The 57,671-nt window shown below is 41.0% G+C and carries 54 protein-coding genes (1 of these 54 running past the window's edge); 4 read left to right on the top strand and 50 right to left on the bottom strand.

Features of this window, described 5'->3' with window-relative positions; all coding sequences use genetic code 11:
* Positions 1-131: 131 nt before the first annotated feature.
* From mutL to ACFX4L_RS11665, 3 genes are all read right to left on the bottom strand, one after another.
* Positions 132-2,072 carry a DNA mismatch repair endonuclease MutL gene (gene mutL / locus ACFX4L_RS11655; RefSeq protein WP_377383774.1) on the bottom strand — a complete coding sequence of 647 codons (1,941 nt, stop codon included), beginning with the start codon at positions 2,070-2,072 and terminating at the stop codon, positions 132-134.
* A gap of 22 nt (positions 2,073-2,094) precedes the next feature.
* Positions 2,095-4,722: a DNA mismatch repair protein MutS gene (mutS, locus tag ACFX4L_RS11660; protein WP_317776837.1), complete on the bottom strand. Its 2,628-nt coding sequence runs from the start codon at positions 4,720-4,722 to the stop codon at positions 2,095-2,097.
* 268 nt (positions 4,723-4,990) lie between these two features.
* Positions 4,991-5,530 (bottom strand): outer spore coat protein CotE, encoded by a 540-nt coding sequence (locus tag ACFX4L_RS11665; protein ID WP_089364422.1) that lies wholly within the window; start codon positions 5,528-5,530, stop codon positions 4,991-4,993.
* Between the two features lie 550 nt (positions 5,531-6,080).
* On the opposite strand from ACFX4L_RS11665, the gene ACFX4L_RS11670 reads away from it, so the two are divergent.
* The 3 genes from ACFX4L_RS11670 (at position 6,081) to ACFX4L_RS11680 (ending at position 6,992) form a co-directional block, all read left to right on the top strand.
* Complete coding sequence (locus ACFX4L_RS11670; RefSeq protein ID WP_284471241.1) at positions 6,081-6,233, top strand: hypothetical protein; 153 nt, start codon at positions 6,081-6,083, stop codon at positions 6,231-6,233.
* Positions 6,234-6,247: 14 nt separating this feature from the next.
* On the top strand, positions 6,248-6,652 hold the full coding sequence (locus ACFX4L_RS11675) for an IS3 family transposase (protein WP_284471242.1): 405 nt from the start codon (positions 6,248-6,250) through the stop codon (positions 6,650-6,652).
* A gap of 208 nt (positions 6,653-6,860) precedes the next feature.
* The gene (locus ACFX4L_RS11680) at positions 6,861-6,992 is read left to right on the top strand and encodes an IS3 family transposase (RefSeq protein WP_375166244.1); all 132 of its coding nucleotides are present in this window, start codon (positions 6,861-6,863) and stop codon (positions 6,990-6,992) included.
* 150 nt (positions 6,993-7,142) lie between these two features.
* On the opposite strand, the gene ACFX4L_RS11685 is transcribed toward ACFX4L_RS11680, so the two are convergent.
* The 24 genes from ACFX4L_RS11685 to ACFX4L_RS11800 all read right to left on the bottom strand — a co-directional run bounded on the left by ACFX4L_RS11685 (position 7,143) and on the right by ACFX4L_RS11800 (position 33,535).
* Entirely contained in the window at positions 7,143-7,571 is a 429-nt protein-coding gene (locus tag ACFX4L_RS11685) for a YlbF/YmcA family competence regulator (protein ID WP_061462481.1), read from the bottom strand.
* A 1-nt stretch (position 7,572) separates the two neighbouring features.
* Positions 7,573-9,117 (bottom strand): tRNA (N6-isopentenyl adenosine(37)-C2)-methylthiotransferase MiaB, encoded by a 1,545-nt coding sequence (gene miaB, locus ACFX4L_RS11690; protein ID WP_061462480.1) that lies wholly within the window; start codon positions 9,115-9,117, stop codon positions 7,573-7,575.
* Positions 9,118-9,667: 550 nt separating this feature from the next.
* Entirely contained in the window at positions 9,668-10,708 is a 1,041-nt protein-coding gene (tdh, locus tag ACFX4L_RS11695; protein WP_284472094.1) for an L-threonine 3-dehydrogenase, read from the bottom strand.
* A 234-nt stretch (positions 10,709-10,942) separates the two neighbouring features.
* Entirely contained in the window at positions 10,943-11,278 is a 336-nt protein-coding gene (locus ACFX4L_RS11700) for a hypothetical protein (RefSeq protein ID WP_377405237.1), read from the bottom strand.
* A 116-nt stretch (positions 11,279-11,394) separates the two neighbouring features.
* Positions 11,395-12,261: a 2-oxoacid:ferredoxin oxidoreductase subunit beta gene (locus tag ACFX4L_RS11705; protein ID WP_057913339.1), complete on the bottom strand. Its 867-nt coding sequence runs from the start codon at positions 12,259-12,261 to the stop codon at positions 11,395-11,397.
* Entirely contained in the window at positions 12,248-14,005 is a 1,758-nt protein-coding gene (locus tag ACFX4L_RS11710; RefSeq protein WP_061462478.1) for a 2-oxoacid:acceptor oxidoreductase subunit alpha, read from the bottom strand. The genes ACFX4L_RS11705 and ACFX4L_RS11710 overlap by 14 nt, the downstream gene beginning before the upstream one ends.
* A 217-nt stretch (positions 14,006-14,222) precedes the next feature.
* A complete protein-coding gene (locus tag ACFX4L_RS11715; RefSeq protein WP_061462477.1) occupies positions 14,223-15,158 on the bottom strand; it encodes a dipeptidase in 936 nt (311 codons plus the stop codon).
* A 138-nt stretch (positions 15,159-15,296) separates the two neighbouring features.
* A complete protein-coding gene (gene spoVS / locus ACFX4L_RS11720; protein ID WP_029281188.1) occupies positions 15,297-15,557 on the bottom strand; it encodes a stage V sporulation protein SpoVS in 261 nt (86 codons plus the stop codon).
* Positions 15,558-15,736: 179 nt separating this feature from the next.
* A complete protein-coding gene (locus ACFX4L_RS11725; protein ID WP_089364416.1) occupies positions 15,737-16,534 on the bottom strand; it encodes a TIGR00282 family metallophosphoesterase in 798 nt (265 codons plus the stop codon).
* A gap of 157 nt (positions 16,535-16,691) precedes the next feature.
* Positions 16,692-18,251 carry a ribonuclease Y gene (gene rny, locus ACFX4L_RS11730; protein ID WP_061462475.1) on the bottom strand — a complete coding sequence of 520 codons (1,560 nt, stop codon included), beginning with the start codon at positions 18,249-18,251 and terminating at the stop codon, positions 16,692-16,694.
* A 349-nt stretch (positions 18,252-18,600) separates the two neighbouring features.
* Positions 18,601-19,647, bottom strand: coding sequence for a recombinase RecA (recA, locus tag ACFX4L_RS11735; RefSeq protein WP_061462474.1), 1,047 nt, complete (start codon positions 19,645-19,647; stop codon positions 18,601-18,603).
* Between the two features lie 347 nt (positions 19,648-19,994).
* On the bottom strand, positions 19,995-21,227 hold the full coding sequence (locus tag ACFX4L_RS11740; protein WP_061466024.1) for a competence/damage-inducible protein A: 1,233 nt from the start codon (positions 21,225-21,227) through the stop codon (positions 19,995-19,997).
* Positions 21,228-21,249: 22 nt separating this feature from the next.
* Positions 21,250-21,834 carry a CDP-diacylglycerol--glycerol-3-phosphate 3-phosphatidyltransferase gene (gene pgsA, locus ACFX4L_RS11745; RefSeq protein ID WP_034313524.1) on the bottom strand — a complete coding sequence of 195 codons (585 nt, stop codon included), beginning with the start codon at positions 21,832-21,834 and terminating at the stop codon, positions 21,250-21,252.
* 160 nt (positions 21,835-21,994) lie between these two features.
* A complete protein-coding gene (locus ACFX4L_RS11750; protein WP_377383756.1) occupies positions 21,995-22,906 on the bottom strand; it encodes a helix-turn-helix domain-containing protein in 912 nt (303 codons plus the stop codon).
* Between the two features lie 8 nt (positions 22,907-22,914).
* Positions 22,915-23,706, bottom strand: a complete 792-nt coding sequence (locus ACFX4L_RS11755) for a DUF3388 domain-containing protein (protein WP_061462471.1) — start codon at positions 23,704-23,706, stop codon at positions 22,915-22,917.
* A 242-nt stretch (positions 23,707-23,948) separates the two neighbouring features.
* Positions 23,949-24,206 (bottom strand): DUF3243 domain-containing protein, encoded by a 258-nt coding sequence (locus ACFX4L_RS11760; protein ID WP_125161976.1) that lies wholly within the window; start codon positions 24,204-24,206, stop codon positions 23,949-23,951.
* Between the two features lie 81 nt (positions 24,207-24,287).
* Positions 24,288-25,013: an elongation factor P 5-aminopentanone reductase gene (gene ymfI / locus ACFX4L_RS11765; protein ID WP_317776830.1), complete on the bottom strand. Its 726-nt coding sequence runs from the start codon at positions 25,011-25,013 to the stop codon at positions 24,288-24,290.
* 19 nt (positions 25,014-25,032) lie between these two features.
* Complete coding sequence (gene yfmH, locus ACFX4L_RS11770; RefSeq protein WP_377405240.1) at positions 25,033-26,319, bottom strand: EF-P 5-aminopentanol modification-associated protein YfmH; 1,287 nt, start codon at positions 26,317-26,319, stop codon at positions 25,033-25,035.
* Positions 26,319-27,599, bottom strand: a complete 1,281-nt coding sequence (yfmF, locus tag ACFX4L_RS11775) for an EF-P 5-aminopentanol modification-associated protein YfmF (protein ID WP_089364411.1) — start codon at positions 27,597-27,599, stop codon at positions 26,319-26,321. The genes yfmH and yfmF overlap by 1 nt, the downstream gene beginning before the upstream one ends.
* Before the next feature lie 202 nt (positions 27,600-27,801).
* Positions 27,802-28,761 carry an ABC transporter permease gene (locus ACFX4L_RS11780; RefSeq protein WP_089364410.1) on the bottom strand — a complete coding sequence of 320 codons (960 nt, stop codon included), beginning with the start codon at positions 28,759-28,761 and terminating at the stop codon, positions 27,802-27,804.
* Positions 28,762-29,805, bottom strand: coding sequence for an ABC transporter permease (locus tag ACFX4L_RS11785; RefSeq protein WP_284471250.1), 1,044 nt, complete (start codon positions 29,803-29,805; stop codon positions 28,762-28,764).
* Positions 29,798-31,333 carry an ABC transporter ATP-binding protein gene (locus ACFX4L_RS11790; protein WP_089364408.1) on the bottom strand — a complete coding sequence of 512 codons (1,536 nt, stop codon included), beginning with the start codon at positions 31,331-31,333 and terminating at the stop codon, positions 29,798-29,800. Before ACFX4L_RS11790 ends, ACFX4L_RS11785 begins: the two co-directional genes overlap by 8 nt.
* A gap of 214 nt (positions 31,334-31,547) precedes the next feature.
* The gene (locus tag ACFX4L_RS11795) at positions 31,548-32,648 is read right to left on the bottom strand and encodes a BMP family lipoprotein (RefSeq protein WP_089364407.1); all 1,101 of its coding nucleotides are present in this window, start codon (positions 32,646-32,648) and stop codon (positions 31,548-31,550) included.
* A 161-nt stretch (positions 32,649-32,809) separates the two neighbouring features.
* Entirely contained in the window at positions 32,810-33,535 is a 726-nt protein-coding gene (locus ACFX4L_RS11800; protein WP_061462463.1) for a GntR family transcriptional regulator, read from the bottom strand.
* A 312-nt stretch (positions 33,536-33,847) separates the two neighbouring features.
* On the opposite strand from ACFX4L_RS11800, the gene ACFX4L_RS11805 reads away from it, so the two are divergent.
* Positions 33,848-34,147 (top strand): DUF6509 family protein, encoded by a 300-nt coding sequence (locus ACFX4L_RS11805; protein ID WP_284471251.1) that lies wholly within the window; start codon positions 33,848-33,850, stop codon positions 34,145-34,147.
* A 29-nt stretch (positions 34,148-34,176) separates the two neighbouring features.
* On the opposite strand, the gene ACFX4L_RS11810 is transcribed toward ACFX4L_RS11805, so the two are convergent.
* The 23 genes from ACFX4L_RS11810 to rimP form a co-directional block, all read right to left on the bottom strand.
* A complete protein-coding gene (locus ACFX4L_RS11810) occupies positions 34,177-36,507 on the bottom strand; it encodes a DNA translocase FtsK (protein ID WP_284471252.1) in 2,331 nt (776 codons plus the stop codon).
* 239 nt (positions 36,508-36,746) lie between these two features.
* Positions 36,747-36,974, bottom strand: coding sequence for a YlzJ-like family protein (locus tag ACFX4L_RS11815; RefSeq protein ID WP_061462460.1), 228 nt, complete (start codon positions 36,972-36,974; stop codon positions 36,747-36,749).
* A complete protein-coding gene (locus ACFX4L_RS11820; protein WP_061462459.1) occupies positions 36,971-37,717 on the bottom strand; it encodes a ClpP family protease in 747 nt (248 codons plus the stop codon). The genes ACFX4L_RS11815 and ACFX4L_RS11820 overlap by 4 nt, the downstream gene beginning before the upstream one ends.
* 124 nt (positions 37,718-37,841) lie before the next feature.
* Entirely contained in the window at positions 37,842-39,512 is a 1,671-nt protein-coding gene (locus ACFX4L_RS11825; protein ID WP_089364985.1) for a ribonuclease J, read from the bottom strand.
* A gap of 304 nt (positions 39,513-39,816) precedes the next feature.
* Positions 39,817-40,686 carry a 4-hydroxy-tetrahydrodipicolinate synthase gene (gene dapA / locus ACFX4L_RS11830; protein WP_061462457.1) on the bottom strand — a complete coding sequence of 290 codons (870 nt, stop codon included), beginning with the start codon at positions 40,684-40,686 and terminating at the stop codon, positions 39,817-39,819.
* A 48-nt stretch (positions 40,687-40,734) separates the two neighbouring features.
* Positions 40,735-41,955, bottom strand: a complete 1,221-nt coding sequence (dapG, locus tag ACFX4L_RS11835) for an aspartate kinase (RefSeq protein ID WP_377405245.1) — start codon at positions 41,953-41,955, stop codon at positions 40,735-40,737.
* A gap of 98 nt (positions 41,956-42,053) precedes the next feature.
* Positions 42,054-43,112, bottom strand: a complete 1,059-nt coding sequence (gene asd, locus ACFX4L_RS11840) for an aspartate-semialdehyde dehydrogenase (RefSeq protein ID WP_377405248.1) — start codon at positions 43,110-43,112, stop codon at positions 42,054-42,056.
* A gap of 204 nt (positions 43,113-43,316) precedes the next feature.
* Entirely contained in the window at positions 43,317-43,919 is a 603-nt protein-coding gene (locus tag ACFX4L_RS11845; protein WP_061462454.1) for a dipicolinate synthase subunit B, read from the bottom strand.
* On the bottom strand, positions 43,916-44,818 hold the full coding sequence (dpaA, locus tag ACFX4L_RS11850) for a dipicolinic acid synthetase subunit A (RefSeq protein ID WP_284472095.1): 903 nt from the start codon (positions 44,816-44,818) through the stop codon (positions 43,916-43,918). Before dpaA ends, ACFX4L_RS11845 begins: the two co-directional genes overlap by 4 nt.
* Before the next feature lie 229 nt (positions 44,819-45,047).
* Positions 45,048-45,317 carry a YlmC/YmxH family sporulation protein gene (locus ACFX4L_RS11855; protein WP_061462452.1) on the bottom strand — a complete coding sequence of 90 codons (270 nt, stop codon included), beginning with the start codon at positions 45,315-45,317 and terminating at the stop codon, positions 45,048-45,050.
* A 162-nt stretch (positions 45,318-45,479) separates the two neighbouring features.
* A complete protein-coding gene (locus tag ACFX4L_RS11860) occupies positions 45,480-46,706 on the bottom strand; it encodes a M16 family metallopeptidase (RefSeq protein WP_061462451.1) in 1,227 nt (408 codons plus the stop codon).
* A gap of 46 nt (positions 46,707-46,752) precedes the next feature.
* A complete protein-coding gene (locus ACFX4L_RS11865) occupies positions 46,753-47,712 on the bottom strand; it encodes a polysaccharide deacetylase family protein (protein ID WP_061462450.1) in 960 nt (319 codons plus the stop codon).
* Between the two features lie 157 nt (positions 47,713-47,869).
* The gene (pnp, locus tag ACFX4L_RS11870) at positions 47,870-49,987 is read right to left on the bottom strand and encodes a polyribonucleotide nucleotidyltransferase (RefSeq protein ID WP_061462449.1); all 2,118 of its coding nucleotides are present in this window, start codon (positions 49,985-49,987) and stop codon (positions 47,870-47,872) included.
* A gap of 321 nt (positions 49,988-50,308) precedes the next feature.
* The gene (rpsO, locus tag ACFX4L_RS11875) at positions 50,309-50,578 is read right to left on the bottom strand and encodes a 30S ribosomal protein S15 (protein WP_061462448.1); all 270 of its coding nucleotides are present in this window, start codon (positions 50,576-50,578) and stop codon (positions 50,309-50,311) included.
* A gap of 147 nt (positions 50,579-50,725) precedes the next feature.
* Positions 50,726-51,676, bottom strand: a complete 951-nt coding sequence (gene ribF, locus ACFX4L_RS11880) for a bifunctional riboflavin kinase/FAD synthetase (RefSeq protein WP_377383724.1) — start codon at positions 51,674-51,676, stop codon at positions 50,726-50,728.
* Between the two features lie 33 nt (positions 51,677-51,709).
* Positions 51,710-52,630, bottom strand: a complete 921-nt coding sequence (truB, locus tag ACFX4L_RS11885; protein WP_284471257.1) for a tRNA pseudouridine(55) synthase TruB — start codon at positions 52,628-52,630, stop codon at positions 51,710-51,712.
* A gap of 168 nt (positions 52,631-52,798) precedes the next feature.
* On the bottom strand, positions 52,799-53,167 hold the full coding sequence (gene rbfA / locus ACFX4L_RS11890; protein WP_377405253.1) for a 30S ribosome-binding factor RbfA: 369 nt from the start codon (positions 53,165-53,167) through the stop codon (positions 52,799-52,801).
* Positions 53,168-53,184: 17 nt separating this feature from the next.
* Positions 53,185-53,466: a DUF503 domain-containing protein gene (locus tag ACFX4L_RS11895; protein ID WP_057913375.1), complete on the bottom strand. Its 282-nt coding sequence runs from the start codon at positions 53,464-53,466 to the stop codon at positions 53,185-53,187.
* Positions 53,463-55,619, bottom strand: coding sequence for a translation initiation factor IF-2 (infB, locus tag ACFX4L_RS11900; protein ID WP_061462444.1), 2,157 nt, complete (start codon positions 55,617-55,619; stop codon positions 53,463-53,465). The genes ACFX4L_RS11895 and infB overlap by 4 nt, the downstream gene beginning before the upstream one ends.
* Before the next feature lie 19 nt (positions 55,620-55,638).
* Positions 55,639-55,944, bottom strand: a complete 306-nt coding sequence (locus tag ACFX4L_RS11905; RefSeq protein ID WP_061144653.1) for a YlxQ family RNA-binding protein — start codon at positions 55,942-55,944, stop codon at positions 55,639-55,641.
* A 4-nt stretch (positions 55,945-55,948) separates the two neighbouring features.
* Complete coding sequence (rnpM, locus tag ACFX4L_RS11910) at positions 55,949-56,224, bottom strand: RNase P modulator RnpM (protein ID WP_061462443.1); 276 nt, start codon at positions 56,222-56,224, stop codon at positions 55,949-55,951.
* Positions 56,225-56,241: 17 nt separating this feature from the next.
* The gene (gene nusA, locus ACFX4L_RS11915) at positions 56,242-57,372 is read right to left on the bottom strand and encodes a transcription termination factor NusA (RefSeq protein ID WP_061462442.1); all 1,131 of its coding nucleotides are present in this window, start codon (positions 57,370-57,372) and stop codon (positions 56,242-56,244) included.
* Between the two features lie 43 nt (positions 57,373-57,415).
* Positions 57,416-57,671, bottom strand: partial view of a ribosome maturation factor RimP gene (gene rimP, locus ACFX4L_RS11920; RefSeq protein ID WP_061462441.1) — the 3' portion only. 218 nt of this gene lie beyond the right edge of the window; the window shows 256 of its 474 coding nt (coding positions 219-474); its start codon lies beyond the right edge, outside the window — the gene reads right to left on this strand; the stop codon is at positions 57,416-57,418.

Raw genomic sequence — 57,671 nt, forward strand, 5'->3', positions numbered from 1 at the left:
GGAGTCTCGCACTTCCGCTCCAATCAACCTTAAATAGTTTCGTTTTAAAAACAACAATCTTTACGAAAAGAGCCTTTAATAAAAATAACACTGGAGAGTCCTTGTAAATACGGGTTCTCCAGTGTTTATTATTACATGATCCTCTTGAACATTTTCTCCATTTCATAAATGGAATAAGAGATGATGATAGGTCTGCCATGAGGGCATGTGAAGGGATCGGTTGTCCGTCTTAGTTCATCCAAAAGTGCTTGAATTTCATCATTGCGCAGATGACGGTTTGCCTTAATGGAGGCTTTACAGCTCATCATGATTGCTGCTTCCTCGCGCAGTTTTTTGATGTCTACCTTTTTCATCGATAACAATTGTTCGATCATTTCTTCCAGTATTTCCTGTTCAATTCCTTTAGGGAACCATTGAGGATGCGATCTGACAATATAGGCGTTATAGCCAAACTCCTCTAAAAAGACGCCGACTCGTTCCAACTCATGCCGATATTCATTTATCCGGATACATTGGTCAGTCGAAAATTCAAGCGTGATGGGTACGAGCATATCCTGTAGCTCGTTTTCGACTCTTCCGACTTTTTCTTTAAAATATTCGTATTTGATCCGTTCCTGGGCAGCATGTTGGTCTATGATATACAAACCTTTTTCGTTTTGGGCAAAAATATATGTTCCATGCATTTGCCCAATTGGGTACATGGGAGGGATTCGACTCTCCGACTCATCCTCCTCGATTTCTTCCTCTTGCTCGACAGTGTAGGTTGTATATTTTTCAGCCGATTCGAAATATGGTTTTCTTTCATCTTCTGGTAAGACCGGTATATAGGCATCTCCCATTTGCTGCTGTTCATTGCTGTAGATTAATTCCTTTATCGGTTCGAGATTGAATTCTTCAACATGATCCTCATAATTCTTTTGTCCCTGCTTTTCCCGGATTAAGGTATCCTTCAAGAGTGAAGCTTCTTTCTTGGCTTCTTCAAGGATACGCTTCCCCTTTTCCACGACATGGTCCAAATCCAGAGTAGTTTGCTCACTTTTCACCTGTTCCGGCTTTGGTGCAGGTGTATATCCACTAGGAATGAGAGATAGCTTTTTAAACGCAGATTTAATCGTTTCTGATAAAAGACTGTAAAGCTCCTGTTCCTTACTGAGCCTTACCTCCATTTTGGATGGATGGACATTGACATCGACAAGAATCGGATCCATTTCAATATTCAACAAAGCAATTGGAAAACGGCCAATTGGGAGAAGTGTATGGTACCCATCCAAGATCGCTTTCACGAGTGCATAGTTTTTTATGAAGCGGCCGTTTATCATAGTTGATATATAATTCCTTGAAGCCCGGGTGACCTCCGGCATAACGATATATCCGGATAATTTGAAGTCCAAAGAGCTTGCCTGAATCGGAATCATCTTTTTGGCGATATTCGTCCCATAGATTGCTGCTAGCACCTGCCTGACATCACCGTTACCATTCGTATGCAGGATACGCTTCTCATTGTGGGATAACCGTATAGAAACATCCGGGTGCGAAAGTGCGAGCCTGTTAGCGACATCCGTAATATTTCCTAGCTCGGTATGAATGGTTTTCATATATTTCAACCTTGCAGGAGTATTGTAAAACAAGTCGGAAACCAGGATATCCGTTCCCTTACGGCTGGATGAAGCCTCGAGTTCTTTAACCATGCCGCCTTCAAGAAGTATGCGCGTTCCTACACCTTCTCCAGTGCTGCTTTTCAATTCGAAACGGGAAACTGAAGCAATACTGGGCATCGCTTCTCCCCGGAAGCCCAGTGTTCGAATTCGGAAGAGGTCATTTTCATCTTTTATTTTACTTGTGGCATGACGTTTAAATGCTGCCTCAATGTCATCAGCCAAAATCCCATCGCCATTGTCCACGATCCGAATGGAACCAAGTCCAGCTTCCACCAATTCAATCTCTATAATGGTACTGTTTGCATCTATTGCGTTTTCCACAAGTTCCTTAACGACTGAGGCAGGGCGTTCTACAACTTCGCCAGCTGCGATTTTATTAGATAAAGCCTCGTCAAGTTGTATGATTTTCCCCATTTTTATCGCCTCGCTTTTGTTCTCATTTTAGTTTCTTTTGTAATTTATAAAGAATATTCATCGCCTCAAGCGGCGTCATTTCAAGGATATCCAGTGATTTTATGTCGTCCAGCACCTTATTTTCCTTAGGTGAGGAATTCACTCTTCCCTTAGGAGCCTCTTCCCCAAAGAAGGAAAGCTGTGCTTCATTGACTGATGTTACAGGAGCTGCTTCGGCGATAGGTGCTTTTACAACAGCAGCAGGCTGCTCATGCATCCCCTTTTCTTGTCCATTTTCATTCTCTAACTTCGCTAAAATAGCAGCGGCCCGATCAATTAACTGCTTCGGTAAATCAGCAAGCTTTGCCACGTGAATTCCATAACTTTTATCTGCTGGCCCTTCTTTAATTTTATGAAGGAAAACAACATTTCCATTTTGCTCAATTGCACTGACATGGATATTTTTCAATTTAGGCAGTTCCGATGCCAATACCGTCAATTCATGATAATGAGTCGAAAAGAGGGTCTTTGCCCCAATTTCTTCATGAATATATTCAATGATGGCCTGGGCAAGTGCCATCCCATCGTAAGTTGATGTTCCCCGCCCGATCTCATCAAATAATATCAAACTGTTTTCAGTCGCATTCATAATGGCATTTCTTGCCTCAAGCATCTCGACCATGAATGTACTTTGACCGGAAATCAAATCATCAGCAGCGCCAATCCTAGTAAATACCTTATCAAAAATAGGCAATTCAGCTATACTTGCGGAAACGAAGCATCCAATCTGCGCTAGAATCGATGTTAGTGCAAGCTGGCGCATATACGTGCTTTTACCCGACATATTGGGCCCTGTGATCAAGAGTAGCTCCCGTTCTCCATCCATAAAGCAGTCATTTGGGACATACTCCTGTGATTGAAGGACTTTCTCCACTACTGGATGCCGACCTTCCTTCAGGACGATTCTTCGATCATCAGAAAAGACAGGCTTCACATAATGGCGTTCTTCGCTAATCGTCGCAAAGCACTGCAGGACATCCAATTCACTGACGCCTTTCGCCAAATCCTGTAAGCGCGGGATATAGCTTTTGACCTCTTCACGAAGATTGAGGAATAGGTCATATTCCAAACTGATGCTTTTTTCCTCTGCTTGTAAAATCAAAGCTTCCTTTTCTTTTAATTCAGGTGTGATATAACGTTCGGCATTCGTTAAAGTTTGCTTCCTTTCATAGCGCCCTTCTTCAAGCAGGTGCAAATTGGCTCGTGTGACTTCAATATAATAGCCAAAAACACGATTATAACCGATTTTCAATGATCTGATTCCTGTACGTTCCCGCTCTTCACGTTCCAGCTGAGCAATCCACGTTTTCCCGTTCCTGCTGGCATCCCTGTATATATCCAGCTCCTTATGGAAACCGTCCTGAATGATATTCCCTTCCTTGACGGACAATGGCGGGTTTTCAACAAGCGCTGTTTCAAGCAAATCCGTCACCTCTTCACAAGGATCCAATTTTTCGGCAAGAATTGAAATATCATGATCGGAAGCCATTGACTTCACGATTTCACGAATGATTGGCACCTGTTGCAATGAACGCTTCAATTGAATCAAGTCCCTAGCGTTTACATTCCCGAAGGCGACCCTTCCGGCCAGCCTCTCCAAGTCATACACTTCCTTCAGGCGTTCACGTAAGTCTTGCCGTTCGAAGTATTGATTTTTCAGGGTTTCAACAAGGTTTTGCCTCCGCTCGATCTGGTTTTTATTAATGAGCGGTCTATCAATCCATTGCTTCAGCATCCTTCCGCCCATGGCTGTTTTCGTTTCATCAAGCAGCCATAATAATGAGCCTTTTTTACCTTTGGAACGAATGGTTTCAGTCAACTCCAAATTGCGTTTGCTATAATAATCAATTTTCATATATTGTGACGTTTCATATGCAAGCACTGGCTGTAAATGATCCAGGCTGCGTTTTTGGGTACGGTATAGATAATTCAATAAACGTGAGGTCGTTGTCGCCAGTTTCTGGTCTTTTAACAGTTGAAGCAATGCAGCGAATGACTCGCTTTGAACCAAATTATTCTCTAGGGACAGAGCGGCAGCTCCCCGTTCTTGCAGCTTTTTTTTCCATTCTTCATTGAAATCTTCAGCGATGACCACTTCGCTAGCACCAAGGATGGCAAATTCATTCAGAACTTCTTCAAAACTCTCAATCAAAGTGACCTTATTTTCCCCTGTCGATAAATCATTGTATCCAAAGCCAAACTGACCATCCGTAAAATAAGTGATGGTGGCAATATAATTATTTTCCTTTTCTCTAAGACCCTTACTGTCCATTTTCGTTCCCGGAGTAATCAGCTGGACAACTTCCCTGCGTACCACACCTTTGGCTTGTTTGGGATCCTCAGTCTGTTCACAAATAGCTACTTTAAACCCTTTTTCTATCAATATATCAATATAATTAGGAGCCGAGTGATATGGAATCCCGCACATCGGAATTCGATCTTCACTACCACCTTCTCGGCTCGTTAATGTGATTTCGAGCTCCTGTGATGCATTCAGTGCATCGTCAAAAAACATTTCATAAAAATCGCCTAAACGAAAAAATAAAAAGGCATCTTGATACTCTGCCTTAATTTTTAAATATTGCTGTATCATCGGAGTATATCCAGCCATTCTTTCAAAACCTTTCCAAACTAAAATCTATTACCCATTTATGTCCTTCATTATAACATACGGGTAAGCAACATTGCCTGTATTCGAAATTGAATGTAAATCAATTATCCTGTGGGATTAAACTGTTGAATGCTAGTTAAGTATCTGCAAAAATATGTACACGTATATAGTATCATTTCAATCTTATTTTTTGGTAAAGGACTTGCCCCGCTACAAAATAAATAAAACCGGATGAAGGGAATGTCATCCGGTAGTTACTTTCTATATTCTATTCGTCTTCGAATTCATCAAGGAAATCCGGATCTAAATCTTCAAATTCCTCATCATCGAAATCAGAGCCCCAGTCATCCTCACAGCGGCCATCTGGATTAACAGCGACACAAATTTTCGTTTCGCCGACGACTTCCACAAAGAATTCCCTTTCCACATGGACAATTATTTTTTGTCCACATGGGGAGATGCAAGCTTCTAAACAATTCGGCTGTTGGACAGCTTTTGCAACGATTTCATGGTCATCTTGACAATCGGGATCACGGTATTTCAGCGAAATCACGTCGGTATATTGCACTTTTTCAGTTACAACTTCCGTCTTTGAATTATGGTTATAAGAATACCAGACGTTGATTTCGTAGCTGCCGTGAATTTCTACCTTTTTGCCGACTTTCTTTGCATCGTATTTATGGTTGATGATCCAACAACCTAGAATGCTAGAAGGATGATGAGCCGGGCAAATGGTGTGAGAGGACTTTGTGAATTTACGTCCCTTTGCCACCACCGCTTTAGTAATTATCTCTCTATATTGTGACATGCTAGCGAACCCTCCTCATACAGTTTCCATTCATCCTATGCGTGGTAAAAGTCTAGTGTGCGTAGAATTTTAATTGTTTGAAAACTGCAGTAATGTTTTAAACCTAGGTTATTTTATGCGCATCTTTTGGGATATGTGTCACGAATGGGCGCTGTATAAGGATTTCCAAGTATTAAAAAAGCCCTTCTAAATTGAACTATGGCCCTGATAGCTGACACATAAAAAAGCGTCCCTTTTCCGGTTTATTTATGTTCCAATAGGAGTAATGAGTATGGACGGAGGGGGTCAACGAGTAAGAATACATATACTGATTTACAGATTAAAGAACTTGAAAAGAACCCAAAAATCATAAGTGCTTCAGAGTGTTCTATTTTCCTATAATCCTGAATTTAAAACAAAAGCTATTAAGGAATATAAAAAAGGGGAAATCCCCCTCTCAAATTTTCATAGAACATGGATTCAATCTCGAAATCATTGGTAAGGAAAAACCTAAGCGTTGTCTACAGCGCTGGCGTGATACCTTGAAAGGCTTGGTGGAGGAAGGCTTCCTGTGAACGCCGCGGAAAAGGAAAGACGCCCTTCTTCTAAGCCACAGTCTGCAGAGGATCAACTTAGGAAGGCCGAAGCGAGAATCAAATTCCTTGAAACGGAAAATGACTTCCTAAAAAAGCTGGAAGAGTTAGAAAGGCGGGCGTGCAGCTGAGAAGTTCTATCTGATTGAAAGAACGATCAGGCAATACCAGTAAGAAGGCTGTTTCCTATCTATGCAAATTAGCTGGTGTAAGTCGAAGTGGCTACTATGATTGGTTAAAGGCAGCTCCAACCCGTAAGCTACGCGAGGAACAGGATGATTTGGACATAAAATTAATTAAAAATATACTCCTCAGTAAAAAGGAAAAAGCAGGCGCCCTCCAGATCAAAATGGTTATGGAAAATGATCATTCGGCCGTCATGAATCATAAGAAAATCAGACGGTTGATGGCAAAATATAATCTCTTCGCAAAAATCAGAAGGGCCAAACCGTCTCGAAAGATGGCTAAGACAACCAAGGAGGAGCACCTTACTTGTCCAACCTTCTTAATCGTGAATTCAAACCGAGGGAGCCAGAGGAAATTCTGCTAAAAGACATTACCTATCTTTATTATGGAAAGGGTCAGCTTATTTAACATGCGTAAAAGATGCGGTCATAAAAGAAATAGTTACGTATCATTTATCCACTCCATTAGATATGAATATGTTTATGAAACATTAAACAAGCTAAGGCAGACTATGAATCACGAGTTCCATCCGAGTGCAATCCCCGTAAGGGAACTGTTGGGATAATGCGCCGATGGAAAGTTTTTTTGGCCACTTTAAAGATTTAGCAGAATATAAAACATGTACTAATTTAACGGATGTGAAGGAAGAAGTTGATCGAGTTATTGAAGAATACAATGAGTCTCGTTATCAATGGGGACTATAGAAAATGGCCCCGGTAAAATACCGGGACCACCTATTAGCCAATTTTTTCATACTGTCAAAAAAATGGGGTACACTTTACCCGAATAAGGGACTTTTTTTACTGTGTCCATTATTCGGGGTATAGTTCAAAATCAGTAGGGCTTTTTAATATTCATGAACAACTTCCGCCTCCGGCTTGCACCTGTGAACCTGTCTCACCGCGAAGGACGTCGCCTTCAGTCGATTCAATGATCAGGTCCGTTACCTTATTCGATACTTGTGATGAGACCATTTGCAAAAGATCATTTACATCAACTTGGGATTGTTTGAATTCTTGGACGATCGGTAGTTCATCCAATTGTTTTTCCAGTGCATCGATTTTAGCCTGAACTTGGTTGTATGCTTTTTCTTTTCCGTAATGCTGGAAGTTTACCGCCTGTTTTTGCAAGCTCTTGATACTGGCGATCATTTCACGGATTTTTTGGTTTTCATTGATGTGAGCTTCTGCCCGTTTAAAGAAATCGACTTCTTCCGTGCTCGCAATCATTTCAGCAAGCTCTGCCGCTTTTGACAGTATGTCATCTTTAGTATATTTAGTCATATTACTCCACCTCAATCGCCGTTGCTTCTTCAACCATATCCCCATTTAATGACCATGTTTTCGTTCCAGTGATTTTCACTTTTACGATTTGGCCAATTGCCGATTTTGGTCCTTTGAAGTTCACGAGCTTATTTTTCGTTGTATAACCTGCTAATATTTCCGCATTCTTCTTGCTTTCGCCTTCAACAAGCACTTCAACAATCTGCCCATCATACTCTTTCATTTTCAATGCACACGTTTCATTGACAAGGGCATTCAAACGTTGCAGGCGTTCCTTTTTCACTTCCATCGGTACATTATCCTGCATTTTCGCAGCCGGTGTTCCCTCACGTGGTGAATAGATGTAAGTATATGCTGCATCGAAACCAACTTCACGGTATAAAGACATCGTCTCTTCAAAGTGCTCTTCCGTTTCATTCGGATAGCCTACAATGATGTCAGTTGTTAGCGATGCACTTGGGATTGCTTCCTTAATCTTTTTTACTAGCTCTAAATATTGTTCTCGTGTATATTTACGGGCCATGATTTTAAGTGTTTCCGTACTTCCCGATTGAACTGGAAGATGGATATGGTCAACGAGATTTCCCCCTTTAGCCAGAACTTCAATCAAGTGATCATCAAAGTCACGGGGATGGCTGGTCGTAAAACGAATACGCGGAATATCGATTTTGCGGATTTCATCCATCAAATCACCGAAACGATATTCAATATCCGCAAAGTCTTTACCGTATGCATTCACATTCTGTCCAAGCAGGGTTATTTCCTTGTAACCCTGAGCCGCTAAATGACGGACTTCTTGTATGATATCTTCAGGTCTGCGGCTTCTTTCTTTACCCCTTGTGTAAGGTACGATGCAGTATGTACAAAACTTATCGCAGCCATACATGATATTGACCCATGCCTTCGTTTTGCCTTTACGCACTTTCGGAAGGTTCTCGATTACATCACCTTCTTTGGACCAAACCTCAATGACCATTTCCTTGGAAAGATAAGCTTCATTAAGAATTTGCGGCAGCCGGTGGATATTATGCGTTCCGAAAATCATATCTACAAAATGGTGCTTCTCTAGAATCCGCTTTACAACAGACTCCTCTTGCGACATACAACCGCAAACCCCAAGCAAAAGATCCGGCTTTTCCAATTTCAATGATTTCAAATGGCCCAATTCACCGAACACTTTATTCTCTGCGTTTTCCCGAATCGCACAAGTGTTAAGTAATATGACGTTAGCATCATCCACCGTGTTTGTAGGCTCATAACCAAGTGCCGTAAAGATGCCCGCCATGACTTCTGTATCATGTTCGTTCATTTGACAGCCATATGTACGAATGTAAAACTTTTTGCCTTCTCCCATTCCACGGAAACCTTCAGGAATTGCAAAGTCATCATGGTATTCTACTTCTTCTTTTCCTCGCTTTTTCGCATCTTTTAGGGAAGGCGGAATATAAACGGCTTGAAAGTACTTACTGAAGTCCTTATCGGATTTTTTGTCCGCTGAATTTTCAGCCTGTACTTGTTGTGATTCTAATCGTTGTTTCTCGTTCATAGTTAATCTCCTTTCAAAATAGTTAGTTTATTTCTTCACCAACTATTTCAAGACCTATCTTCTAATGGTTTTAGACGGTTTCTTTTTAAGAATTTCCAGTAAATATTAGCTTTTAATTGTGATATATCCACATTAACTTAGTATAAAGCTTTTAACAGCAAGAAACAATCATTCTGTCGTGCCTTCTTCAATTGTAAGAAATTTTTCACAAACGCGGAAAATAAGAACAAGAAAGAAGAGGCTTGATTCGCATATTCAATATGACGATATTAGCCTCTTCTTATTAAATGATAGGATGATACTATTCCTTCACAGCTATTTTAAATGCAGACCATGCTCTTTACTCGTGAGTTTGAGCTTTAATCGTGAGTTTGATCACTTTACTCGTGAAATTGTGCATTTTAATCGTGAGTTTGGGCATTTTACTCGTGAGTTTGGGCGCTTTACTCGTGAGTTTGGGCATTTTACTCGTGAAATTGTGCATTTTACTTGTGAGTTTGACCGCTTTACTCGTTTATTTGGTTGTTTTACTCGTGAACCTTCTCACTCTTTAAGGGGTTAGGAGCACCTTGCCACACTGACCTTTGATCATCAGTTCAAAACCCTTCTCAAAATCGCTTAGTGAAAATCGGTGTGTAATCATTGGTTTTACATCAACATTGCCACTCCCAAGCAAACTTGAAACCTGTTGCCAGGTTGAAAACATTTTCCTTCCGGTTATCCCTTGGACAGTAAGACCCTTGAATACAATATCATCCGTTATATTAAGCGTGACCGGCTGAGATGGCAGACTTAGAATTGATATCCTTCCACCATTCGTCGCCATCTTAAACCCTTGTTCAATAGCTGTAGGATTACCGCTCATTTCGCAAACCACATCCACCCCATCCGAATTTGTGAGGCCTTTCGTGATTTCCAGTGGATTTTGTTTAATTGAATGTATGAGGTCTGTAGCCCCCATCTTTTTGGCAAGCTGAAGCCGATAATCATTAATATCAAGAGCGATCACTTTATCGGCACCTGCAGCCTTTGCTACAGCAACTGCCATAAGCCCAATTGGACCACAGCCGATTATGGCCACCGTTTTACCCAGGACCTCTCCAGCAAGCACTGAATGTACGGCATTTCCCATCGGTTCTTGGATGGTAGCTATATCGAGTGGCATACCAATTGGATTTTTCCATAGATTCTTGGCCGGCAGAGCTATATACTCTGCAAAGCATCCCTGTTTATCGAGTCCGATAATATTTGTTTTTTTACAAATATGGAATTGCCCGGTTAAGCATTGCCTGCATGTACCGCAAACTATATGTGTTTCGGCAGATACACAATCACCAACTGAAACATTGCTCACATTTTCTCCTATCTCCATTACTTCCCCAGCAAATTCGTGTCCAAAAACGTATGGTGGATTCACTCTTCCCTGCGACCATTTATCCCAGGTGAAGATATGAATATCCGTTCCACATATAGAGGTCATCTTTACTCGAATCAAGACCTCGTCCTCACGAATATCCGGAATATCGACAACTTGTAATTGTGCCCCATATCCTCGGTGATGTTTGACGACTGCTTTCATTTTCCCTCTCATATACACTCCCCCTGAAATAGGGCTGCTCTTTTCACCTGCCTTAATATGTAAAGATATGAAAAACTAATTAAAAAAATACCTAATCGCTTTTGTATCGGTCTTTTGTACAATAATAAAGTTGATTTTGGGGCATTCGTACATTTTTGTTAAATGGGTCATGTTTCTATAGCATCTCGTCCGCTCTCGAATAAGATATCTTGTACAACAAAAATAATTGAAGGAGTGACTTATATGTCATGTTCTGGAAACCATAATCATGATCATCATGGTAACAACAATAATAACGATAGAATCGCAGACGATTTTTGTCGTGCTGTGAGAGGTTGTAATAGGCGCGACAGAGATCGTGACCGCGATCATGACCGTGACCGCGATCGGGATCGGGATCGGGACCGCGATCAACACCATCACCACCATCATCATAACAACAACAACTGTTGTTGTAGAAGAAGGAATCGTTGTTGTTTCTTCGGTTTCGGCGGCGGTTTCGGTGGCCGTTGCGGTGGCGGTTTCGGTGGCGGTTGCGGTGGCGGTTGCGGTTTTTAACCGTAACTTCGGCAGATGCAACAACGGTTGTTAAGCTAAGCCAGTCGTTAGTCTTCTAGCATGTGGCCTATCTACTGGAGAGCCTAATAATTAACCACAAAAAAGGTTCACCCCATCTTAAGGGGCGAACCTTTTCACTTTTACATAAATTCAGCAACAAGCTTATCAAAGTGCGCTTGATCCAGTGTCAAATCGGATTTATTTAACGCTTTTTCAGCATACCCTGGCACTAATTCCTGGTACGAAGGACGTGAAGAGTCTTGATAGATAATACCTGTCACAAGGCTGTCATGTTTCATCAAAGTCTGCATGGCCTGTTCTTTATTTGATGAATCATAGCCTTCAATCGTGTTCAATTTAGTTAAGTTTTGTTTAAACCAATCATACGTATTAATCTTATTATATGTTACGCAAGGAGAGAAAACATTGATAAAGGAAAACCCTTTATGGTTTATCCCTGCTTCAATGATCGCTGTCAGGTCTTTCAAGTCAGTGGAAAAGCTTTGGGCGACAAACGTAGCGCCAGCTGACAAAGCTAATTCCATAGGTGAAACAGCCTGTTCTATTGATCCTTCTGGAGTGGATTTCGTTTTAAATCCAGCAGCAGATCTAGGTGAGGTCTGGCCTTTTGTCAAACCATAAATTTGGTTATCCATGACAATATAGGTAATGTCTATATTACGACGGATCGCATGAATGGTGTGTCCCATCCCGATTGCAAAACCATCTCCGTCACCGCCTGAAGCTATAACGGTCAATTCACGATTTGCCATTTTCACTCCTTGGGCAATTGGCAGAGAGCGGCCATGGATTCCGTGGAAACCGTATGACTTGATGTAACCGGATATACGTCCTGAACAGCCGATACCGGAAACAACAGCCAGATTCTCCGGCTCCAATCCTACATTGGCTGCCGCACGCTGCATGGCAGCCTGAACGGAGAAATCTCCGCAGCCAGGACACCAGTTAGGTTTTACATCATTACGAAACTCTTTAAACGTTGCCATATTCGAACATCTCCTTGCATTGTGTGTGAATTTCATGCGGGAGGAATGGGTTGCCATCATATTTTAGGATGCTTTTAATTTTATTAACATGTCCGACATTCATCTTGATAATATTAGCCAATTGTCCAGTCGCATTATTTTCAATAACTACCACTTTCTTAGCACTTTGCACCAACGATAGGACTTCATCAGCCGGGAAAGGATGAATCAAACGGATTTGCGCATGATTCACTTTCATTCCATCCGTTTCTAACCGGCCGATCGCTTCATCAATGGTCCCGCGTGTAGAGTTAAAACCAAGAATTAATAAATCCGCTTCTTCATGCGGTGTGTTTTTGTATACTGGTGTTTGGAATGTGTTAGTTAAATTATTCAGCTTACGCATCCGTTTATCCATTTGCACTTTACGATTCAATGCCGTCTCAGAAGGTCTACCCGTTTCATCATGTTCAACACCGGTAACATGGTGAATTCCATTTTTCATACCAGGCACTACACGTGGTGAGACCCCGTCTTCCGTTACTTTATAACGCTTGAAGTAAGATTTGTTTTCAGCCTCTTCAATTTCAAAGTCCACCAATTTACCGCGTCTTATCTCCACCCTGCTGTAATCAAGCGGCTGAACCGTTTGTTTACCTAGTGATAGCTGTAAATCGGATAAAACGATAACTGGACATTGATATTCCTCTGCAAGATTGAATGCTTCTGCCGTATCATAAAAAGCTTCTTCGACTGTACTTGGAGCCATTACGATTTTAGGGATTTCACCATGAGTACCATAAATCATGGCCATTAAATCGGATTGCTCCTGTTTTGTAGGAAGTCCCGTAGATGGACCGCCACGCTGAGTATCGACAATGACAATTGGCGTCTCGGTAATGCCCGCTAAACCAATCGCTTCCATCTTCAAGGAAAGTCCAGGTCCAGCTGAAGCAGTGATGGCACGTACACCACCATAGTTTGCACCAATCGCCATTGTAGCCGCTGCGATTTCATCTTCAGTCTGTATGACCGTCCCACCCAATTGAGGAAGTTTTTTAATCAGATATTCCATAATTTCCGAGGCTGGAGTAATTGGATAAGCTGCCATGAAGCGGCAACCGCCTGCAACTGCACCTAGAGCGATAGCATCGTTCCCGATCATGAACAATCGTTTTTGGCCGTCTGCTTTTTCAAGCTCCATTGCGCCCAGTTTTTCTCCAAGCATCACTTCCATTGCCTTATAGCCAGCAGTAATGGCTTCCATATTCTTCTTTACGATTTCTTCACCTTTGCGGCCGAATATTTCATCAACCACATCGTTGAATACGGAAATTTCCATTCCAAGAACAGCACATGTCGCACCGATAGCGACCATATTTTTCATTAAAGATGTCCCTAATTCGGCTGCTATTTCCGTAAATGGAACAATATATAATTCTGCCTTTGTATCTTCTGGGCAGACAGGTTTGAATTTTGCATCTGCGATTATGATGCCACCCTCATGTAATTCTTTATAATTGACGTCAATTGTTTCTTGGTCAAAAGCAACTAAGATGTCTAAATCATCAGAGATAGCACGAGTTTCCGTAGTACTTACACGAATTTTGTTATTCGTGTGTCCACCCTTGATTCGGGATGAGAAATGACGGTAGCCATACAAGTAATAACCTAAGCGATTGAGGGCAATACAGAATATTTCTCCTGTACTTTCAATACCTTCACCTTGTTGTCCGCCAACTTTCCATGAAAGTTGATTGATCATGTCTTACACTCCTTTAGGACGTTCGTATATAAATGCATTTAACCGCACCTCCCTTCAGAACATTCGACTATGTATAATTAATCGTTCTAATTTAGGAAAGGTGTACTAAACGCTTTCAATTCTATCGGTTAAATCATTAAATTGCAACCTTTTTGCTTTTGTTTTTTATATTTTCAGAATATTTATTCATATCTATATAGTAAGAATTAAAAATCACTTAAGATAATTCCTGTTTAAGCGGAAAATTACGAGTGAAATTACCAAAAAGGAGACCTTTTACGAACTCACTTGAATAAAGCATGTTGAGTTCATTGATAAAATTATGATAATCCTTATATGACATTAAATTTTCTACCATATGATCGATTCCATCGAAGTCAGACCCTAATCCAATTTGTCTTTCCCCGCCCAAACTGCATATATGTTCTATATGTTTCAAGATATCCTTTATCGAAGCCGATTCACCATTAGATAGGAATTGAGGGACAAAGGTTACCCCTATCACTCCATTTTTTTGCAAAAGCGCTTTTATCTGGCCGTCTTTTAAATTTCGCGGATTCGAACAAAGCTGATAGGCATTCGAATGGGAGGCAATTGGGAATTTCGCCTTCTTTAGGGTGTCCCAAAATCCAGCTTCAGATAGATGGGATAAATCACACCAAATTGATTTCTCATTCAAAAGCGCGACCACCTCCGTTCCAAACCCTGTCAATCCGCCCCCTCTTGATTCTAAAGCCCCATCTGCTACCAAGTTAGCGTAATTCCAAGTTAAACCTACAGAGGACACTCCAAGATGAATTAGTGTTTTCAGTTTCAATAAATCATTTCCAATGCAATCGCATCCCTCTAAGGTTAGCATCGCACCGATTTCCTTTTCTTTTAGAGAATCGATGTCTGCTTTGGTCTTTATAAATTTCATTTCCGGCTCTGATAAAATCTTTTCATGAAAAATATCCACCATCGCCAAAGCCGCTTGAAATCTCATATCCGGGTGGACATTCTCTGGAATATAAATCGCAAAACATTGGACTTTTCCTCCTTCATCCAATAACCCCCGCTTTGTTATATGTAATTTATCACTATCTAAAAAAGAAATATCCGGATCTTTGAACATCTTCATCAACACATCACAATGTGCATCAAAAATCGCCAATGTAATCCCCCTTCCTGCCCTTATCTATTTAGAGATCATATATTCCATTATAAAGCGATCTCGATTTTTCGTCATTTGGATTTCAGGACAAAAAAGAGCCTGCTCGCCATCCGACAAACAGGACACCCACCCATGAAATTATCTTGGTTCAATGATTAGCTTTATAGCAGTTCGTTCTTCGCCATCAATAAGTATATCTGTAAAGGCAGGAATACAAATCAAGTCAACTCCACTAGGGGCGACAAACCCTCTTGCGATTGCTACTGCCTTGACGGCTTGATTTAACGCACCTGCACCGATTGCCTGAATTTCGGCTGCTCCTCTTTCTCTGAGCACTCCCGCTAGTGCGCCTGCTACAGAATTAGGATTAGATTTTGCTGAAACCTTTAATATTTCCATTCCTAGTCCTCCTTGTTTTCCCTGCCGATTATAATCTCTGGCTCAATAGTTATAACACTTTCCACTGCTACTATATTCAGCAAGTAAAACTTGTATGACAAAGAAAACCTGGATTGTCCACCATTTATTAAAGAATAAAAAAATGGATGGAAAGTCATTTGACTGTCCATCCATTCAAATCAATTATCAAAGGGGTGATCTTCGTTAATCAGTATTCTTTCAATTTTTTTAGCTTTGCCAGTTTTATCATCAATTTCAAGGAGAACCCCACTTAATAGCGTCCGCCCCTCCTTAGGCACTTCGAAACGAACAGGAAGGCTAGTTAGGAACCGATGGATTACTGCCTCTCTTTCCATACCAAGGATGCCATCATACGGTCCTGTCATGCCTACATCTGATATGTAAGCGGTGCCAGCAGGTAAAATACGGTTATCGGCTGTCTGGACGTGTGTGTGTGTACCAACAACGGCTGTAACCTTCCCATCCAGGAACCACCCCATAGCTTGCTTTTCACTTGTAGCCTCTCCGTGAAAATCAACAAAGATGATTGGTGTCCTTTTTTGAGCCTCCGCGACTAGTTCTTCCGCCTTTTTGAACGGACAATCCAAATCCGGCATGAACGTTCTAGCCTGCAAATTGATGACCGCTATTTCCTGTTGATTCAATTTTAAAAATTTCATTCCATCGCCAGGTGCTCCGTCCGGAAAGTTCGCTGGCCGGACGAGATATTTCGCGTCATCAATAAAATTGAAAATATCGCGATTATCCCATGTATGGTTTCCCATGGTCACTGCCTGCGCTCCCCACTCTAAAAAACTGCGGTAAATCTTTTCTGTAATTCCCCGGCCACTTGCAGCATTTTCCCCGTTGATGACCGTGATATGCGGACGATACTTTTCTTTTAACTTAGGAAGGTATTCTTGGATCATATCACGACCAGGAGACCCTACGACATCTCCAATAAATAGCAATTTCATTGTAAAACCCTTTCTAGATTCACATTTATTATGATATGGATTATTCAAGTATGTATTGTAACATAACATGGTGTCATTATAGGAATCATGCTTATCGATTAATATTAGAAAAAGAAAAAACGAAGTGGTTTGCACCACTTCGTCTTTCATTATCAATTTATTTGGCGTATTCGACTGCTCTTGTTTCACGGATGACCGTGACTTTTATATGACCTGGGTAATCGAGCTCTTCTTCAATCCTTTTTCGGATATCACGAGCGAGTCGATGGGCCGAAAGGTCATCGATTTGCTCTGGTTTCACTAGAATCCGTACTTCTCGTCCGGCTTGAATCGCAAATGATTTTTCCACTCCATCATAGGATTCGGAAATCTCCTCAAGTTTTTCAAGTCTTCTAATGTAATTTTCAAGCGTTTCACTTCTAGCACCCGGTCTTGCAGCTGATAATGCATCTGCAGCAGCCACAAGCACTGAAATGATGGAAGTTGGTTCCGTATCACCATGATGGGAAGCGATGCTGTTAATGACAGTTGGATGCTCTTTATATTTGGTTGCTAATTCAACGCCAATTTCAACATGACTGCCTTCCACTTCATGATCAATCGCTTTCCCAATATCATGCAATAAACCTGCACGGCGGGCAAGAACTTCATCCTCACCAAGCTCTGCGGCCAGTAAACCTGAAAGCTGGGCCACTTCAATTGAATGCTTAAGTACGTTTTGCCCATAACTTGTACGGAACTTCAAACGTCCTAGTATTTTGATAAGATCTGGATGGAGACCGTGAACTCCAACTTCAAAAGTTGTTTGTTCACCAATTTCACGAATATGTTCATCCACCTCACGTCTTGCTTTGTCAACCATTTCTTCAATTCGAGCCGGATGGATCCGTCCGTCCTGAACAAGTTTTTCAAGAGCCAAGCGTGCCGTTTCCCGTCTAATTGGATCAAATCCAGATAAAATGACAGCTTCAGGAGTATCATCAATAATAAGGTCAATACCTGTTAGCGTTTCTAACGTCCGGATATTTCGTCCTTCACGTCCGATTATCCGTCCTTTCATTTCATCGTTTGGAAGATTCACTACAGAAACGGTGGTTTCTGCAACATGATCAGCCGCACAACGCTGAATGGCAAGAGAAAGAACTTCTTTTGCTTTTTTATCAGCTTCTTCTTTGGCACGGGTATCACTTTCTTTAATCATAAGCGCTACATCGTGAGCCAGTTCGTTTTCCATTCGGTCTATAATGATTGCTTTAGCTTCTTCTCGAGTTAAACCGGAAACACGTTCAAGCTCTGTTTGCTGCTTACGAACCGTCTCTTCCACTTTGCTTTCCATCTCTTCAATATGCTGTTGTCTTTGGTTTAGAGAATCTTCTTTTTTCTCCAAAAGGCTTTCACGTTTGTCTAACGTTTCATCCTTTCGGTCCAGATTCTCTTCTCTTTGCAATAACCGATTTTCTTGTTTTTGTAATTCGTTCCTTCTTTCACGGGATTCCCGATCAGAATCAGAACGAACTTTATGAATTTCATCTTTTGCTTCCAACAAGGCTTCTTTCTTAAGAGCTTCCGCTTCACGTTTTGCATCCTCAAGGATGTGTTCTGCAGAGCCCTTTGCCCCTGCTATTTTACTCTCAAATTTTGATTTGTGAATAAAATAACCAACAACTGCACCGACGATTAGGCCAAGCAAAGTGAAGATGATTGTCATGGGTTCCATCGTTTCACCTCCCCTTGCTATGAACTTTTTACATAAAATGTTGAACTGTCGGCAAGTACATTGCACTAAATTCAATATACAGCACTTAATTTTCAAAATTTTAGTTTGAAAAATTGTAAAATATACATATTAATTGTATAGTTGAGAATTTTTATTGTCAAGCGTTTGTCCCTTATGTATCAATGATTATTCAAGTTTTCTTTATATGAACCACCATTAAGTACAGCATTCATTATGGAAAATGTCTGTAAATCCGTTTTCACAGCCATTTAACCCGCTGGAAATTTCACATTTTTCTCACAATATATAGAAAAGGCCTAAGCGATCAAGCTTAGACCTTTTCCTGCCATTAATCAAGTAATTCAAAATGTTCTTCTGTTTCATTTTCTTCTGGTGGCAATTCATGTTCTCCATCAAGATTATAGTGATCTCTGATTTTCTGAGAAATTTCCAGAGCGATATCCTGATTTTCTTTTAAGAACAGCTTCGCATTTTCGCGGCCTTGTCCGACACGCTCTTCATTATATGAGTACCATGAGCCGCTTTTAAGGACGATATCAAGATCTGCACCCATATCGATGATTTCACCTTCCTGAGAAATCCCTTGACCATACATGATATCAACTTCTGCTTGACGGAATGGAGGGGCAACCTTGTTTTTTACAACTTTGATTTTAGTTTTATTACCGACAATTTCATTACCTTGTTTTAATTGTTCCGCACGACGCACTTCCAGGCGAACAGTTGAATAGAACTTCAATGCCCGGCCTCCCGGAGTCGTTTCTGGGTTCCCAAACATTACACCAATTTTTTCACGGACTTGGTTAATGAAAATGGCAATGGTGTTTGATTTATTAATGGCACCAGACAGTTTTCTAAGTGCCTGAGACATCATCCGTGCTTGAAGACCCATATGGGAATCTCCCATTTCACCTTCGATTTCAGCTTTAGGAACAAGTGCGGCAACCGAATCAATGACTATGATATCTACCGCTCCACTTCGAACTAACGCTTCGGCGATCTCTAAGGCTTGTTCACCCGTATCAGGCTGTGAAAGCAGTAGCTCATCAATATTCACACCAAGTTTTTCTGAATATGCTGGATCTAGAGCATGCTCAGCATCAATGAATGCAGCCGTGCCACCAGTCTTTTGTACTTCTGCAATAGCATGTAATGCAACAGTCGTTTTACCGGAGCTTTCAGGTCCATATATCTCAATGACCCGACCTCTTGGATATCCGCCTACTCCCAATGCTACGTCCAATGCTAAAGAACCGCTTGAAATCGTTGAAATCCTTCGATCAGACTGTTCCCCAAGTTTCATAATAGAACCTTTACCAAATTGTTTTTCAATTTGTTTTAACGCCATATCTAAAGCCGCTTGACGATCACTCACTCAATTTCCTCCTCTATATTCAAATAATCGGCTGTCCGATTAAGGGTTTTCTAACGTTAGCAATTATTTGAGATCAAGGTTTGTATCCTGTCTCAAAACCTATCTTTACTATATACTCTTTTTACTATTTTGCCAAGCAAAAAGTCGAACATTCATTCGTTTTTTTCTTTCGGGATATTCTTTATAAAAAACCATTTTATCTTGAGGAAATCCCCATTTCCATTCACTTACTCACTTTAAAAACTTTTTTCTTTGAATTAACTTTTTTCTTTTTCCCCGTTTTTTCAAGAAACAAACTTTTTCAACCAAATAAAAAAGCAGAGCCGTAAAAAGCTCTGCTTCAGCGTTTATAAATCCCTTAACAGGTAATGACAGCCGTACTTCACACTGCGAATACGGTTCTGCGCCCTGCTTCCGGAAAGATTCAATTCTTTGAAATGAGTCTTTCCATCCCGATAAGAAATGCCAATGAATACTGTACCAACAGGCTTGCCTTCCTGTTCATCCGGTCCTGCGACACCCGTAAAGCTTATGCCTACGTCTGCATCGAGCTTTTTCCGGACATTAGAGGCCATTTCCATTGCACACTCACCGCTGACCACCCCGTGCTCTGAGATGGTATCATCACTGACGCCAAGTACATTTGACTTTGCATCATTCGTATAACTGACAATGCCGCCTTTGAAAACTTTACCGGCCCCCGGGATGGTTGTCAGCTGTTCTTGGAACATTCCACCTGTCAAGCTTTCGGCTGCCGCGATTGAAAGTTTGCGGACCGTTAATTCTTTTACAAGTTCCTTTATTAGCGAAGTATTATCACTTCCATAATAGAACTTACCTACCCGGCTAAGGATTTCTTTTTCCGATTCTAAAATAAGCTCTTCGCATTTTTCTTTGGATGAGTCTTTAGCGGTAATCCTTAACGTCACTTCCCCTTCGGCTGCCAGAGGAGCAATTGTCGGATTCGTTTGATTGACAAGAAGATCTTCAATAACCGTTTCCAGTTCGGCTTCACCTATCCCGTAGAACCGAAGAACCTTGGAATCGATCCGTTCGTGCTTATCCAATTTATTCATAATCGATTCATAACCATAACTTAAAAACATCGGCTCCATTTCACTTGGCGGACCAGGTAGAAGCATATATGTAATCCCGGATTTGGACAAGACCATTCCCGGTGCCATGCCATGATCGTTCGCCAACACTTCACTGCCCTCCAATACAAGGGCCTGCTTCTTGTTGTTTTCCGTCATCGGCCGGTCCCGTTTTTGGAAGTAAGCTTCAATGGATTGCAAAGCCTCATCATTAAAAACGAGCTTTTTCCCTATATGGCGAGCAATCGTTTCCTTCGTTAAATCATCTTTGGTAGGTCCTAGTCCACCTGTAAAGACGATCAAGTTCGCCCTTGATTCAGCGATTTCTATAGCTTGTTGTAAACGACGGTCGTTATCCCCGACTACAGTATGGTAAAAAACATTGATTCCCATTTCCGCAAACTGCTGCGATAGGAATCTCCCATTAGTGTTATTGATTTGTCCTAAAAGAAGCTCAGAGCCCACTGCAATGATTTCTGCATCCATCTTTTCAAAACCACCATTCGTTTTACTTGGAATTAACAAATACTTCTTTGTTTTTTATAAAATAATCCAAACCTGACCATATTGTAAAGATTAATGCAATCCATAATGCGATATTAGCAAACGGAAGAGAAATGAGGGCAAATGGAAGGTTATGCAGCAATAATGCCGAAATAGAAACAATTTGTGCCCATGTTTTAATTTTACCAAGCTGGTTCGCTGCAACCACTTCCCCTGTACCCGCCAGTACCAAACGCAAACCGGTCACAGCAAATTCACGACTAATGATCACGATAGCAATCCAAGACTGACCGTACATTAAATCCAGATCAACCAATACAATTAGGGCAGCCGAAACCAGAAGCTTATCAGCCAATGGATCTAAAAATTTCCCTAAATCAGTAATCATATTATATTTCCTGGCAAAATGGCCATCGATCCAATCAGTAGTAGAAGCTATGATAAAGAGGATGGCACCAGCTAAATGTGCCACTGGCAAACTGTATTCTCCCCAAGTCAGCGTCCCCCAAGAAAAAGGAACGAGCATGATGATTAAAAATACTGGTATTAAACAGATTCTTGCTACTGTAATCTTATTAGGCAGATTCAAAACTTTTACCTCCAAAATTTACGCCTGCCTTTAGGGCAATGCGTTATAGATCTAAAATAATGCTTATATGTATAATTTAACTCAAAACCAATCTTATGCCAGGTAGAGCAAAATCCGGTCTTAATATTGTATAGAGAAAAAATAGTCATCTATAAGATGACTATTCGGCTTTCGTAAATTGTATCGTTACCAATTGCGTATTCACTTCAGTCGGTGAAATAGAATACTCCAGCTTCTCATCATTTACAAAAATTTCAGTTTCATACGCTCTGCCAATATTGATGACAGCTTCTTTTTCATTGGTGAAATCAATTTCCTGGCTCTCATTATTGTCGATGGTGCCCTGGAATAGTAATTTACCCTCACCATTTTTTATGCCTACCCATGGTGAGCCTTTGGAAGTCACCTTTAATTTAAAGGTATCCGTATTTTTCAATTCATACGTACTATTTTTACCGCTGGAACTGATGACGGCAAGCTTTTGCTCTTTCTTTTCATCTTTAACATCTGATTCATCTTCATTCTTCTTATCAGATGAATCTGGTTTTACATCATTCTGTTTCTTGTCTGGATTCTCTTTTTCTTCATTATTAAACCCATCACTTTTATTGTAACCCACGGCTTCGCTCTGTTTAGCGCCCTTTTTATCATCAATATCCGGCTTACTCATATAGTTCGATACCAGGACCCATATCAATACAGCCGCACCAATGACTAAAACGGCAGCCAGGACCCTAGGTAACATTTCTACAACCTTGGAATTCCCTGCCGGCATCGTTTTCCGGGATTGGACCCTTGAAAGCTGTTCTGGCAATTCCTCGCTATAGACTGAAGGCACTTCACTCTTATATTGTTCGAAAATCTCTTCTGAATCCAGCCCAACCGCTTCACAATATTGCTTTATGAATGCCCGTACATAGAACTTTCCAGGCATCATACTGTAATTACCCTCTTCAATGCCAATGAGGTAACGCTTTTGAATCTTCGTTAATTCCTGTAAATCTTCTAGGCTAAGCCCTTTGGCTTCCCTAGCTTCCTTTAATCGATTACCTAACTCAGTCAAATAAAACACCTGCCATTTTAAAAGTCAAAGGAGCCAAAATTGGACCCTGAAAACTGGTCTTTTTGGTCGACAACTTCATATGTTATTTCTTCATCTGGATTGTTTCGCAATTCAATAATATAATCAAAGTCTTCGAGAGTATACTCCGTATTTTGGACAAAAACATCCGGATGTTCGATGACTTTAACCGCATCAAGCCTCATGATTTCGCGAATCAACTGCCAATGACGCTCATTTGCACGGCGTGTGGAAACAATTCCATCTAAAATGAACAAATTATCATTATTATATTCATCATCAATAAGCTGACTGCGAATAGTCTGCTTTAAAAGGGTCGATGACACAAACAACCATCTCTTATTAGCACATACACTCGAGGCTACGATAGATTCAGTTTTTCCGACACGTGGCATACCTCGTATCCCGATTAATTTATGACCTTCCTGTTTAAATAGCTCGGCCAAGAAATCGACAAGTAAGCCTAGTTCATCACGTACAAACCTAAAGGTGTTTTTCTCATCAGCATCGCGCTGAATATACCTTCCATGCCTGACAGCGAGACGGTCACGCAATTTAGGTTCCCTAAGCTTAATGACCTTTATCGTATCCATCGTATGGAGGATTGATTCGAATCTTTCTATGTTACGGCTATCTTTCGCCATCAAAAGTAAACCACGCCTGCCTTCATCGACCCCGTTAATAGTGATGATATTGATGGACAGCATACCCAGCAGGGATGAAATATCCCCTAATAAACCTGGACGGTTGACTTGAATTTCATATTCAAAATACCATTCTTTATTCTCCACGATAACACTCCTTAAGCCTAAAAGCTTTTACCCTAAAATTAGGGGCAAAACTTATCCATCGTAAATTTAAAGGTCTGCACCCATTAGTTATTATTGTCTAGCTTCTATAATATAGCATTTCGTGATAAGTTAAAAGGAAAAACCCTATAAAAGTATTCATTTTTATATATGGGGATAAATTGTGATCAATATCAATCCAAAGGCCCTGTTAAATATTAACAGGGCCTTTGGATTGATATTTTTTACCTTGTTCCATTGTTCTCGACTAACTTGACCATAACGCTTGCCATGGCATGTTTTTCTTGATCGCTTGCGACTGACCAAAGATCAGCAAGTACTCTCTGTTGTTCATTCTGGGGCTCAACTTGCTTCGAAAGGTAATCACCGATTTCGAAAGCCAAGTCGTTAACAGCACCATCTGACAAACCTTGTTGTTCACCTTGATTTAATCTGTCGCCTAAGAAATTTTTCCATTGATCCCAATTGTCTAGTACAGACATGTATGGTCACCCTTTCCTTTCAAAATAGTACATAGATATTTTGTGAAGGAACCGGGGAAATTATACATGGGTTTAAAAAAATCATGTGTACCATCCACCATTTACTCCTAAAATTTGTCCGGTGATATAAGATGACTTGTCAGAAAGCAAATAGTATACGGCCTCGGCGACTTCTTTTGAATTACCCATCCTGCCCATTGGGATATCACCTTTGATGATTTCCAAATCTTCTGCACTGAAAGATTCGAGCATAGAAGTGGAAATCGCTCCTGGGGCAACGGCATTCACCCGGATTCCATTAAGGGATACTTCTTTGCTGAGCGCCTTGATAAAAGCATTTTGACTGCCTTTGACCATGGAATATAATACTTCACAGGATGCACCCGTCTGCCCCCAAATCGATGTGACCGCAACAATAGCAGCCTGTTCTTGGTACATCAGCTTCGGAAGCAGTTCCTTTGTTAATTGGAAAGGGCTCGTTACATGCAGCTGGACCATTTCATTTACGATTTTCTCATCCATGTCCGATATGAGCCCATAATAGCTATTCCCACTATTAAGGACGATTGCATGAAGGGCGAAAATATTTTCCGCCAATTTCTTATATCCGTACGGTGTAGCCAAATCCGCTTGAACAGGAATAAGTTCAACTTGATGAGGCTTCAGTTCTTCAATTAGTTCAAGGATCGCTTCTTCATTGCTGTTATAATGTAGATAAAGTGAATAATTCTCCTCGGCGAGCTTTATAGCGATTTCCTTGCCGATTCCTCCGCTGGCTCCAGTAATAAGGGCAAAACGTTTCCCCACATTCCCGCCCCCTTTAATATTATTTAGGATGTACTTGGCAGACAGTCATCCGTTCATCGGATATCAAGTCCTTGGCGATCTCCCTTATATCTTCAATCGTTAGTTTTTCCAAAACCGATACCACATCGAACAAGTTCATATCATTGAATGCATACCTGGTGAATTGATTCGCTATATATTCCGGCGAATTCAGAGAACGAAGGAAAGAACCGATTTTTTTCTTGATCGTCCTTTGCAGGCTTTCTTCATTCAAGCCGGTTCCGGCTTTAGATTTTTGCAGGATACTAAATAAAGACTCCGTCAATTCATCAGGTTTTGCACTGTCCCCGCCAATTAACGCAAACCCAAAACCTTGCTCCTGAGTATAATCATAAGAAAAGCTTTGATCGATCAACCCTTTCTCGTATAGCTCCTCATGCAATGGTGAACTTTTGCCAAACAGCATTTCCAAATAAATATTAGCCGCCAATTCCCTTTTCAAAAGCTTTAAACCGGTTTGGTGAACACTGATGGCCTTGATGCCCAGCATCACTTTTGGTGTATGAACATTCATGTTTAAGATTTCTTTATCCTTGGCAACGGTTTCCGGCTCTTGATCAAATTTACGTTCCACCTCAGGCTGTTGGTAATAGTCTTTATTATTTTGATTATTCCGAATCAGCTTCATGGTACTTTCGACATCTACCGGTCCTACAATGAATAGGAGCATGTTGCTTGGATGATAAAACGTATTATAACATTCGTAAAGCATATCTTTCGTAATATCAGCAATGGATTCCACAGTACCAGCAATATCAATTTTCACTGGATGATGATGATACATGTTGGCTATCGTCCCGAAATACAGCCTCCAGTCTGAATTATCATCATACATATTGATCTCCTGCCCAATGATTCCTTTTTCCTTCTCTACCGTCTTTTCTGAAAAGTAAGGCTCCTGGACAAAGTCGATTAAGGTCGTTAGATTCCTATCGAAATCGGACGTGCTTGAAAACAAATAAGCTGTACGGGTGAAAGAAGTAAAAGCATTTGCAGAAGCTCCCTGTTTTGAGAATTGCTGAAAAACATCGCCATCTTCCTTTTCAAAAAGCTTATGTTCAAGAAAATGTGCAATTCCATCAGGTACTTTTGAGAATTCCGTTTGATTCAAGGGTTTGAAATGGTTGTCGATTGAACCATAATTCGTCGTAAACGTTGCAAATGATTTATTGAACCCACTTTTCGGAAGAATATATACTTCGAGGCCATTATCCATTTTTTCATGGAAAAGTTCTTCTTTCAATTGATTGAATGCTATTTTCTCCATTACCCTTGTACCTCCTCTTCTGTTAGGAAATAAATCGTATCAAGCTGAATCTTTTGACCCACTGCAATGATTTCTTCCTTTGTCGTCCGCTCTGTTTTGGCAAACCACTCATCGAGTGATATATCCTGCCCGGAAACCACATTATGATATAAAATTTCCACAAGTCCTCTCGAAACGTCAATGGTTTCAAGGAGTTGGTTCTTAACGACCGCCTTCGTCTGTGCCAGTTCTTCTTCGGAAAAGTTCCCTTGCTTCATTTCCTTCATTTGTGCATGAATGATTTCCAATGCCTGCTTGTAGTTGGCATTTTCAATGCCGGCCATGACCATTAATAGACCTTTATGACTTTCGAGCCTTGAAGCTGCATAATAAGCAAGGCTTGCTTTCTCCCTGACATTAATGAAAAGCTTCGAATGTGAAAATCCGCCAAAAATCCCATTGAATAGCTGAAGAGCATAATAATCCGGATCACCGTATGCAACATGGGTTCGATAACCGATATTCAATTTCCCTTGTTTCACATCCGAGTTTTCAATGATTTCTTTTTCCTTCTCCACTTCATTACCCGTAATCCTTGTCATATTCACCGGCATTCGTTCTTTCAGTGATACATACTTGTCAGCTAGAGCCCCCACTTCTGATTCATCGATGTCACCGATCACATATAAATCGATTTCATCCTCAGTCAGCATTTTTTTATAATAAGCGAAAAGTGACTCAGGCGTTATCGTTTCCAAGTCTTGCAGATTACCGCTAGCTTCTAAAGCATATGGTTCATTTTTGCACATTTCCTCTACAAGCCGTGTTGCTGAATAACGCATTTTATCATCGGAAATGGATTGAATCCGCTGTTTTAAAGAACGGATTTCATTGGAAACGGTTTTGGGGTCAAAGGCTTCGCCATTCTTCTTCGGATTAAAGATCACCTCTGATAATAATCCAAAAGCCTTTTCGAGAAGCGGCGTTGAATCACTAAGGAATTTTTCATTGACGATATCGATCGTAAAACTTATGATTTGATATTCACCTTTTTTAACTACATCGACATAAAACCCTGCCCCGTATAAATCATCAAGATACGAACGAAGCTCGGGTGTTGTAGGATATTTATTTGTATTGCTTTGTAACACATATGGCAGCAATGCACGATATGTAACGTCCTCTTTTGTAAGCGGGGCTTTCATTTTCAGCACGAGAGTATTCGTTTTATATTTATCCGTACGGACCACATGAAGCCTGTAGCCGCTTTTTTCCGTAATTGTATCGGAAGCAATAGACATGAATAATCCTCCTCATTATATAAATCACCTTTATTAGCTTATTGTTTGTAGATCGGGACCCTTTTAAACATCTACTTAAAATATACATGTGAAAGGAAAAATCATGCAAGTTACAGCTACTTTTTTTGTTTTATCAGCCCGATCTTTTGCTTAAACAAAAGAAAAAACCGGCCAGCACAGTTTGCTGACCGGTTAAGATAACTTATCTTTTCCCTTTGATGTATGGCTGTCCGGATGCTTTCGGAGCATCTGCACGTCCAATGAAACCTGTTAGTGCAATGATCGTCAGAACATATGGCATAATTAATAAGAAAACGGATGGTATATCTTTTATGAATGGCAGACTGGATCCGACAATGCTTAAACTTTGTGCCAAGCCAAAGAATAACGCAGCTCCCATGGCCCCAAGTGGATTCCATTTACCAAAGATCATTGCGGCAATGGCCATGAAACCTTGCCCATTTATTGTCGTATGACTGAAATCATTCGCAAATAAAGTCGCGTGGATTGCTCCTCCGATACCAGCAAAAGCTCCTGAAAGAAGGACAGCCTGATAACGGATCTTCGTTACATTTACGCCCATTGTATCCGAAGCCATCGGATGTTCCCCTACAGCCCGGAGACGAAGTCCAAATGGAGTTTTAAAAATGATATACCAAACGATAATTGCTACGATAATGGCAAGATATGCAATATAGTAACCATTTGAGAAGAAGATTGGACCAATAAAAGGAATATCACTTAACAAGGGAATATCTATCCTCGGGAAAGTCTCCGTAATTATATCCGTCTGCCCTTTATCATAAATCTTCTTTACTAGAAATAATGTGAGTCCAACCGCCAGTAAGTTTATAGCAACCCCACTTACCGTTTGGTCCGCTCGGAATGTTATCGATGCCACTGCATGAAGAGCTGAAAATAGCAGGGAAGCAAGCATGGCGACAACAACGGATAGCCATGGTGTCCAAACTCCAAATACATCTGCATACATTAAGTTAAAAACGATTCCTGTGAAAGCCCCAATTACCATTAACCCTTCTAACCCTATATTGATAACACCCGACCGTTCAGAAAACACACCACCAAGCGCAGTGAAAATCAGCGGGGCAGCATAAGCAATCATGGACGGAATGATGATTTGTAACACTTGATAAAAGTCCACTTATTTCGCCCCCTTCTTAAAGCGTTGCACAATCCAACGAATAAAATAACTTGATGCAACAAAGAATATGATTAATGCTATGACAATATCAACAATTTCACTTGGAATCCCGGTCTCCAATGGCATATTGATTGCCCCTGCTTTAAGACCACCGAACAAGAAAGCAGCTAACACGACCCCAATCGCTGAGTTGCCTCCTAGTAAGGCGACCGCAATCCCGTCAAAGCCGATTCCCGTGAATCCACCTTTAATGGCTGCATAGCCGAAAGTGCCTAAGCCTTCCATAGCTCCAGCAAGTCCTGCAAACGCACCAGAAATGACCATAGATAGAATAATATTTTTGTTTACGCTCATACCCGAATATTCCGAAGCCTGCTGATTAAACCCAACAGCTTTTAATTCGAAACCGGTTTTTGTTTTTTCCAGGATGAACCACATGATGAATACACAAATGATCGCTATAAAGATTCCCCAGTGAAGACGGGAGAAGTCTGTTAAACTCTCAAAAAATGGAGAACGAAGAGATGCTGTTTCAGCAATCCGTTCAGTTTTGTCCTGGTTATCAGAAATAACATTTTGAATTAAATAATTCGTAACATATAAAGCAGTGTAATTAAGCATGATGGATACAATTACTTCGTGCACACGGAATTTAGCTTTCAAATACCCAGGAATAAAAGCCCATAGAGACCCAGCTGCAGCACCAGCAAGCACTGCTAATGGTAAGTGAATGATCTTAGGAAGATCAAAAGCTACACCGACCCAAACCGCTGCAAGCCAACCTACAATTAATTGACCCTCTACTCCAATATTGAACAGTCCTGTCCTAAAGGCGAAGGCAACGGCTAAACCAGCAAGAATATAAGGAATGATCGTCCTTAAGGTTTCTCCAGCATAGTAGGAATCACCTAGGATTCCCGCTAACATTGCTCCATAACCTTCAACCGGATTATACCCACTGACCAACATGATAATGGCACCGGCGAGCAATCCGAGTATGACAGCAAATAATGGACTCGTTAACTTATAAAAATATTTAGACATTCTCTCTTTCACCTGCTTCCGAACGCTTACTTCCAGCCATTAATAATCCCAATTCCTGTTCTGTTGTTTCTTTAGGATCAACTATTGCAACGATTTCCCCTTCATAAATAACAGCGATTCGATCACTGACATTCATTATTTCATCTAATTCAAAAGATATGAGAAGTACAGCTTTCCCCGCATCACGCTGTTCAATCAATCGACGGTGGATGAACTCGATTGCACCAACATCCAATCCACGTGTGGGCTGTGCTGCAATTAGTAAATCAGGATTCCGGTCGACTTCACGACCGATAATTGCCTTTTGCTGATTACCGCCTGATAGTGCCCGTGCCGGTGTATATTCATTAGGGGTCCTGACATCATATTCTTTTATGATAGTACGAGCTTTTTCGAATATTTTCTTCGAATGTAAAATGCCTCCTGTTGAAAAAGGCTCTTGATAATAAGTTTGTAGCACGATATTTTCCCCAATGCTGAAATCAAGGACAAGACCATGTTTATGACGGTCTTCAGGTATATGTCCTACTCCAGATTCGGTGATTTTACGCGGTTTCATATTTTGTATTTGTTTTCCGTTTAATGTTATAGTACCTGAAGCCACTTTCTTCAATCCTGTAAGTGCTTCGATAAGTTCAGATTGTCCGTTCCCATCCACTCCGGCAATACCGATAATTTCACCGGCACGAACTGATAGGTCAAGGTTATGAACAGCTGATACACCACGGGAATCCTTCACTTCCAGATTCTTCACTTCTAAAACGACTTCTTGCGGAATTGCTACCGATTTATCTGTTTTAAAAACCACATCCCGTCCAACCATTAAACTGGCTAGTTCATCAGGATTTGTATCCTTTACATTCACTGTACCTATACCTTTACCTTTTCTAATAACCGTGACTCGGTCGCAAACTTCCATAATTTCTTTTAACTTATGTGTAATCAGGATAATCGACTTTCCTTCTTTAATAAGAGCTTTCATAATTGTTATTAACTCTTTTATTTCCTGGGGTGTCAAAACCGCAGTAGGTTCATCAAAAATCAGAATTTCAGCACCACGGTACAAGGTTTTCAAAATCTCTACTCTTTGTTGCATCCCCACCGATATATCCGCAATTTTCGCATCTGGATCTACGCTTAAATGATATCGTTCAGAAAGTTCCCTTACCTCTTCACTCGCTCCCTTTACATTCACTTTTCCATATTTCGATGGTTCTTTTCCTAGAATGATATTTTCGGTAACTGTAAATGGATCAACCAGCATAAAATGCTGATGCACCATCCCAATTCCGAGGTCATTGGCAACATTCGGACTTGTAATCTGAACAATCTGCTCATTTACTCGGATTTCGCCCTGTTCTGGTTGATATAATCCGAAAAGCACATTCATGAGCGTGGATTTACCAGCTCCATTTTCACCTAGCAATGCGTGAATTTCCCCTTTTTTCACTTGAAGGGTTATATTATCATTTGCAATAATACCAGGAAATTCTTTGCGTATATTAAGCATCTCAATTACATGTTCCACGTATAATCAACTCCTATAGAAATGAGGATTCTGATACCTAACTAGGAGATATGATAAATTCCTAATAGTTCTCATTAATTGGTTTTCTTTTATAAAAAACCAAATGAAAAACTACAAACTTTTTCATAGTCTTTCATTCGGCTTTTTTTCAGTATGAAAAGGATTTGAAGGCCTTTGACAGGCCTTCTTCTCTCCTTATCATGTTATGCTTGAATTATTTAAATCCTAATTCCTTCAACTCTTTTTCTGTTCCAGGAGTTTTTTGTTCACCAGATTTAATTTTTTCAACATATTCTTCAACCGCTTTTAATGATTCCTTGGTTACATTTTCTTGAGATTTTGAAATCATGATTCCGTTTTCTTCAAGACCATATTCAATGGTTTCTCCACCAGGGAAGTTACCCTCTTTTGTCTTTTTCGCTAAATCTTGTACTGCTACATCCACTCGTTTTACCATGGAAGTCAAAGTGACATTGTAGTCCTTGCCATTGACTTTCAATGCGCCTTCTTCTTTTTGGTCACGGTCTACCCCGATAACCCAAATGTCTTTTTTAGGATCTTTTTTCTTCAATTCCTTAGCAGATGTGAAGACGCCGTTTCCAGTTCCGCCAGCTGCTTGGTAAATGATATCAATTCCTGAAGAATACATGTTGTTGGCCATTTGTTGTCCTTTTGCCGCATCACCAAACGATCCTGCATATTGTGCTGTAATTTTTGCATTAGGATTAACAGAGAGAACACCAGCTTTAAAGCCTACTTCAAATTTCTTAATTAGTTTAGAATCCACACCACCGATGAAGCCAACTTTATCCGATTTTGTCTGCAAGCCAGCAATAACACCTACTAGGAATGAACCTTGCTGTTCTTTAAAAACGATGCTTGCTACGTTATCTTGTTTAACAACACTATCAACGATCGCAAAATGAGATTTAGGACGCTGTGTTGCTACTTCATCAACAGATTCGGCTAATGCATAGCCGATAGCGTAGATAAGATTGTAATCTTCTTTAACAAGAGTATTTAGGTTCGTCGTATACTCGGAATCTGATTTTGACTGAAGGTAATTATAGCCGTCTTTTCCTTTTTCCAATCCATTGTCTTTTCCAAACGCCTGAAGGCCTTCCCAAGCAGATTGGTTGAAGGATTTGTCATCGATACCACCAATATCGGTTACCATCGATACTGTGAAGTTATCTTTTTTGTCTTTTCCATTTGAAGATTTTTTATCATCATTCTCTGAATTACCACATGCTCCTAGTAGCGTTCCAGCTGCAAGAACAAGTGAAAGAGCTAGGCCTAATTTGCGCTTTTTCAAATTTTTATCCCCCTAAAATACATAGTTTTTTGAGTAGGAATGTTCTGAAAAGTCATTCATGTTGGCGTTTTCACTTCTCTTTAAATTTTTTTTGCAAGCGTTTGACCGACTTTTAAGGAATCGAACAAACGCTTGCATTCACCGTATGCAGACTAAAAGGACTACACACGTTTACGAAGGACATGAAAACTGAACATATTGGCTTTAAAGTAGTTAACAGAATACAGGATAGGCTGGTCCCAATCATCCAGATGCATCTGCTTTAGAACGAGGAGTGCGGCTTCTGGCGAACATTTAAGGATAGGAGAAACTTTCTCATGATATCCAATAGGCTCAATCTCTGCTACGGCATGCGTAATTTTTCGATTCGCATCTCTTTCCAAAATATCAAAAAGAGACTCATCATTACGGTCAAAATTTTCTGATAGTATTGATTCAGGAATTTTGTCAACACAGTAGACAACTGGTTCGCCATTCGCTGTCCTTACACGTTCAATGATGACGATGCGTTCATCTGGTGAACAAGAAAACCTTTGTATATCCTCTTCTGTAGCTTCTTGGGTCGTCGAGCTTAAGAAAATCGTACCCGGCTTCATTCCTGCCTCTTCAATCATGTTCGTGACACTTTTTAATTGCTCGATACCTGAAGTGAAGCGAGGTTTTGGATTGACAAAGGTCCCAACTCCATGGCGGCGAATGATGACGTTTTCTTCTTCTAAAATTCGCAGCGCTTCTCGAAGTGTCGCCCTACTCACTCCCAATTTTTTTGCAAGATCGAATTCTGAAGGGAATTTTTCATTTTCCTGATAGACTCCTGCTTCAATATCCTGCTTCAGGTAATCAATGACCTGCAAATATAAATGTCGACTATCTGATTTTATTGACATACAGTTTCCCCCAGCTAATTTCTTAAGACATCAGACCTCTGATGTTGAATCATTCCTACTAATCGAAAATAATATAACATTTTTTTTGATATAAATAAATAGTGTTTTACTATTTACTTTAAAAGAATTTAGGATAAATTACCCTCCTCTGTGTCTTTCCATCTAGGGATGGCCGCGAAAGTTGTACGATTATTCTCCCAAATCAGATATTTTTTAAAAAAAAAAATGCAAGATGAATGCAGCCAGCTTTCTTTTCAAGGCACCGTTTTCCTGTATAATAAGATTTATCTTCTTTGAAGGGATGTACACATGATGTTAAAGATTACAGAATACACGATTGAAAAATTGAATGATCCATTCGGAATTTTATCCGGGGAGCGTTACGAGTTGTTCTTGGATATTGAAGTGCCGGAAGAGGATGAGCTCTTTTCGGAAAATGGTTTATATATCAGGGTACTTTTTGTAGTGGAAGAACAAATAGGCAAGCTGATTAAATATGATATTTTTGAAAAAGGGAACGAAGCCGCACTCGAATTCGATTTAGAGGAAGATGAAGAAGTGATGATTTCCGACTTCTGTCTTAAACATTTAGATGAGGCGATGAAGAATTAAAAAACCGGGCAGCCGCCCGGTTTTTTTTCCTATGATAAATGCGCTTCATCCTGTTCATCTTTAGTGACCAATACATTTCGTGGCTTACTGCCTTCATATGGCCCGACAATTCCCCTCGTTTCCATTTCATCAATCAATCTTGCTGCCCGCGTGTAGCCAATCCGGAAACGGCGCTGCAGCATGGAAACGGATGCGGTCTGCATTTCTATGATCAAGGACACGGCATCCCCGTATAAACTATCTTCGACTTCACCATTTGAAGTTTCTGCAATTTCATCCGGTATCATCTCTTCGTTATATTGGGCTTTTTGTTGTGAAATGACATATGTGACAACTTCCTCGACTTCATTGTCGGATAAAAAGGCCCCTTGGACGCGAACGGGTTTAGAAGCTCCTGCAGGCAGAAAGAGCATGTCACCCCGCCCTAACAGTTTTTCGGCACCGCCCATGTCCAGGATCGTTCTCGAATCGGTCATTGATGAGACACTAAAAGCAATCCGAGATGGGATGTTCGCTTTAATGACCCCTGTAATAACATCTACGGAAGGCCGCTGAGTGGCTATTATCAAATGGATGCCTGCAGCCCTTGCCATTTGCGCAAGCCGTGTTATGGCATCCTCAACATCATTCGAGGCGACCATCATCAAATCTGCCAGCTCATCGACAATGACTACGATATAGGGCAGGAGCGGTTGCTTTGCATCTTCTTCAATGTTATATCGGTTAATATAATCGTTGTAACCTTCAATATTACGCGTACCAGAATGTGAAAATAGCTCATAGCGCCTTTCCATTTCACTGACTACTTTTTGCAAGGCCTGTGCAGCTTTCTTTGGATTTGTCACTACAGGTGCGAGTAAGTGGGGAATTCCATTATAGACATTAAGCTCCACCATTTTTGGATCGATCATCATCATTTTCACTTCATGCGGTTTTGCCCTCATCAAGATACTCGTGATAATTCCGTTGATACAAACGGATTTTCCGCTGCCCGTAGCTCCAGCTACTAGTAAATGCGGCATTTTATTGAGCTCCGCCTTAACCGCTTCACCAGAAATATTCCGCCCTAGGCCTATTTGCAGTTTTGCATCAGGCTTGTCAACTTCTTTGGCCTCCAACACTTCCCTTAATGACACCATCGCCACTTCGGAGTTAGGAACTTCAATTCCTATAGCCGATTTACCGGGAATCGGCGCTTCGATCCTAATATCCTTCGCGGCCAGTGCAAGGGCTAAGTCATCGGAAAGGCTGACAATCTTACTTACCTTCACCCCTACATCCGGATGCACTTCATATTTGGTTACGGCTGGGCCTAAATGCACTTGAGTGACCCTCGCTTTCACTCCAAAGCTATGAAATGTGCGTTCAAGCTTTGCCGCATTTTCATGGATCAATTGGTACTCTCCGCTTTGGTCCGTTTTTTTGGGCTGTAATAATAATGAAAGCGGCGGTAAAAGATATTCTTTATTTTCCACTTCAGTAAAATTCATAGGCGGAACGGCATCTTCCTGCTCTTCTGCACTTTCAGCTGCAGGTTCCGTCGCAACGGGAATTACTTCAGTTTCGTCGCTATAGGCTTTATCAGCAAAGCTGGAAATGATCCGTTCCGTCGCCATTTGCTGTGTCTCCTCTTCTTGATGAAGGGGCTGATCCGTTTCTTCCTCCGGATCTTTTTCTCGTTTCTTCTTTTTTACGGGATTTTTTTTCTTTTCTTTTTTGTCTTCATTCCACGTTTTCATATCAACACTGAATTCAGACCATTGCTTACTGAAAAAACCGCCAAGACCCATGAAAAACTTCCCGAGGGTTTCACCTAAAGTTTTCCCGGTCAATAATACAGCACCTACAATGATAAAAAGGAATGAGATGATTTTCGATCCAGCTTCGTCGAATAAAAAGTATGAGGAAGCGAATAATATCGCTCCAATCATACCGCCCCCGAGGTCCTTTGTGCTGGCCTTGCCGGTCACTTCCATCCAAAATAGTTCCCATGTATTCGAAATGACGCTGGGCTTCGTAAACGGGCCCCCATCTGCAAGCATGTTAAACAGCGTCACATGACTTAGTAAGAGCATGCTCGCGACAAGGAAGTACATCCCGATGAATTGCCGTTTCAACAGGAAAGGGACCTCCCTCCTTATCATCAAATAGAACCCAGCTGCAATCGCTCCCAACAAAAAGAGGATATACCATTCCCCCATGAAGAAGCGGATTAAAAAGACCGTCCCTTTTCCAACTGCTCCTAGCTTGGCAATGGCAATGATGGCCAACCCTATTAAAGTGAGGCCGATCAATTCATATTTAAGCGTTATTTTTAACTTCTCTGTACTTTTCTTTTTTCTGCGTTTCTTCTTTGCCATAATATCACCTGATTCTTCATGAAACTATTCTAACTTTCCTATTCAACATCACAACATGATTTCCCTTCACGAAACAAACGTTCGCTTATTGATTATACCAAATAAATATGTCCCTGTCCTTGATATATGTACCATTTCTTCTTAAGGCTGACAATTTGCCCGTATAATGAATAAAGCAGCCAAGCGGCTGCTGATTTTCATTCCAGTATATCATAATTTACCTCAGTTAGTCGTTTTTACTAGGTACTCATATGTTCGAACACATTGATGACAGCTCCCGGCTGAATGTGTACATTCATATAATCTTCTGGATCCGTGCTCACAATTCGATCAATGCGAAACGTGCGTCCACCGTCATGTTCAACCATAACATGTACACCATTATAAATCATTTCTATTAAGTTTGCCGTCTTTTCATGGTGATGAGGGAAAATGACATCATCAGGAACGATCGTATAAAGCGTCATTGCAGAAGCCCCTCCCCTTCCCCAGCTATTTTTGGCCTTCTTTCATCCATGAAGCTATTTAGTTTTCTCATGGCCTGGCCCACTCCTCCTACATCATCGATCATACCTATTTCAACTGCCTCGGCCCCGATTACATTCGTGCCTATATCACGGGTTAAATTTCCTTTAGCAAACATTAAATCCTTAAAACTTTCTTCCGTAACATTGGAATGCCGCGTAACAAACTTAATGACTCTTTCCTGCATTTTATCCAAGTATTCAAAGGTTTGAGGCACACCAATGACTAGACCGGTCAAACGAATGGGATGAATCGTCATCGTTGCTGTTTCTGCTATATAGGAATGATCACACGAAACTGCAATCGGCACACCGATTGAATGACCTCCCCCAAGCACAATCGAGACAGACGGCTTGGACAGTGAAGCCAGCATCTCTGCGATGGCCAGTCCCGCTTCGACATCTCCTCCAACTGTATTTAAAATGACAAGAAGCCCCTCAATATTGGGATTTTGTTCAATTGCCACAATTTGTGGAATAACATGCTCATATTTGGTCGTTTTATTTTGAGGCGGCAGCTGCATATGTCCTTCAATTTGTCCAATGATTGTTAAGCAATGGATTTTTGAGTCCTGAGATAGTTGCGGGACATTAGTAGCCCCCAGCTGCTGGATCTTTTCGACTAAAGTTGAATTCTTACCTTCCTGCCGGCCTTCGTTTTCATTTGGTAATGGTGCATTATCCACTATGCCAACCCCTTTCTTCTTAGCCTATAGCTTTATTATGTCTCGAGTCTCGGACTTCATTCTTCAAGATATAAGAGGTTTGAATCGAAAAAAAGAACCCCTGTCAAATCCAGGGGTTCTTTACTTAATATTCCATGATGATTGGTAAAATCATTGGACGGCGTTTCGTTTTTTCATAGAAGAATTGGTTCAATGCATCACGCATTTCCTGCTTCAAAGTGGACCAATCGAAGGGTTGGCGCGATCCATTTTTTTTCACGATTTCACTTACTATTTCAGTTGCTTCCCCAATCATTTTTTCTGATTCGCGTACATAAACGAATCCCCTTGTAATGATTTCAGGTCCTGCTGCAATGCTTTTATCCTGACGGTTCAATGTGACGACTACAATCAAAATGCCATCCTGGGATAACAAGCGACGATCACGAAGAACGATATTACCAACATCTCCAACACCACTGCCATCTATCAAGATATTTCCTGCAGAAACTTTGCCGGATAGACCCATTTTATTGCCCTTTAGTTCGATGACATCACCTTTTTCGGCAATTATGATGTTTTCCCGTTTAATCCCCGCGGCAATCCCAACTTTTTGATGGGCATATAATTGGCGGTATTCCCCATGTACTGGGATAAAGAATTTAGGATTCATCAAATTGATCATCATTTTCAGTTCTTCCTGGCTGCCGTGCCCGGTTACGTGCACTTTATATTTATTAGCAGATACCACTTCCGCACCTACCCTGTACAGCAAATCGACGGTTTTTGATAAGATAAGTTCGCCGCCCTGAAGTGGTGATGCACTGATTAGAACTGTGTCTCCCTTTTTGATCGTTACCTGCTTATGAGTCTGTTTTGCCATTTTTTGAAGGGCTGCAATTGGCTCCCCCTGATGACCTGTCGATAACACGACGATTTCACGGTCGTCATACTGGCTAATTTCATTAATTGGGATGATCAGCTCTTCTTCGACCTTCAGGTAGCCAAGATTCAAGGCTGTTTCATAAACGCGTTGCAGACTTTTTCCTACCACTGCAACTTTCCTGCGACTTGCAGACGCTGCATTGAAGACATGCTGAATCCGGTTGATGTTAGAAGCGAAGCACGCAACGATGATCCTTCCGGAGGCAGCAAGGAAAGCCTCTGTAATATCTCTGGCCACAACTGCTTCTGATGGCGTGTAACCTGGCCTCTCAGCACCCGTACTATCCGAAAGCAAGCATAGGACACCTTCTTCACCTATACTAGCCATTTTACCGATTTCGGGTTTATAAAGACCGGTCGCAGCTTGGTCAAATTTGAAGTCCCCTGTATATACGATTGCACCTTCACGCGTGTGGATCACGACTCCGACAGAATCAGGGATACTATGGTTAGTCCGGAAAAAAGATACGGCTGCTTGAGGGAAACTTAAAAGAGAATCGGAATCGATTTCAGTAAATGTTGCCCTGCCGTTAAAGCCATCTTCCTTTAATTTGGTTTTGATTAAAGCAAGTGTAAGCTTTGTTCCATAAACAGGAACCGGTAAGTATTTCAAAACATAAGCAAGAGCTCCCATATGGTCTTCATGACCATGTGTAATGAATATCCCCTGCACCCGTTCCTTATTATCCATCAAATATGATATATCAGGAATAACCGCATCGATTCCCAGCATTTCCTCTTCTGGCAGCATTAACCCTGCATCAAGAAGATAGATGTCCTCATTCACCTCAACGACGTACATATTTTTACCAAGTTCCCCTTGTCCTCCAAGAGAAATGACTTTTATCCCATTATTTTTATCTTTACCCAATCGAATATCCTCCTTAAAAAATCCCGTTCATAATTTCCCAATGATTTCATTATAACTGATGTTCAAAAAACATGACAACACTTACCATTTTCAGAGGGACTTTTTCTTTTATTCATTAATAAAACTTTGCATGTATGTATGGGACATTCATCCCATGTACTATTCGAATGGTTTTATCCTCTTTCGATCGAATTTTGGAGGAAATCACAATATACAACCAAAATGCGGAAAATATATCCTATTTCAAATACATCTTTATGTAAAAACAAGCCAATCTTCAACGATCAGCTTGTTCCGTGTATTTTTATTTTTTTAATATCGAAGTTAAGGCAAGACGCTCCTGCTCCGTCAATGGCACGATTGGAAGTCTGACCGATCCAACGTCTATTCCATATAACTGAAGAGCTGTTTTGACAGGTGCCGGGCTTGGCGCTGCAAACAAACCTTTAATAAGCGGTAACAGTTCCTGATGCAGCTGAGCCGCCTCTTTCAGGTTACCACTGATGAAAGCCTCCACTATTTTCTGCAACTCATTACCAGCAATATGTGAAGCAACCGAAACTACACCCACACCACCAATCGCTAGTACAGGGAGTGTTAAAGCGTCGTCTCCACTATATAATGCAAAATCATCATCCGTTCCTGCTATGATTTGAGACATAGCGTTTAAATCCCCGCTTGCTTCCTTCACGGCTACGATATTAGGAATTTGTGCAAGGCGGATGATCGTTTCCGGTTCAATGTTAACCGAAGCACGCCCAGGGATATTATATATCATTACAGGGAGAGTGGTGCTGGCTGCAATAGCTTTAAAATGCTGGTACAGACCTTCTTGATTCGTTTTACTATAATACGGGGCCACTAGCATAATTGCATCGGCGCCATTTTGTTCTGCTTTTTTTGTCAACTCAATGGAAGCATACGTATTGTTGCTCCCTGTACCCATGATGATGGGCACTCGTTTTTCAACCACCTTAGAAACATGACGCAATAATGCGATTTTCTCCTCCGAAGATAAAGTTGGAGATTCCCCTGTTGTTCCCGATAGCACAAGTGAATCCGTTCCATTCGTCAATAAGTAATTAACCAATGTAGTCGTTTTTTGAAAATCTACATTTCCCTTGCTATCAAAAGGGGTGACCATTGCGGTTGATACTCTACCAAATATCATCATCTAACACCTCTTTATTTTTTAAAACCTTTATTTATTAAAAAACCATGATTAGTGGACTTCATGCAGTTGAAATGCATCGTGCAGTGAATTAACAGCTTCAATTAAATCTTCTTCTTTTACGAGTACCCAAATAGTCGTATGGCTGTCTGCAGACTGAAGTATGGCAATTTCCTTCTCGGAAAGCGCAGTGACAATCTTCGCTGCAACGCCTGGCACTCCGTTGATGCCTGCACCGACTACGGAAACTTTGGCACAATTTCGTTCGATGACCGGTTCATGATCAAGCTCGGCCAAAATCGAGAGGGCCAGTTCTGTCATCTCTTCCGAAACTGTATAAACCACGCCACTTGGATAAATATTTATAAAATCCACTGAAATGGAGGCATTGGCCATTGCTTTAAAAACTTCTGCCTGTAGATTGTATTGATCTTTTTTTGCACGCACCTTGATTTGAGTGATTTTTGGAACATGGGCAATCCCGGTTACAAGCCTTTCACGTATGTCACTACCCTGGCTTTCCTTGTTCACACTTGTAACAAGTGTTCCCAAACCTTCGCTGTATGTTGACCTTATCCGAATCGGGACTTTGGCCTGCATGGCAATTTCAACAGCGCGCGGATGAATCACTTTAGCCCCTTGATATGCCATATTGCAAACTTCCGTATATGAAACGATTGATAATGGACGAGCTTGATCGGCAATACGTGGATCTGCCGTCATGATTCCTTCCACATCCGTATAAATATCGACCCGCTCAGCTTGCAAAGCAGCACCTAATGCAGCAGCTGAAGTGTCACTTCCACCACGACCAATGGTGGTGATATCCCCATTTTTAGCTGCTCCCTGGAATCCTGCTACAACGACAACATCCTTCACTTCCAGTTCTTTCATGAGACGGTCACATTTCATTTCGATTATTTTCGCACTTGAATAGTCGGAATTCGTCAAGAACCCCGCTTGAGCTCCAGTATAGGCGACGGCTTCAATACCGTGTTCCAACAGCATGTTCGTAAACACGACAGAAGATATCGTTTCCCCTACTGACATAAGTAAATCCTGTTCTCGTTTTGAAAGGCTGGCTTTTGCTCCATTTACTAAAGAAAGTAAGGTATCCGTTGCATAGGGATCGCCTTTTCTTCCCATTGCTGAAACCACAACCACCACTTTATACCCTTCTTTGATCGCATTTTCAATATGCCCTTTTGCAAATGAACGGCTTTTCTCATCACGAACGGATGTCCCACCGTATTTCTGGACGATAATTTTCATAATATGCACCCCAAATATAAGCCAGCTTCCCGATTAGGGAAGCTGACAAAAACTCTCTATCCTATAGGAAATTAATTTTCAAGTTCGTTAAGAATAAATTAATCCTTAACTGTAACTAAACCTAATTTCAAAAGGCTTTCAGCAATTTGAACAGAATTCCAAGCTGCTCCTTTTAATAGATTATCGGAAACCACCCATAAATGGAAGCCTTTATCTTCATCCAAATCTTTGCGGATCCGACCGACGAATACATCATTCTTGCCAACGGATGAAGCAGGCGTTGGGTAAATTTGTTGTTCCGGTTCATCTTCTAACACTATTCCAGGCGCCATCCTCATTAAATCTTTGATTTGAGAAGCCGTTACGCCTTCTTTTTCAACTTCAATGTAAACAGATTCTGAATGACCTGTTACAACAGGAAGCCTTACGCATGTTGCAGCTACTGGAAGGTCATGCATATGCATGATTTTCTTTGTTTCATTGATCATTTTCATCTCTTCGAATGTGTACCCATTTTCTTGGAATTTATCGATTTGGGGAATGACGTTAAAAGCGATTTGATAATGCTTTTCGTCCCCCTTCACCGGTAAAATTTTCGGATCTATTTCTTTTTCATCAAGCAAGTTGCGAGCTTGTTCTTTTAATTCATTTATCGCTGCAGCCCCTGCACCCGAAACAGCCTGATAGGTAGAGACGACAACTTTTGATAATCCGTATGTCTGGCGGATAGGTTCTAATGCCACAACCATTTGGATAGTTGAACAATTCGGGTTCGCAATGATCCCATTATGCAGTTTCAAGTCTTCAGCGTTTACTTCAGGCACGACTAGCGGCACATTTTCATCCATGCGGAACGCGCTGGTGTTATCCACTACTATTGCTCCGCGTTTCACTGCTTCTGGAGCCAATTCCTTAGACACGCTTCCTCCAGCACTGAATAATGCGATATCGATGCCTTCAAAGCTTTCAGGTTTTGCTTCCTGCACTTCGATTTCTTCGCCCTTAAACTTAAGTTTGATTCCAGCGGAACGAGCCGATGATAAAAAGATGATTTTCTTAATCGGTAAGTCCCTTTGTTCGAGTGTTGAAATCATTTGTTGTCCTACTGCTCCAGTTGCTCCCACAACTGCAATACGCAATCCCTGTGTCTCAGTCATTTATACATACTCCTTTTCTATCTCTTAAAATTAGTTTATAGTTGGATTTACTCTTCTTGTTCAGAATATCATTTATTTTATCACATTAACATTCCAAAGGGTCGGACTTTAACAAAATATTCTGGTAGTGGAGTGGTTTTTTATAACTTTACACTACAAAATTATGCATATATGTGAAAGCGGGAGCGTGCCTGAAAACTTGTTTTAGTCTATATCATCCTTGAACCTTTCGACGATGACCGGTTGAACCTGTTCCCTTTCCAGTGCCGCAACGATCGTATCCCTTATCATACTCATCCTTGCAACCATGGAACTTGGCTTTCCTATTGGATTATCCTGGCCATATGGAACAAAATAAATATCTTTTGCTGCCATCAGCCTCATTAGATTGACACCATTTAACCCAAGTGCATCATTCGTTGATATAGCGACCACAACTGGACGGTGATTTCTCATCGTCGCTTTTGCAGCCATAAGTACAGGCGAATCGGTAAGAGCATTTGCCATTTTACTCATTGAGTTACCTGTTAAAGGAGCGATTACCATGCAATCAAGTGGCAATCTAGGCCCTAATGGCTCTGCTTTGACGATTGTATCAACGACATGATTCCCCGTCAATGTTTCAATCCTTTCGATCCAGTCCTCGCCCTTTCCAAAACGGGTTTCCGTGTTCTGTACAGTCGATGTTACGATTGGAATGACTTCCGCCCCTTCATTTACTAGTTTTTCTATTTCAGGAAATACTTCATCATATGTGCAATGTGATCCTGTTAATCCGAAACCGATCCGTTTCCCTTGGAGACTCATAGTTTTTTCCCCTTCCTTTTCATAAACTCGCCTTGAATCAATAGTCCCAGTGCATTTGCTAATATCTGACCAGCCGTTTTCGGGGCAACTATACCCGGTAGGCTCGGTGCCAACAGCGCTTTAATTCCCCTTTTTTCAGCGTAGCGAAAATCCGTCCCCCCTGGTTTTGAAGCAAGGTCGATGATTAATGTATGAACGGGCATATTGGATATAACTCTTGCGGTAATTATCGGAAAAGGAATCGTATTGATACATATATCAACATTTTTCATTTCTTCAGCAAGATCATTTAAATGAAAAGGGGTTAGTGCCATTTCACTGATCCTCGCAATATCTTCGCTTTTTCTTGCCCCCACCTTCACTTTTGCTCCAAGGGCCTGGAATGACCGGGCTACACTCATACCGACCCTTCCCAGCCCAAGAACAGCTACATTCGATCCATGGATAGTAAAATCCGTATGTTGAATGGCCATCATGATCGCACCCTCTACAGTGGGAATGGAATTATAAATAGCCACATCATCACGTTCGAACAATAGCACCAGTTTGCGATCCGCTTTCTTAAATATCCCATTGAGGTAATCGTTACTGATTCCTGCATAAAAAATGCAATGTGCCGGGGTCTTTTTTATCATTTCTTCAGTCAAAACAACCTCTTCACTGGAAAAGATCGTTTCCACTTTTCCATCTGAATCCGTGCCCCGGACAGGTAAAATAACTGAATCAATTTCCTTGAAATTTATATCTTTCATTTTTTCCTTAACCGCACCGGTAAAAGCATGGTCGAGCTGTTCAAACCCTACCAATAATAGCTTCGCATCAAGCTCCGTCAGTTTACGGACAACTTCAAGCTGACGCGCATCTCCACCAATTACAGCGATTTGCATGCCTGTGAGCATTAAAACCGTCACCTTCTTTATATAAAAGATCCTAAACATTCCCCGCCTCATGATAAACTTCCCTCAAGAAGCAACTCGGTTTTTGCTACATTCTCTAGTTACCCTGCCATCTTATGTTTTCACTTAAAAAACGGTGATAAGAAAAGAAAAAACGCCTTAGCCATTGCCAGCTAAGGCGTTTTCGAGAGACCATATCCAGACATTCCAAGGAGAATGGTGTGTGAGGTCTTCACCCGTCCATTTGCTCTCCATCTTTAAGTGAAAGTCCTTCCTGAAAATCAATGATGACCATATCTGATCCGATTTTTTTTATATGTTCCCATGGCACTCTTATTTCACTGCCATTCCTTAAAAGGCCGAACCATTTGACAGAAGGGATGATCAACGTGGTAATTTGTCCAGTTTCATCTATTTCCAAATCCGTCTGACCAAGGATTCCCAATCTTTCCGCCCTATTCACATCGACTATTTCCTTACCGCTCAGTTCGCTCAATCTCAATTATAGCTCCCCCTTTTTCACCTTCTATTCAATCTATATCCGAAAAAGGGAAACTTAGAAGGCATTTATCCAAATATTGTCCATAACACCGGCCCGGCCCTTCCATTATAAAAAAAGCCTGACCTCCCATTAATAAAAGGGAAGGCGCAGGCTTGTTCGTTTTTATTTGTCCCAGTTTTCCAACGGGCTCACTAATGACAAGGAATGTTCCGTAAAGATCTGGTTTGCCAGTTCATTGACGGTATCCTCTGTCACCTCGTCAATTTTGATGATAATATCATCAAGGGAACGGTGCTCACCCAACATAAGTTCATTTTTTCCGTTTCGGCTCATCCGGCTATTCGTGCTTTCAAGGCTGAGCATCAAGCTTCCTTTAAGCTGTTCTTTACTATTTCGTAATTCCTTTTCTGTAATGCCATCCCTCTTTAATGTATCCAGTGTTTCCTGAATGGTTTCATATAGGCTGTCAAGTTGATTTGTGCCTGTCCCCCCATAAACTGTCACCAAACCGCTATCTTGATAGCTGGAATGATAGGAGTACACGGAATAGGCAAGGCCGCGTTGTTCCCTGACGTCCTGGAATAGGCGGCTACTCATGCTTCCTCCAAGAATATTATTCAAGGTAATTAAGCTGTATGTTTTATCATTGCCGATTTCCAATCCTTTGTAACCAAGGCATAAATGGGCTTGTTCCGTTTCTTTTTTACGGGTGATCCTATTTTGTTGAAAGGAAGGTTTCACCAACTCAAGACGATCTTCCCCACCTTGATACGACCCAAAGTAGCTTTCGACCTCTTGAATCAATTTTTCATCCACATTACCAGCAATTGAAACCACTACTTTATCAGGTGTATACATATCATGGACGTATTTTTTCAATGTATCACTATTGAATGTTTCAAGGGTATTTTCTGTCCCTAGTATTGGATAGCCCAGAGGATGATTTTCATAAACCGCCTTGCTTAAGAGGTCATGGACAATGTCATCCGGTGTGTCTTCGTACATTTTAATTTCTTCGTAGACTACATTTTTTTCTTTTTTCAATTCTTCCCCATCAAATGTTGAATTGAAGAACATATCGGCAAGTATTTCAAGCGCATAGCTTGCATGGTTATCCATTACTTTAGCATAATAGCATGTATACTCTTTTGAAGTGAATGCATTAACCTGTCCGCCAATACTATCGAACGACTCGGCAATTTCGCGCGCATTCCTCGTAGTTGTCCCTTTAAAGAACATATGCTCCAGGAAATGTGAAACCCCATTCAATTCAGGTGTTTCATTTCGTGAACCTGTTTTGATCCATACTCCAATTGCTGCTGAGCGTACTGTTGGAATATTTTCCAATACAATTCTAACTCCATTTTGACACGTGTATTTCTTAATCAACTAACATTCCTCCCAATCATTCTATGCTGCTATCGTAACCAAAACATTATGGATTCGATCGCTCTTCATCTACAGCTTCCGAAACGGTAACAACATCCAGGTCTTTCTTTTTTATTTCAATTATTAACGTTTCCAATGATTTTGCAGTAGATTCCGTCGGATGCATTAAAATAAATGCTCCTGGGTGTACCTTAGAAAGCACTCGTTGTTGTAGGACTTCAGGGCTTGGTTTTTGCCAGTCGATCGTATCCACACTCCACATGACCGTTTCCAGACCGAAAGAATCCGCGATTTTCACCGTTTCATCCCGGTAGCTGCCACTTGGTGGCGCGAACCATTTCATCTTCGAACCTGTCACCGCTTCAATGACTTCGTTCGTTTTTCGAATTTCCTCACGTGTAGCTTGTGCGGATATGTTTTTCATATCGGGATGTGAATAAGAATGATTTCCTATTTCATGCCCGCCACCCTTAATCATCTTGGCCAAATCTGGATTTTTCTTGGTCCAATTACCTTCAAGGAAAAAAGTGGCCTTGACATTATTCTCTTTCAGCACAGCCAACATATCTTGTAAGTATTCATTCCCCCAGGCCACATTGATTAAAAATGAAACCACCGGCTTTTTGGGATGGGCCCGGTAAATCGGAGCCGGATCCAGATCCTCTAAGTGTATCTTTGCAGGGACCTGCTGAAATACCAGCTTATCCTTATCGAACACACCCTCCTTCTTCATGGCTTTATACGAATCATCAATATTTACCTTCAGGCCATTATATGCAGGAATGGTTTTCCATACCGAATCTATTCGTGCATCCTCTGGTGCAATCTCATATTTTTTTGTTGATTCTTTTATTTGTAAAAGAAGCTCATCTTCTTGCTTCATTGAAGCAACTGAATGATCTGTTAATTGGGTCAAATAAATTTGTGTATATGGATTTTGCACTAATAACCATGATATACCTGCAATGGCACTTATCGCAACTATCTGCTTCCATTTATTATTCATTTTTTACGCCCCCTTCATACCAAAATGTATGAAGAAAACGGACAAGGTAGAACATGACATACTATTAATGCCATTCATGCTATGTATTATCCCAATGCTTTTTACAAAAAAAAGCATGCAGATTCACAAGGAATCGCATGCCGGAATTTCATTTCTATTACGATTGAGAAGGGTTAGCTGCCTCTTTTTGCTCTTTCAGGACCGCTTTACGGGAAAGGTTTACCCTTCCTTGCTTATCAATCTCAGTAACTTTAACCAATAACTCATCGCCAAGTGAAACGACATCTTCCACTTTTCCGACTCTTTCTTCAGCCAGTTCGGAAATATGCACCAAACCGTCTTTACCATTGAAGATTTCAACGAAAGCACCGAACTTTTCAATACGTTTCACTTTACCTAAGTATAGTTCGCCGACTACGACTTCACGTACGATATCCTCAATGATTTTCTTCGCTTTTTGAATCATTGGTTCATCTGTAGAAGATATGAATACCGTTCCATCTTGCTCGATGTCGATTTTCACGCCAGTTTCTTCAATGATTTTATTGATATGTTTTCCGCTCGGTCCAATGACATCACGGATTTTATCCGGATTTATAGACATTGTAACGATTTTAGGAGCATATTTGGATAACTGCTCACGCGGTTGATTGATTGTTGACATCATTGACTCCAAAATATGCATCCGGCCGTGTTTGGCTTGAAGTAAAGCTTCTTCAAGGATCTCTCTTGATAGACCTTCAATCTTAATGTCCATTTGTAGGGCAGTAACACCTTTTGAGGTACCTGCGACTTTAAAGTCCATATCTCCAAGATGATCTTCCATACCTTGAATATCGGTTAAGATTGTATAGTGCTCACCAGTTTTGACAAGGCCCATTGCAATACCGGCAACTGGAGCCTTCAATGGAACACCAGCATCCATCATTGCCAAAGTGCTTGCACAGATACTTGCTTGTGAAGTTGAACCGTTTGATTCAAGCACTTCTGAAACAAGTCTGATTGTATAAGGGAAGTCTTTATCGTTTGGAATGACAGGTTCCAATGCTCTTTCACCAAGTGCACCATGACCAATTTCACGGCGACCTGCTCCACGGATAGGACCAGTTTCACCAACACTGAAATGTGGGAAGTTATAGTGGTGCATGAAACGTTTTGACTCTTCGGTTCCAAGCCCATCCAGAATCTGCACATCACCAAGTGCACCTAAAGTACAGATGGATAGTGCTTGGGTTTGTCCGCGTGTGAACAATCCAGAACCATGTGTACGGGGCAGGATGGTAACTTCTGATGATAATGGTCTGATTTCGTCAGGATTACGGCCATCCGGACGCACTTTTTCTTCCGTAATTAAACGGCGTACTTCAGATTTGACCAATTTATTCAAGATTTCTTTGATTTGTTTTAATTTAGCTTCATCAGTCTCTTCTTCATAATGAGCCAATACACGATCTTTCACTTCTTTAATCGCGTCTTCACGAGCATGTTTTTCCTGAACTTGTACAGCTTTGTTCAAGTCGGCTTCACATAGGCCTTTCACTTCTGCTTCCAGCTCTGCATCCACCTGATATAAAGCGATCTGCATTTTTTCCTTGCCGATTTCAGCAACGATTTTCTCTTGGAATGCAATGATTTTCTTGATTTCATCATGTCCAAACATGATTGCTTCAAGCATGGTTTCCTCTGGTACTTCATTAGCTCCGGCTTCAACCATGTTGATAGCATCTTTAGTACCGGCAACCGTCAAATTGATATCACTTTTTGCAAGTTGGTCAACAGTAGGGTTAATCATGAATTCATTATTGATTCTTCCTACTACAACTCCAGCAATTGGCCCTTCGAATGGAATATCGGAAACTGAAAGTGCAAGGGATGATCCAAGCATCGCTGCCATTTCAGAAGAGCAATCTTGATCAACACTCATGACCATGCTGATGATCTGAACATCGTTCCTGAAGCCGTCAGCAAATAGCGGGCGGATTGGACGATCAATTAAACGGCTTGCAAGAATTGCCCTTTCACTTGGTCGGCCTTCACGTTTGATGAAGCCACCTGGAATTTTGCCGACTGCATAAAGTCTTTCTTCGTAGTTGACTGTCAAAGGGAAGAAGTCGACATTTCTAGGCTCTTTCGAAGCTGTTGCTGTACTTAATACAGCAGTTTCTCCATAACGGACTAAAACTGCTCCGTTCGCTTGTTTGGCCAATTGCCCTATCTCTACCGTTACATTACGGCCGGCCCAGTCAAATGAATACGTATGTTTTTCCTGTCCCATTTATTAAACCCCTCTCTGAATCTTCACTTAAAGGCTTAGTTTACCTAAACCTGTATTGGATTAAATCATTTATATGTGAAAGTAACTGAACTCGAGTTAAAACCAAACTATTCCTATTATGCACGAAAAAAACAAGCATTAACAGTAAAATGAATAAAAATTTCATTCATTTGATTATGTATATCCTGATCATTTATAAATGGAAAAGGACCCGGCTCCTGCCGAGTCCCAAGGACGAAGGCTCAGCCTTTAAGTAGAACACGTCCAAATCATTTGATTAACATCAAAAAAGCGGGAAATTTCCCGCCTTCCTGAAAAAAATTATCTACGTAGACCTAATTTGTTAATTAGTGTACGGTAACGAGTAACGTCTGTGTTACGTAGGTAAGTTAAAAGATTACGACGTTTACCTACCATTTTAAGAAGACCGCGACGTGAATGGTGGTCCTTTTTATGTGTGCGTAAGTGACCGTTCAAGTTGTTGATTTCTTCTGTTAAAACTGCGATTTGAACTTCTGGAGACCCAGTGTCAGTATCGTGAGTTCTGAACTCAGCGATCAGTTCGTTTTTGCGTACTTGTGTAATTGCCATGTTATTATTCCTCCTAAAATTCTGTAAAATCACCTATTACCGAGCCAGCGTCGGAGTCTCGACTAGCCAAGCAATGGTTATTTTCATACATACAATAGAATACATGTTTTTCATTAAAATTGCAAGTCTTGTCTATTACTGCCCTTTTTATGCTTTCAGTTTTGAAAAATAGGCTATTGCATTTTGCTTATCCGTTTCAATCTGAGCGACCAATGCTTCAAGTCCGGAAAATTTCTGCTCACTCCGAAGCCTTGTATGCCATTCAACCGAAACCTGATCGCCATAAATATCTCCTGAGAACTCCAAGGCATGGACCTCCACAGTAGGGTATTTAGGCTTTTCTTCGTGGAACGTAGGTTTGTAACCGACATTGCAAACTCCGCAATACCATTTACCGCTTATTTTGATCCTGACGGCATATACGCCTGCAGCAGGGAAGATATAATCGTCGCTTACTTCAATATTAGCGGTGGGGAATCCCAACTTCCTGCCCCGTTTTTCACCGTGGATTACATGCCCTTTCGTTAAAAAGCGCCGGCCAGCCAAATGATAAAAGTCGGAAAAGTTGCCATTACCGAGAGTTTCCCTGATTCTCGTCGAACTAACCTTTTCATCTTCAAGTGTCTGTTTTTCAACGACAGTCTGCGAAAACCTTCCTTGGGCGTAAACAGGCAAATCTTTCATTGACCCTTGACCATAGCGACCGTATGAATAATCAAAGCCTGCTACGACGTGACGGACATTCAGCCCGGCAATGTATTCGTCAACGAACCGTTCCGGCAGTACCGAAGCAAATTCCTTGCTGAAATGGACTATGAATAAATAATCTATCTCCATCGACTCTATGATATCCACCTTATCTTCAAGTGGAGTAATATAGCGGATATTTTCCGTTTTCCTCCCCAGTACTGCTGAAGGATGCGGGTCAAATGTCATGACTGCTGACTTAAGATTCATTTCATCGGCTTTTTGCTTGGCGGTTTGAATAACAATCTGATGACCTTTATGTATACCATCAAAAAATCCAAGCGCCATTACAAGCTCAGGAAAATCATCCGATTTAAATTGATGAGGATGCTCTATTGCGATCACTTTCACCTTTCAATCTCCTCTTTCCGACGGTAAAACGGTCTATAATTCTTGTGCCAATACTTTTACAGGTTTAATTAACCCCACTTTTGTCGGATGTATTTGATAAATGGCAATCGCCTTACCGGATGGGTCGACCATCACAAAAGGCTTACCTTTTTCAACAATGACATCCTCTGTTTGTTCCAATACCGCACCGTTAAGTACTTTCTTTGCTACTTTATCACTAATCTGAAATTTGGGCAAATGAAATAATCCCCGCTCCAAGGGCAACAGAAAACCATCAGTTCGTTCGGTTTCCATGAATGCTTCCACCTCAGCAAATGTAAAACAATCCTCTTGCTTAAAACCTGCTGATTCAATACGGGTTAAATCTGACATATGGGCAGGAAACCCCAATTCTTCACCCATCATGACTGCAAGTGTCCGAATATACGTACCTTTGCTGCACTTGACGCGAAAACGGAAAGAAATGGTTTCCCCTTTGAATTCAGAACGATCATCGAGAAGGGTAATTTCATAGATGGAGACCTCCCTTGTCGGCCTCTCCACTTCTACTCCTGCACGAGCATATTCATATAACTTCTTCCCGTTTACCTTAACAGCAGAAAACATTGGCGGAGTCTGTTCAATTTTCCCAGTCAATGATTCGAGCATCTCTAGAATCCGTTCACGAGGAATCACTTGTTCAACCTTTTTCTCTTCCACTTTTTCACCGCTTGCGTCTTCAGTTGTCGTTGAAAAACCAAGGGTCACTTCCCCTTCATACGCTTTGCCGGCTTCTGTCAAATATTCAGCAATTTTAGTTGCCCTGCCAATACAAATAGGTAAAACCCCTGTTACATCGGGATCTAAAGTACCTGTATGCCCAACCTTTTTCGTCTTTAAAATCTTTCTTAATTTAAAAACACAATCATGGGATGTCAATCCCTTGGGTTTCCATAATGGAAGAATACCGTTCACGCTTTCACCTCATCATTTATAAAACACCCTAAACGGTTATCATGAAGCAAAATAAATTTCAATTCCGAAAGGTGTTTTTTGATTTTTAAATATTTCATTTTCAAAAAAAAGAGACCGACTTCAAGAAGTGCAAAGCACTTTTTGAGTCGGCCTCCTTTTACTGCTTGCTTATTCTTCGTCTTTTTCAGCCGGTTTGTCCTCTGAATTGATTTGGGAAATCAACGACTCGATACGATTACCATAATCAACTGATTCATCAAATTCAAAAAACAGCTCTGGGGTCTTGCGCAGGCGGATTCTTTGCCCAATTTCTGAACGCATGAATCCTTTTGCCTTTGCTAGGCCTTGCAGGGTTTTCTCCCGTTGTTCCTGGTCACCCAAAACGGAAATATAAATTGTTGCCTGCTGTAAATCGCCTGTAACCTCAACATCCGTCACAGTTACAAATCCGATTCTTGGATCTTTAATTTTTCGGCCGATAATTTCACTCAGCTCTTTTTTCATTTGTTCGCCAACACGATTTGAACGAAGGCTCATAATATCACCTCGATAGCCTAAAGCCAGTCTATATCTGTTATTGTTCGCTCTAGTTCCGGAAAAGAATCTAGAAATTTAAGGGCATTTTGAAGTTCCCGCTCTGTAGCCTTCCTTGAGGATGTTACGGTTACGATAGTAATCTTTGTCCGCTGCCATAAATCCTGAAAATCGGTCTCGGCTACAGAAATATTGAACTTCTGTTTAAGCCGTGTCATGACACGCTGAAGCACGGCCCGTTTTTCTTTCAAAGAATGGGTGTCATGAATGATGCATTCACATTGGACAGAGCCAACGATCATTTACGTTCAATCTCTTCCATTACATACGCTTCGATTACATCGCCTTCTTTAAGGTCGTTGTAATTTTTAATAGTAATACCGCACTCATAGTTTGTTGCCACTTCTTTTACATCATCTTTAAAACGTTTCAATGCATCAATTTCACCTTCGTAAATGACGACACCTTCACGAATTAAGCGAATACCGCTATCACGTGTAATTTTTCCTTCTGTGACATATGAACCGGCAATCGTACCTACTTTAGATACTTTGAAAGTAGTACGAACTTCAGCCTGACCGATAATTTTTTCTTCGAATTCAGGGTCAAGCATCCCTTTCATAGCCGACTCGATCTCTTCGATCGCTTTATAGATGATGCGGTGAAGGCGGACATCAACATTTTCTGATTCAGCTGCACGCTTTGCATTCACGTCAGGACGGACGTTAAATCCGATGACGATTGCATTGGAAGCTGTAGCAAGGATGATGTCAGACTCTGTAATTGCACCGACGCCAGTGTGAATGATTTTCACTTTAGCGCCTTCCACTTCTATTTTATTCAGGGAAGCGGCTACTGCTTCCGCAGAACCTTGAACATCCGCTTTTAGAATGATGTTCAATTCTTTAATTTCCCCTTCTTTCATTTGCTCGAACAATGTATCAAGCGTTACACGGGATTTTTCATTACGTTGTGAAGCAAGTTGTCTCTGTGCACGCACTTCCCCAACTTGACGGGCCGTTTTCTCATCTTCAAAGACGATGAAACGATCACCGGCTTGTGGTACTTCGTTCAATCCAGTGATTTCAACCGGTGTTGAAGGACCTGCATCCTTAACACGGCGTCCAAGATCGTTAAGCATAGCACGGACACGGCCGAATGTATTACCGATAACAATCGGATCTCCGACTTTCAACGTACCGTTTTGAACAAGCAAAGTAGCAACCGATCCGCGCCCTTTATCCAAACGCGCTTCGATAACCGTTCCATTTGCTTTACGAGATGGATTCGCTTTATACTCCTCCACTTCACTGACAAGAAGAATCATTTCAAGCAAGCTATCGATACCCTCACCGTTTTTAGCTGAAATTGGTACGAAAATTGTGTCTCCGCCCCAAGCTTCAGAAACTAAACCATGTTCAGTCAATTCTTGCATGACACGGTCCGGATTGGCAGCTTCTTTATCCATTTTATTGACAGCGACGATTATTGGTACTTCTGCCGCTTTAGCATGGTTAATCGCTTCAATCGTTTGAGGCATAACACCATCATCCGCCGCAACAACCAGGATCGTGATATCAGTAACTTGTGCACCGCGGGCACGCATTGTTGTAAAAGCAGCATGGCCTGGTGTATCTAGGAATGTTATTTTCTTATCGTTTACTTTAACTTGATAAGCACCGATATGCTGAGTTATTCCGCCTGCTTCGCCTTCTGTAACTTTTGTATGGCGTATAGAATCAAGCAATGTCGTTTTACCATGGTCAACGTGCCCCATGATCGTTACGACAGCCGGACGTTCAATCAAATCTTCAGAAGCGTCTTCAGTGACTAGTGACTCAAGGTCGGTCAGGTCAACACGAATCTCTTCTTCGGCCACTACACCGTATTCTGTACAAATCAATTCAATTGCATCTTTATCCAAAGTTTGGTTGATTGTAGCCATAACACCAAGCATAAAGAGCTTTTTAATGATTTCAGAAGGTTCACGATGAAGTTTTTTACCAAGTTCCATAACGGTCAAAGACTCATAAAACGTAATTTTCTCTGGAAGTTCTCTTTCCTTACGCTTTGTAACGGGAGCCTGTGGGGCTTGTTGTCTTTGTTTATTATTTTTATTCTTATTATTGCGACCCCTGTTAAACTGCCCCGTTGGTTTTTTCGTACCTACAGGTTTAACTGGTGGTTTCTTCTTCAGTTTTTCTTTATTAACTGTGCTCTTTTCATCCGCTTCAGCTTCGTACTTCGCAACCGTAGCGTTTGCCTTTGGTTCAGCAGCTTGGCTTTTATCTTCGTTTTTAGGTTTAATTGAATCGTTTAATTTATTTACAGTTGAATCGTCTAATGCTGTCATATGGTTTGTTACCTCTATATTCATTTCTTTAAGTTTATTTATTACATCCTTGCTTGAAACGTTCTTTTGTTTTGCATATTCATATACACGCAATTTTGTCATACGTTCACCCCCGTAAAATTTAATCGAGCAGCGTTCGGAGTTTTTGTGCAAAACCTTCATCCAGAACTGCGACGGCAACTCTAGCATCCTTACCTATCGCATGGCCGAGCATAGACCTGCTTTCGACTCTTTTTAAAGGAACCTGATAAAATGCGCACTTATCAGATATTTTTTTTTCAGTGTTTTTTGAAGCGTCCGCGGATAAAATAACAACTTTGGCATTACCGCTTCTAATCTCTTTAACCACTAATTCTTCACCCGAAATTAGCTTGCGTGCCCGATTGGCCAAACCTAATAGAGACATCCATTGTTGTTGTTGGGTCATGGTGTTAGTTTTTCTCCTTATTCACTAATTCAAGCAATTGTTCATAAAGGGAAGAATCGATTTGGGTACTAAGGTGATTAGCCAGCACGTTTTTCTTTTTGGCCAGCTCGATAACATCCCGATCAAGAGTCAAATAAGCTCCCCTTCCCGATTTCTTTCCGGTCGGATCAAGGCTGACTTCCCCTTCTTTAGATCGAACGATGCGAATGAGTTCTTTCTTCGGCTTCATTTCACCTGTAGCCACACATTTACGCATCGGGATTTTTTTTCGGCTATTCATCTTTTTTCACCTCTGAATTACTCGTTATCCTCTTCGAAATCTGTTTCCTCTTCATTAACATAACTATCTCTGCTCAAAAGGAATTCCTGTTCTTCCACTGGATAAATTCCAGCTTCGCGGGCTTCCGTTTCACTCTTGATATCAATTTTCCAGCCTGTAAGTTTGGCAGCTAAACGGGCATTTTGTCCGCGCTTACCAATTGCCAGGGAAAGTTGATAATCCGGAACGATCACAGTCGTCGCCTTTTCCTCTTCTTTTACGATAACTTCAAGTACTTTTGAAGGGCTTAAAGCATTCGCAACGAAAATGACCGGATTCTCCGACCATTTAACGATATCGATTTTTTCACCCTTCAACTCATTGACGATGGCCTGAACACGTTGTCCTTTTTGGCCTACACATGAACCGACAGGATCGACTTCTTCGTTATCTGAGTGCACGGAGATTTTTGAACGGTCGCCTGCTTCGCGGGCAACTGACTTAATTTCTACTGTTCCATCAAAAATTTCAGGCACTTCGATTTCGAATAAACGTTTTAAAAGGCCAGGATGTGAACGGGATACAAAAATTTGCGGGCCCTTAGAAGTTTTTTCAACTTTAGTGATGAAAACTTTAATGCGATCATGAGGTTTATACTGTTCATTCGGCATTTGCTCATTCACCGGGAGCAAAGCTTCGATTTTACCTAGGCTCACATAGATGAATCGTGAATCTTGGCGTTGAACGATGCCAGTCATGATATCCTCTTCCCGATCAATGAATTCGGCATAAATGATGCCTCGTTCTGCTTCACGCACTCTTTGAGTAACGACTTGTTTAGCAGTTTGTGCAGCAATACGGCCGAAATCCTTTGGTGTTACTTCCATTTCGACAATATCCTCTAACTGGTAGTTGGGGTCAATTGCTCTTGCTTCTTCAACAGAAATTTCCAGACGTGAATCGAATACTTCGTCAACAACGTCTTTTCTGGCAAATACACGCATAGTTCCTTTACCAAGATTCAAGTCGATACGTACATTTTGTGCTTGGTTAAAGTTACGGCGATATGCCGATATAAGAGCAGCCTCAATCGCGTCGATCAAAACTTCCCTGGAAATTCCTTTTTCGTTTTCTAAAATATAGAGAGCATCCAATAACTCATTGCCCATGGTGATCCCCCTTACGGATATTTAAATTAATGATTTGCTTGACTTAAGAGAAGGTAATCGCCAATCTTGCTTTGGCCACCTTTTCAAATGGTATGACGATGGTTTTCTTTCTTGTCTTGATTCTGACTTCGAGTGTCACTTCTTTACCATCGAAACTGGTTAAGATTCCTTCGAATTCTTTTTCATCTAAAATGGGCTCGTATGTTTTTATGTAAACATTTTTACCGATAGCTTTAAGGAAATCCTTCTCTTTTTTCAGAGGCCTTTCAGCTCCGGGAGATGAAACTTCGAGAAAATAA

The organism is Peribacillus sp. YIM B13482, assembly GCF_042787975.1.
GTDB classification, from domain to species: domain Bacteria; phylum Bacillota; class Bacilli; order Bacillales; family DSM-1321; genus Peribacillus; species Peribacillus simplex_A.

Excerpts from the sequence above, each read along its gene's own strand:
- asd (WP_377405248.1), bottom strand. The coding sequence starts at position 43,112 with ATGACTGAGACACAGGGATTGCGTATTGCAGTTGTGGGAGCAACTGGA.
- mutL (WP_377383774.1), bottom strand. The coding sequence starts at position 2,072 with ATGGGGAAAATCATACAACTTGACGAGGCTTTATCTAATAAAATCGCA.
- dapG (WP_377405245.1), bottom strand. The coding sequence starts at position 41,955 with ATGAAAATTATCGTCCAGAAATACGGTGGGACATCCGTTCGTGATGAG.
- tdh (WP_284472094.1), bottom strand. The coding sequence starts at position 10,708 with ATGAGAGGGAAAATGAAAGCAGTCGTCAAACATCACCGAGGATATGGG.
- ACFX4L_RS11905 (WP_061144653.1), bottom strand. The coding sequence starts at position 55,944 with ATGACCCAACAACAACAATGGATGTCTCTATTAGGTTTGGCCAATCGG.
- ACFX4L_RS11725 (WP_089364416.1), bottom strand. The coding sequence starts at position 16,534 with ATGAAATTGCTATTTATTGGAGATGTCGTAGGGTCTCCTGGTCGTGAT.
- ACFX4L_RS11680 (WP_375166244.1), top strand. The coding sequence starts at position 6,861 with ATGGAAAGTTTTTTTGGCCACTTTAAAGATTTAGCAGAATATAAAACA.
- ACFX4L_RS11805 (WP_284471251.1), top strand. The coding sequence starts at position 33,848 with ATGTTAAAGATTACAGAATACACGATTGAAAAATTGAATGATCCATTC.
- ACFX4L_RS11760 (WP_125161976.1), bottom strand. The coding sequence starts at position 24,206 with ATGTCTGTACTAGACAATTGGGATCAATGGAAAAATTTCTTAGGCGAC.
- yfmF (WP_089364411.1), bottom strand. The coding sequence starts at position 27,599 with ATGTCTATTGCTTCCGATACAATTACGGAAAAAAGCGGCTACAGGCTT.
- ACFX4L_RS11865 (WP_061462450.1), bottom strand. The coding sequence starts at position 47,712 with ATGAATAATAAATGGAAGCAGATAGTTGCGATAAGTGCCATTGCAGGT.
- rpsO (WP_061462448.1), bottom strand. The coding sequence starts at position 50,578 with ATGGCAATTACACAAGTACGCAAAAACGAACTGATCGCTGAGTTCAGA.
- mutS (WP_317776837.1), bottom strand. The coding sequence starts at position 4,722 with ATGGCTGGATATACTCCGATGATACAGCAATATTTAAAAATTAAGGCA.
- rny (WP_061462475.1), bottom strand. The coding sequence starts at position 18,251 with ATGGAACCCATGACAATCATCTTCACTTTGCTTGGCCTAATCGTCGGT.
- ACFX4L_RS11785 (WP_284471250.1), bottom strand. The coding sequence starts at position 29,805 with ATGTCTAAATATTTTTATAAGTTAACGAGTCCATTATTTGCTGTCATA.
- ACFX4L_RS11895 (WP_057913375.1), bottom strand. The coding sequence starts at position 53,466 with ATGATCGTTGGCTCTGTCCAATGTGAATGCATCATTCATGACACCCAT.
- ACFX4L_RS11740 (WP_061466024.1), bottom strand. The coding sequence starts at position 21,227 with ATGGATGCAGAAATCATTGCAGTGGGCTCTGAGCTTCTTTTAGGACAA.
- ACFX4L_RS11665 (WP_089364422.1), bottom strand. The coding sequence starts at position 5,530 with ATGTCACAATATAGAGAGATAATTACTAAAGCGGTGGTGGCAAAGGGA.
- ACFX4L_RS11845 (WP_061462454.1), bottom strand. The coding sequence starts at position 43,919 with ATGAGTCTCCAAGGGAAACGGATCGGTTTCGGATTAACAGGATCACAT.
- yfmH (WP_377405240.1), bottom strand. The coding sequence starts at position 26,319 with ATGGAGAAAATAGCATTCAATCAATTGAAAGAAGAACTTTTCCATGAA.
- ACFX4L_RS11800 (WP_061462463.1), bottom strand. The coding sequence starts at position 33,535 with ATGTCAATAAAATCAGATAGTCGACATTTATATTTGCAGGTCATTGAT.
- spoVS (WP_029281188.1), bottom strand. The coding sequence starts at position 15,557 with ATGGAAATATTAAAGGTTTCAGCAAAATCTAATCCTAATTCTGTAGCA.
- ACFX4L_RS11815 (WP_061462460.1), bottom strand. The coding sequence starts at position 36,974 with ATGACGCTTTATACGATCGTTCCTGATGATGTCATTTTCCCTCATCAC.
- rnpM (WP_061462443.1), bottom strand. The coding sequence starts at position 56,224 with ATGAATAGCCGAAAAAAAATCCCGATGCGTAAATGTGTGGCTACAGGT.
- rbfA (WP_377405253.1), bottom strand. The coding sequence starts at position 53,167 with ATGAGCCTTCGTTCAAATCGTGTTGGCGAACAAATGAAAAAAGAGCTG.
- miaB (WP_061462480.1), bottom strand. The coding sequence starts at position 9,117 with ATGAACGAGAAACAACGATTAGAATCACAACAAGTACAGGCTGAAAAT.
- infB (WP_061462444.1), bottom strand. The coding sequence starts at position 55,619 with ATGACAAAATTGCGTGTATATGAATATGCAAAACAAAAGAACGTTTCA.
- ACFX4L_RS11685 (WP_061462481.1), bottom strand. The coding sequence starts at position 7,571 with ATGACTAAATATACTAAAGATGACATACTGTCAAAAGCGGCAGAGCTT.
- dpaA (WP_284472095.1), bottom strand. The coding sequence starts at position 44,818 with ATGCTCACAGGCATGCAAATCGCTGTAATTGGTGGAGATGCGCGTCAG.
- ACFX4L_RS11810 (WP_284471252.1), bottom strand. The coding sequence starts at position 36,507 with ATGGCAAAGAAGAAACGCAGAAAAAAGAAAAGTACAGAGAAGTTAAAA.
- dapA (WP_061462457.1), bottom strand. The coding sequence starts at position 40,686 with ATGATGATATTTGGTAGAGTATCAACCGCAATGGTCACCCCTTTTGAT.
- ACFX4L_RS11710 (WP_061462478.1), bottom strand. The coding sequence starts at position 14,005 with ATGATCAATCAACTTTCATGGAAAGTTGGCGGACAACAAGGTGAAGGT.
- nusA (WP_061462442.1), bottom strand. The coding sequence starts at position 57,372 with ATGGGCAATGAGTTATTGGATGCTCTCTATATTTTAGAAAACGAAAAA.
- pnp (WP_061462449.1), bottom strand. The coding sequence starts at position 49,987 with ATGGGACAGGAAAAACATACGTATTCATTTGACTGGGCCGGCCGTAAT.
- ACFX4L_RS11705 (WP_057913339.1), bottom strand. The coding sequence starts at position 12,261 with ATGGCAACGTTTAAAGAGTTTCGTAATGATGTAAAACCTAACTGGTGT.